This window comes from Promicromonospora iranensis, assembly GCF_028994775.1.
Taxonomy (GTDB): Bacteria; Actinomycetota; Actinomycetes; order Actinomycetales; family Cellulomonadaceae; genus Promicromonospora; species Promicromonospora iranensis_A.
This window is the reverse complement of the sequence record NZ_JAJQMN010000019.1, coordinates 1-54,385: the sequence shown is the minus strand read 5'-3', so window position 1 is coordinate 54,385 and position 54,385 is coordinate 1. Positions and strand designations below refer to the sequence as shown.

The window sequence follows — 54,385 nt, the reverse complement described above, 5'->3', positions numbered from 1 at the left end:
AGCCGGTCCCGAAGGGCCCTGGGCGGAACCTGCTCCGGGCAGTCTTCTCCGAGGGCGCGCTCGACGGGGGCGAACAGCGGATCGTCGTCCGGTCGGGCAGCTCTGCCGGGTTCGAGGCGTCCCTCGTGGCGGACCTGCGCCGGGTGCACGGCCGGTATCCCGGCGACGTCGGCGTGCGCACCCTGGTCACGGACCTGCTGGAGTCGAGCGAGCGGTTCCGGGAGCTGTGGGAGAGCGGTGTCGTGGGCGAGCACCAGTCCGAGCGGAAGGTCGTGCGGACCGATCTCGCCGGCGACATCGAGCTCGACTGCGACGTGCTCAGCGTCGCCGGGTCCGACCTGCGCATCGTCGTGTACACGGCGGCGACCGGGTCCGAGGCGGCCGAGAAGCTCGACTTCCTGCGGGTCGCGGCGGTCGCCGCCGTCGGGGCGTCCTACGCGGCCCCGCCGGACGCCAGCGGGGTGTAGCGCACCTCGCTGACCTCGACGACGCCGTCGAGCGCCCGCAGCCCGACGACGCGTCCGGTGAACCCGCCGGCCACCTCCGTCGAGAGGTACCGGCCGTCGAAGCGGGTCAGCTCGTGCTCCGTCCCGTCGACGACGGCCGACAGGCGCACATCGTCCGGCCCGTCCGCGGTCGGGGGGAGCGCCTCGGCCCGCAGCGTGAGCGACGGCCCGGCCCACGGGACGGTCGTCCCGTGGACGGTCTCGACGGGACCGATGCGGACGACGGCGCGCAGCTGGCCGGCCTCGGCGCGGATCTCGCACCAGTGGGCGTCGTCCAGGCGCAGCAGGAGGGCTCCCGTGCCCTGCGCCAGGTCGAGGTCGGCCTCGAAGCGCCAGAAGGGATCGAGGGCACGTGCCGTCAGCGCGCCGACGGCGGCCCGCGGGCCGCTTCCCGGACGGAGCCGGAGACCCGCATCCGGCGCGGGCACCGCGATCTCCGTCAGCGCGGTGCCGGGGGAGACCCAGCGCGGGTGCAGCGGGACGGCGTCGAAGGTGTCCGTGTACGACGTGTCGGGCACCGGTCCGCTGTGGCGGTTCTCGTCGACGACCGGCCAGCCGTCCACCCAGTCGATCCCGGCCAGGAACGTCTCGCGGCCGTTGACATGGAACATCGGCGTGACGCCGCGCGGGCGCACCCCCAGGTAGACCACCGCCCAGGTGCCGTCCGCGTTCTCGACGAGGTCGGCGTGGCCCGTGTTCTGGACGGGATGCGTGGTGCTGCGGTGGCTGAGCACCGGGTTGTCCGGTGCGCCGGTGTAGGGCCCGTCGGGCCGGTCGGCGCGCGCCACCGAGACGCTGTGCCCGCGCTCCGTCCCGCCCTCCGCGACGAGCAGGTACCAGGAGGAGCCGCGCCGGTACAGGTGCGGTGCCTCAGGGTGCGAGAGGCCGGTCCCGCTCCACAGCCGGCGCGGCTGCTCCAGGACGGTCCCGGTCCCGAGTTCGACCCGTGCCTGCGCGATCCCGACGCCGTCCGGGCCGGTGGCGCAGTAGGTGACGTAGCACGTGCCGTCGTCGTCCCAGGCCAGGTCGGGGTCGATGCCGTGCAGGCCGTCGAGGAAGATCGGCGCGCTCCAGGGCCCGCGCGGGTCCTCGGCGGACACGACGAGCTGCCCGGGGCGGTCCGACACGTCGGTCGTGATCAGCCAGAACCGCCCGTCGTGATGGCGCAGGGTAGGGGCGAACACACCCCTGCTGGAGGAGGCGTGCCCAGCCGGGAACTGGTCGGGGCGGTCGAGCACGTTGCCGACGAGCGTCCACGTGAGCAGGTCGCGGCTGTGCCACAGGGGGACACCCGGTGCGTACTCGAACGACGAGTTCGCCAGGTAGTAGTCGTCGCCGACCCGGCAGATCGACGGGTCGGGGTGGAAGCCCGGGACGATGGGCACGACGCTCGTCAGAGCGGTGGACATGGCGGTGGACATGGCGGTGGGCTGGGCGGCGGGCTGGGTGGCGGTGGAGGTCACTTGATTCCTGTCGCTGCGATGCCCTGGATGAAGTAGCGCTGGAGCGCGACGAACAGCAGGAGCACGGGGGTGATGATGAGCACGGAGCCGGCCAGGAGGACCCCGTAGTTGGTCGAGTTCTGGCCGACGGAGTAGAGGGAGAGGGCGACCGGCAGGGTGTACATGTCCTCGGACTGGGCGACCACCAGCGGCCACAGGAAGTTGTTCCACGACCCGAGGAAGGTCAGGATCGCCAGCGTCGCGAGCGCAGGGCCGCACAGCGGCATGACGACGCGCAGGAAGATGCGCAGCTCGCCGGCTCCGTCGATCCGGGCCGCCTCGATGAGCGAGTCGGGGATGTCCTTGATGAACTGCCGCATCAGGAAGACCCCCAGCGGGCCGGCGAGGAACGGCAGGATGAGCGCGGGGTAGGTGCTCACCATCCCGAGCTTGCTCACCACGACGAAGAGCGGGACGAAGGTCACCACGCCCGGGACCATCAGCGTGACGAGCACGAGCGTGAACACCACACGCTTGCCCGGGAAGTCGAGCTTCGCCAGCGCGTAGCCCACCAGCGAGCAGAACACGAGGGTGCCCAGGACGGTGAACGCGGCGACGACGACGCTGTTGACGAAGAAGGTGCCGATGTCGAGCCGGCCGAACCACGCCGTGAAGTTGTCCCACGTGAACGTCTGCGGCCACCACGTCGGCGGGCGCTGCCGCAGCTCGGCCTCGGTCTTCACGGACCCGAGGAACATCCACACGAACGGGATGAGCGTCGCCGCGAGGGCGACGGTCAGCGCCGCGTACACGAGGACACGGCTGGGCCGGCCCCGACGGCGGGCCGACGGCGTGACGGGTACAGGGGTCACGATCACTCCTTCGTCCGGAACGCTCGGAACTGCACGATGCTGAGCAGGGCGATCGCGACGAAGAGCACGTAGCTGGCCGCCGACGCCGTCCCGTAGTTCCCGAACCCGAACTGGTTGAAGGTGAAGTAGCTGATCGACAGCGTGGAGTCGAGCGGGCCACCCTTCGTCATGACGAAGGGCTCCTCGAAGAACTGCAGGTAGCCGACCGAGAGCAGGACGGCGCCGAGCAGGAGCGTGGGGCGGAGCATCGGCAGCGTCACGCGCAGGAAGCGCTGCCACGCACCGGCGCCGTCGACCTCGGCGGCCTCCATGACCTCCCGCGGGATGCCCTGCAGACCCGCGAGGAAGATGATCATGAGCGTGCCCATGTTGCGCCACACGGCCATCAGGATCATCGATGGCATGGACCAGGCGGTGTCACCCAGCCAGTCGGGGCCCGTGATGCCGATCGACGCGAGCAGCGTGTTGAGCAGCCCGTCGGGCTGCAGGATGAACCGCCACACGACGGCGACCGCGACGATGCTCGTGACGACCGGGGCGTAGAACCCCACCCGGAAGACCGTGCGGAACCGGGTGATCGCGCCGTTGAGCGCGACCGCGAGGACCAGCGCCACGGCCATGGTCAGCGGTATCCCGACGCCGACGAAGTACAGCGTGTTCAGCATCGAGCGGAGGAACTGCTCGTTCTGGAACAGTGCCGTGTACTGGTCGAGCCCGACGAACGCCACCGCGAAGGGCGTGGGGATGTCGGTGCTGCGGAAGTCGGTGAACGACATCCCCAGCGAGCTGATCAGGGGGAAGACCATGAAGATCGCGAAGCTCGCGATGAACGGCAGGGAGAACAGGTAGGCGATGACCGCGGTCCGCCGCCGCCGCACCGCGGCCGGCCCGCGTCCCCGGTCGCGCACGGGCGCGACCGGGGACGCCGGCCGGGTCAGGACAGTCATTGGCCGGTGCCCAGGGAGTCGGCGGTCGACTGGAGCTCCGCCAGCGCGTCCTCGACGTCCTTGCCACCACGGAAGATCTGCTCGACCTGGGTGTCCGCGGCGGCGGACACCTGGGTCCAGGAGACCAGGGTGGGTGCGATCTTCACGCTCTGCAGCTGTTCGCCGAAGACCGCGACGCGCGGGTCGGCGGTCAGGGCCTCGTCGTCCCACGCCGACTGCTGGGCGGGCAGGTCGTTGACCGCCTCGAACCACCTGGCCTGGACGTCCGGCTCGCTGAGCCACTGGATGAGCTTCCAGGCGGCGTCGGGGTTCTCGGCGTCCTCGAACACCCCGAGGTTGGCACCCGCCGCGAACGACGTCGAGGTGCCGTCCGGCCCGGCGGGAACGGTTGCGACGCCGAACTTGTCCTCGAACCCCTCGCCGCCTGCCAGCTCGAGCCCCGGGATGTCCCAGGGGCCGCTGAGGAACATCGGCACGGCGCCGCTGACCAGGTCGGCCGACGCCGAGCCGGACTCGGTGTCGGGGCTCTTGTCCGCGAGCCCTTCCTCGAAGAACGAGTTCAGGTACGACAGCGACTCGACCATCTCGGGGCTGTCCAGCGTCCACTCGGTCTGGTCCTCGTTCATCACCTCCGCGCCGTTCGACCAGGCGAAGGGAAGGCCGCCGAGGAAGGAGTTCCACCCGCCGGACGGCAGGGAGATGCCGAACTCCGCCCCGGTGTCCTCCTGGTACGCGCGCGCCAGGTCCTTCAGGCCCTCCCAGTCGGCCGGGAACTCGTCGAACCCCGCTTCTTGGAGCAGGTCGGTCCGGTAGAAGATGACGCGGGTCTCGACGTACCACGGCACGGCGTAGCGGGCATCGTCGAACTGCGTGGACTCGACCGCGAACGGGAACACGTCAGAGGTGTCGATGTCGTCGGGCACGGGGGTCAGGGCCGACCGGAAACCAGGCATCCAGTCGCTGCCGAGCATCCCGATGTCCGGCGTGGTGCCGCCGGCGATCGCGGTCTGGTACTTGTTCTGCGCCGAGTCCCACGGGACGGCGGTGACCTCGACCTGGACGTCGGGGTTCGCCTCCTCGAACGGCTTGACGAAGTCCTGGAGCGCCTCACCCTCCGTGCCCTGGGCCCAGACGGTGACGGTGCCGGTCGCGGGGCCGTCGCTCAGCTCGGTGGCCGCGGCGCCACCCGTCTGCTCGGGGCTCTCGGCCCGCCCGCAGCCGGAGACGAGGAGGGCGGAGGCGGCTGCGACGGCGAACGCAGCCTGAAGTCTGTGTCGGATCATCGTTGTTCCTTCATCGGGTCGGTGCGGCTGACGTGTGCGCGCGGCATTGCGAGCAGGTCCGTCGAGTAAGAATCTAAGCGCTTAGATTTCTGAGCGCAAGAGGCTGAGGAGCAACCGATCGTGGTGTCAGTGCGTGCCGCAGCTGCTGCCGACGAAGAGCGAGCAGGTCAGCGGGAGTGCTGGGCCCGCGTCGTCCCGGCCGTCGATCGCGCCGGCCAGGATCTCGACGGCGACCCGCCCGACCTGCTCCATGGGCTGCAGCACGGTGGTCAGCACCGGTGTCGCGAGGCGTCCGGCGAGGATGCCGTCGAAGCCCGTCACGGCGACGTCGTCCGGCACGCGCAGCCCGGCCGTCCGCAGGGCGACGATCGCCGCGAGCGCCGACTGGTCCGTGTCGCAGACGATGGCGTCGGGCAGCTGGGGAAGCGCGAGGATCTCGGCGACAGCGCGGAGCGTGGAGGCGTCGTCGCCCGCGTGGGCGGGTACGACGTCCGGCACGGTGATGCCGCCGGCGCCCAGCGCCCGTTCGAAGCCGCGGCGTCGAGCCTTGAACTCCTCGGTGCCGAGCTCGCCCACGTAGGCGAACCGCTGGTGGCCGTGCTGCTCGACGAGGTGACGAGCCAGGTCGAACATGCCGCTCTCGTTGTCGACGAGGACGGTGCGGGCGTCGTCACGCTCCAGACCGCCGAGCTCGACGACGGGGATGCGCGCGGTGACCTGACGGCGCGCGCCGTCCGTCAGGGCCCCGGCGAACGCGATGAGCCCGTCCACCCGGCCGGCCACCTCGATGACGTGCGGCAGGTGGTCGGAGGCTCGGTTCCCGCCGAGCATGAGCGCGTAGCCGCGGCGTCGGCACTCGATCTGCACGCCACGCTGGACCTCGTCGGCGTAGAGCGGGAACAGGCGACCGTCCGGGGCCGGGGTCCGGGTGTCCGTGGCGGGCTTGTCGTGGTCGGGATCGAGCAGGTAGTCGTAGGAGTAGATGCCGATGGCGCCCGTCCTGCCGCGCGCCAGGCCGCGTGCGCTCGCGCTGGGCACGTAGCCGAGCTGGTCGGCTGCGGCCATGACGTTCCGGAGCGTCTCCGCCTTGACCTTGTCGGGTCGCGTGAAGGCGAACGAGACGGTCGCGATGGAGACTCCGGCGAGCTCTGCGACGTCGTAGACCGTCACCTTGCGCACGATGCTCCTCCTCGGGATAGAACCCGCATCCGGGTAGGGCGATCGTGCCACGAAGCGGGCGGCCCCGGAGGCGAGTGGCTCTCATCCGCGTCAGCCTGAGGGTGTCTGGATCCGGCTCCCGTGACCTCGGGGGCCGAGGAGAGAAGGGAAAGCTGATGAGCTCAGGGGACAAGGCACAGAACGCAGCGGAGAGAGGCCTCGGGAAGGCGAAGGAAGCTCTGGGTAATGCCAGCGACGACGAGGATCTCGCCGCCGAGGGCAAGTCCGACCAGGCCAAGGCTGACGTCAAGGACGCCGGCGAGAACGTCAAGGACGCGGCGGGCGACGTCAAGGACGCCTTCAAGAGGTAGAACCACCCTCCCGCGCGCGGCCTGCGGAACCGGCACCCGTGCCGGTTCCGCAGGCCGCACGCTGGTCCCGGTCCTCGCCGTCCGACCCGCGCGCGGACCGGCACGGGAACATCGGTACCGGAAGTGCTGTGACATCCGGGCGTGCCGTGCGTCTGAGCTGCATGACGCAGACGACAGGTACCGTGACGCCGTCCACCACCGACATGCAGCGGGCCTCGGTGCCCTTTCCCGGAGGGGGCGCCGGCGTCGGCGCCCTGGTAGCGCTCGACATCGACGGCACGCTGTCGCCCGGCGGCATGACCGTCCCCGCCGCGACCGTCGAAGCGGTCCAGGACGTGCGGCGCTCGGGGCACCACGTGGTGCTCGCCTCGGGCCGGTCCCTCGTGGGTGTGCTGCCCGTCGCCCGGCGGCTCGGCATCGACCAGGGCTGGGTCGTCGCGTCCAACGGCGCGGTCGTCGCTCGCGTCGGGGACGCCCTGCCCGGCGGCTACCGGCTCGAGAAGATGTACGCCTTCGACGTCGAGCCGGTGATCCGCCTTGCCCGCGCCGCCCTTCCCGCCGTCCAGGTCGGCGTCGAGGAGATCGGCTGGGGCTACCGGGTCGACCGGCTCTTCGACCGGAGACTCGTGAACGGGGAGCAGCGCAGGGTCCCGGACACGGAGCTCTGGAACGTGCCCGCCTCGCGGGTCGTCCTCCGGGCACAGGGTGTCCTCGACCTGGTGGAGCCGCTGCGTGCGCTCGGGGTCACGCCGACGCCGGCCGGTCAGGACTGGCTGGACGTCACGCCCGGCGGCGTGAGCAAGGCGACGGGGCTCGAACGGATCCGGCAGCGCGTCGGGGTGGACCCCCGGTGGACGCTGGCCGTGGGGGACGGGGTCAACGACCTGGACATGATCGCCTGGGCGGCACGCGGCGTCGCGATGGGCCACGCCCCGGCCACCGTCGTCGACGCCGCGGACGAGGTCACCGGGACGCTCGAGGAGCACGGCGTCGTCACGGTCCTGCGCACGCTGACGTCGCAGGACCGCTCACCTCGCTGACCCGCTCACCCCGCTGACGCGCGCGGGCGTCATGAGGGCTGGGGCTGCTCCCCGTACGACCCGGCGAGGTCGGCCACGTCGTGGGCGTACGACACCGACTGGTTGTAGGCCGACAGCGCGGCCGTCCAGCCGTCGTCGGTGCTGACGTCGCCACCGCTCTCGCACAGGTAGTGGGCGGCGGACAGGGCCGCGTCGTCGATCTGGTGCGGGTCGGCCTCGCCGTCGAGGTTGCCGTCCTCGGCGTAGTCCGCCCAGGTGGTCGGGATGAACTGCATCGGTCCGACGGCGCGGTCCCATTCCCGGTCCTCGTCGAGCTCACCGTCGTCGGTGTCGGCGATGGCCTTGACTCCCTCGCTGCCGTCCAGGGGGATGCCGATGATCGACGGGCTGACCATCCCCTCGGCGTCGGCCTGTGCCCCGAGGTAGGTGCCGTGGATCGACTCGACCGCGCCGATACCTGCCAGTGTGTTCCACCCGATGCCGCACTCCGGCTCGGTCTGTGCCAGCCGGAGTGCGGCGCCGGCATAGGCCGCCAGGGCGCGGCGCGGGATCTCCGTGCGCGCGGCGGTGTTGCGCAGCCAGCCGGTGTGGGCCAGGTCCGCGAGGGGAACCTCGGCGGTGGGCTCCCGTCCGGCCGGTGCGGCCTGGGGGAGCTGCTGCTGCGGGGCGGGCGGGTACTCGAGCTCCTGCGGCCACTCGACCTCGCTCGGGCCCTCGCCCGAGCCGCAGCCGGTCAGCAGCAGCACGGCCGCGAACGCGGCGGTCCAGGTTCTAGCTCTCACGTTCTTGCTCTCACAGTGATGCGTCTCCGAGGTCTGGGGAACCAGCGAGCGGACGTGGCGCCCCCCGCTGGTGCTCGCCGCGCTGCCCTCGAAGGTTAAGGCAGTCCGGGGCGTGATCCGACATACCGCGACAAGACCTCCCACACATCTACGCGACGCGGCGTCCTCGTCGAAGGTGCTGCTGAGCTTCGACGAGGACGCCGGTCAGCGGCCGTGGACCAGGTCGTGGCCCATGGGGGTGCGCATGTGCAGCACGCTGGTGGCCCGGAGCGGAGCGGTCAGGCGCGCGCGACGGCGATGTTGGTGTTCCCGCGCTGTCCGGCCTCGTAGAACATGTAGAGGCGGCCACCCTCCTCGGCGAAGCTCGGAGCCGCTGCCCGGGTCGCGACCGGCTCGGTGTACAGGACGCCGAGGTGGTTCTCGCGGTCGAAGCTCGTGCCCACGTGGGCCACGTGGATCGCGCCGCTGCCCGAGTGGTAGACCACGTGGCCGCCGCCGTTGCGGGACCAGTAGTGCGCGCCGGAGAGCTGGCCGCCCTCGCCCGCCGCCGGCGAGATCAGCGGTTCTGGCTTGAACTGCCAGCCCGAGGCCGGCTGGTGCGACCACCCGATGAAGATCTTCCGGGTCCCCGCCTGGTTGCCCATGAACAGCATGATGTACATGCCGGGCCGTGCCGGGTGCGGGAAGACCCGTGCGTAGGAGGCCTCGGTGACGTCTCCGGGCAGCATCCCGGTCGTGAGCACGGTGCCGCCGTACGAGAAGCTACGCCCGTCGGTCGAGGTCGCGACCCGGGTGGTGGTGTTCTCCCCGTGGAAGTACAGGTAGATCCTGGCGTCCGCGGCGTTCCAGACCGCGTGCGGGCTCGAGACGTGGCTCACCGAGTAGTGCGGCGACCAGGTGCGGGAGATGATCGGGTTGCCCGGGTGCTCCCGCCACGGGCCGGCGAGGGAGTCGGCGTACGCCAGGCAGATCCCGCCGGGCGCGTCGTGCGGGGCGTAGTACATGTACCAGGCGCCCAAGGGGTTCGGCACCCGCCCGGCGACGTGCAGGATGGCCGGGAAGATGAGCTCGTTCGTGGGGTTGTAGGCGAGCGTCGACTTGTCCAGGGCCGCGCCCAGGCGGGTGAACGTGGGGAAGCCCGGCACCGCGGCACGGGCGGGCGCGGCCACGCCCAGGGCGGCGGCCGAGCCGAGCACGGTCGCGCCCAGGAGCAGGGTGCGCCGGTCCAGCACGGGCTCTCGGTCTGATTCCACAGTGACTCCAGTCCGGCCCGCACGGCCGCCACCGGGCTCCGGTGCGCGACGGCGTGAGAGTGCCGCGCCGGGCCAATCGGGATCGAATCTGTGGCCACCGGCGTACCGCGGTCAAGACGATGATGGGGATCTTCAGCAGTCGCCCACCTCGAGGTGCTGGGAACCGGTGCTGCCCCCGACCGCGATCTGCTGCTCGGCATGAGCCGGTCAGCAGCAGATCGCGGCCTGGAGCGGTTTAGTCCGTCACGGCGTCAGGTACGGCGTCCTCGTCCGACCAGACCCATGATCAGGCTGGCCACGAGGACGATTGCGCCGATCCAGATGAGGAACTGGCCGATCTCGGTGGCGACACCCAGAATCACGAGAGCCACGCCGACCAGGATGAGAATGAGCCACGATGGCATGTCGATCTCCTTCCTCGTCACGGCACATTGTCGTGCCGTGCTGTCTTCGACACTGCCCCTGTTCCCGGTTACTCGCATCTCGGGCATATTCGGCATCCCCGGCTGCGCGTCGCAGGCCAGTACGCGGCCCCGGCCCGGGCGGCGTCAGACCGACGACGGCGCCGGCGTCGGACCGTGGTGACCGCCCGCCGGAGGTGCACCCCAGCGGTACCGCAGGGAGACCATCCGCAGGGCGAACACCAGCGCGGCGATCGCCGTCCCGGTGCCGACGCCGAACCAGTCGGCCCAGGACGTGAGGCTGGTCAGCGCGGCCCCGATCAGTGCGGGGATGGCGTAGAGGCCGCGGGCGCGGAAGATCTGGGGCACGTCGTTGGCGACGACGTCGCGGATGACGCCTCCGCCCACGGCGGTGACCACGCCGAGGATCGCGGACGCCGTCGGGTTCATGCCCGCGCCGAGGGCCACGAGCGTGCCGGTGACGGAGAAGAGCGCCATGCCCGCGGCGTCGAACGTGAGCAGGAGGTCGTGGAAGCGCTGCACGGCGTGGGCGAAGAAGTACACGACGACCGCCGCGACGACGGGCGGCACGAGGTAGATCGGCGAGTCGAACGCGCGCGGCACGCCGACGTCGAGGATCACGTCCCGCAGGATGCCCCCGCCGAGGCCGACGCAGGTACCCAGCAGGAGCGAGCCGATGATGTCGAACTCGCGCCGGACGGCGAGCAGCGAACCCGACACGGCGAAGAAGAAGACGCCCAGAAGATCCAGGACGAGCGAGGTCCACGCCACGTAGGGCTCCTTTCCGCGGGATGCGTGTGCCACGCAACCTTAGGTCCGGACCTGTCCGTCGCCGATCCCGGCGCGCTCAGGCGTCCCAGGCCTCGGTGAACTCGGCCAGGTCGATCTTGCCGTCCTCGTCGTGGTCGGCCTTGCCGAAGATCTGCTCGAGGTCCTTGTCGGAGGTCTCCTCGCCCCGGGTGGCCATGGCCTGGCGGAACTCGTCGGCGGTGATGCGGCCGTCGCCGTCGCCGTCGAACTCCACGAACGTGCGGCTGAGCTCGTCGTTGGTGGTCATGGGCAATACCTCCGCGATGTCGGAAACAAGTCGGGATGTATGCAACCACAGATCGGTTGGGCGGTGGCGCCCGAAAAGAGGCTCCTGTCCGCTACGGTGCGGCGTGCGACTTGCCGACGTCCGGAGGGCCAGACCATGAGGTTGTACGCGGTAGCACCAGCCCGGTGCGCCCGTCAGGTGCTCGGTGACCTGATGCTGCTCGCCTGGATCGCGGGCTGGGCCTGGGCCGGGCGCGAGACGCACGACGCGACCCTGACCCTCGGACGGCCGGGCCGGACGACGGCGTCGGCGGCTGACGAGATGGCCGGCCGGTTCCAAGACGTCGAGGGTCGGATCGGCGGCATCCCGGGTGTGGGGGACGACCTGGCCGCACCCTTCCGCGGTGCCGCGGACGCGGCGCAGAGCCTGGCCGCCGCGGGCCGGGCGCAGGCCGAGACGGTGGCCGACATCGCGCTGCTGGTCGGGATCGCGGTGTTCCTGATCCCCGTGCTGCTGATCGCCGTGCTGTACGTGCCGTTCCGCGTCCGGTTCATCCGCCGGGCGAGCGCCGCCCGGCGGTTCGCCGGCGGCGATCCGCAGCTGCTGGCGCTGCGCGCCCTGGCGAACCAGCCGCTGCGTGCGCTGACCCGGATCTCCGACGACCCGGTGGGCGCATGGCGCGACGGCGACCCGGCAGCGGTGCGCAGGCTGGCGGACCTGGAGCTGCGGGCCCTCGGCCTGAAACGCTGAGCGCCGGATCCGGGGTCAGTCCCGCTGCTGCGCCGCCCCCGCCAGCAGACCGGCCAGCTCCGCCGGACGCGTGAACATCGGCCAGTGACCCGAGTCCAGGTCGACCAGGTCGACATGCTTGGTCCGCGCGAGCTCCGGCACGTCGCCGGCGTCGATCCACTGCCTCGCCTGCTCGGCAGTGAACTCCGGGCAGACGACGGTCACCGGCACGTCGAACCGACGCTCGTCGGTCAGGCGCACCACGCCCCGGGCCACTCCTTCGGGGACCGCGGCCGCCCGTGCCGCGAAGGCGCTGCGCGCGGCCTCGTCGAGGTCCGCTGAGTCCGGCCCCTCGAAGGGGCCCCAGCCCGGGAACGGCATGACGCCGTCGGTGATCTCGAACAGGTCGGCGTAGAGCTTGCCGTCGTCCCACGGGAAGCCGCCGACCAGCACCACGCCGGCCACCTGCTCCGGTCGCGCGTCGGCGGCGAGCCAGGCCAGGGTGCAGGCAGCCGAGTGGCCGACGACCAGAGGGCGCCCGGATCCGGATTCCGCCGCCGAGTCCACCGCCGCGAGCACCGCCGCGACCTGGTCGTCCAGCGTCGCCGACGTCGAACCGTCGCCCTGGCCGGGGAGCGCGACCGGCACGGCGCGGTGGCCGAGCGCTTCGAGCTCCGGGACCACGTCGTCCCAGGCGGACGCGTCGAGCCAGAGGCCTCCGATGAGCAGGATGTCCATGTTTCTCTCCCGTGGTGAGTGCGGCAGGATGCCGGTGAGCACCACGTTAGAGCCAGTTCCGGACGTTCTACTTCCGGATTGATGCCCGGGTCGAGAGCCGATGAGTTTTTCGCGTCGGGTCGTCAGACCTGGCAGAGAGCCGCGCATCCGCGTGGCCACCACGGCCCAGGGAGAGAGCCCTTCATGAGCACCATCGTCGCCACGCACTTCGTCTCGCTCGACGGCAAGGTCGACCCGACCGGGGGAGACCCTGAGCTGCACGACACGGAGTGGACCTTCAAGACGGTCGCCCCCGCGCAGGAGATGTACGAGCTCAAGTCGCGCGAGCAGGAAGAGGCGGGTGCTCTGCTGCTGGGCCGCGCCAGCTACCAGATGTTCGCGCCGGTCTGGCCCGAGATGGCGGAATTCGTGCGCTACAACTCGCTGCCCAAGTACGTCGTCTCCACGACGCTCGCCGAGGACGACCTGGTCGACAGCTGGGGCGAGACGACCATCCTGCGCTCGCTGGACGACGTCGCGAAGCTCAAGGACTCCGACGTCGGCGAGATCCAGGTGCACGGCAGCGTCTCCCTCACCCGGGCGCTCGGCGACGCGGGCCTCATCGACGCGTACCACCTGCTCGTCTTCCCGGTGCTGCTGGGCCAGGGCAAGCCGCTGTTCAGCGACACCGACAAGGCGGCCCAGTCGCTCCGCCTCGTCGAGCACGAGGCGTACAAGAACGGGGTCCAGAAGCAGATCTTCGACGTGGTGCGCTGACCGTCCGCGCACCCACCCGGCCTCTCCTGGCACCCACAGGACTGGTCGGGACAGACGTCGGGCCGGCCCGCACGTGCGGACCGGCCCGGTCGTACGGACGGCAGCGCCGACCGGCCCGAGCAGCTTGGCCCGGGCCGGCCGGTACCTGTCAGCTCACGTCGCCGCGCCAGGCGCCCGTCTCGGTGCCGCGTGACTCGATGAACTCCTTGAACCGTTCGAGGTCACCCTGGACGCGCCGGTCGTCGAAGTTCAGCGCACTGCCCACCTTTTCGGCGGCGGTGTCGGGCTCCCAGTCGAGCTGCACGGTGACCCGGGTCTGGTCGGCCTGGAGCTTGTGGAACGTGACGACTCCGGCCTGGTCCGGCCCGGTCCTGCTCGCCCACGCCACACGCTCGTCCGGATGCTGCTCGGTGATCTCGGCGTCGAACTCCCGCTCGACCCCGCCCACCTTCGTCTTCCAGTGCGTGTGGGTCGGATCGAGCTGGCGGATCTCCTCGACGCCCTCCATGAACCGCGGGAACTCCTCGAACTGCGTCCACTGGTTGTAGACCGTACGGACGGGGACGTCCACGTCGATCGACTTCGTGATGCTCGCCACGAGGTTCTCCTTTCGTCGGGTGTTCTCACCGTGACCTGGACGAGACTCACTCGCACTCGCGCCGGGAATCGGCCGTAGCCTGCACGTGTGCCCTCCGAGATCAGTCCCACCGCACGGGCGCTCCGTGCGCTGGAGGTCCTGCAGACCCGCCCCGGCACGACGGCGGGCGAGCTCGCCGACCGACTGGGCGTCACGGAGCGGGCCGCGCGTCGGTACATCGAGATCTTGCGCGAAGCAGGCATCCCCGTCTCGTCGGCCCGTGGGCCGCACGGCGGCTACCGGCTCGGGCGAGGGACCCGGCTTCCCCCGGTCACGTTCACCCAGACCGAGGCGCTGGGCCTGGTGATGGCCGTGCTCGACAGCCACCCCGACGCCGACGGTGACGACCTGGTCGACACGGCGCTCGGCAAGGTGATCCGGGCGCTGCCCGAGGACGTCGGCCGGCAGGCCGCCCTGCTGCGGGAGCACGCGTCCGCCGCACCCGACCGGCACGCGGCCCGTCCCGACTCCGCGGTCACCAGCGACCTCGTCGCGGCCATCGCCGCCCGACGGCGGGTGCTGGTCACCTATCGGGGCGAGTCCGGCAGCGAGTGGGTCGCCGAGGTGGACCCGTGGGCCGTCGTCGTGCGCTACGGGCGGTGGTACCTCCTGTGCCACTCCCACCGCGCCGGCGCCACCCGCACCTACCGCGTCGACCGGGTCCGCGCGGTGGAGCACACCAGCCAGGCGTTCGCGCCGCCCGCCGACCTCGAACCCGTGACCGCGCTCGAGGAGCACCTGGGCACCGGCTGGCAGTTCACCACCCGCGTCGTGTTCGACGCCCCGCTCGCCGACGTCGCCCCGTGGGTCGGGGCGCAGATGGGACGGCTCGAGGCGGCCGGTGCCGGGTGCGTGCTCGTCGGCAGCACGCGGAACCCGGCGATGTACGCGCAGGAGTGGCTGGCGAGCGTGCCCTACCCGTTCCGGGTCGAGGGCGGGCCGGAGCTCCAGGAGGCGGTCAGGACGCTCGCGGAGCGGCTCTTCGCGGCGGTCCGGGACGCTTGATCACCCGCTTGTTCGGCGGGTTCCGGTCGAGGCTCCTGAGCGGCTGTGGAAACATGCCGACATGACCGCACAACGCGTCTGCATCATCTGGAACCCGTCCAAGACGACCCGGCAGGAGCTCGAGTCCGGGCTGGCCCGTGCGATCTCCGCGGCCGGGCCGGACACCGAGGTCCTGTGGTTCGCGACGAGCGAGGACGACGCGGGCCAGGGCGTCACGGCGCAGGCGCTCGCGACGCGCGCCGACGTGGTGGTGGTCGCGGGCGGTGACGGGACGGTGCGGGCCGTCGCCGAACGCCTCGCCGAGGCCGATACCGAGACCGAGCTGGCGATCGTTCCGCTCGGCACCGGGAACCTCCTCGCCCGGAACCTCGAGGTGCCCCTCGGCGACGTCGCGGCCGCGTTCACGCGGGCGCTCACTGGGGAGGCGCGGGCTCTCGACGTGGGATGGCTCGAGATCGACCTCGCCGGCGGGCCCGAGCGCCATGCGTTCGCGGTCCTGGCCGGGTTCGGCCTCGACGCGCACATGATCACCGAGACCGATGACGACCTCAAGGACAAGGTCGGCTGGCTGGCCTACGTGGAGTCGATGGGACGGGCGCTCGCCGCCAGCGACCCGCTCGAGGTCCGGATCACCGCGGACGGTCAGCCGCACGACGGGCACCGCGTGCACACGCTGCTGGCAGGCAACTGCGGCACGCTGCAGGGCGGCTTCAACCTCCTGCCCGACGCCGATCCCGGTGACGGGGAGCTCGACCTGCTCCTGCTGAGCGCCGATGGTGCGGCCGGGTGGATCGACACCATGCGGAACATGGTGTGGGACAACGGCATCAAGCGCCTCGCGAAGCGCGGCAAGGTGGCCGAGAGCAGCGAGAGCGCCACACACCTGCGGGTGCGGAGCCTGCGGCTGGAGCTGGAGGAGCCGCGGGTGTTCGAGATCGACGGCGAGGACCTCGGTGCGGCCACCCGGGTCTCGATCACCGTCCAGGCGAGCGCCGTACGGGTCCGCTGAGCGCGGCGCTGCCGACCGGACAGGGCCCGCGCGTTGCGCGGGCCAGTAGGCCGTACATGCCCCAGGATGGTCGCGAAGGCTGGTACGACGCGAAGGCCAGATACCGACAGCACGGGAGGCACCAAGATGTCGCGCAAGAAGCACACCGACCACGCGGAGAAGGCGGCGCACGGCGGCGGTGGCCTGAAGAAGTTCCTGACGCTCGTGGCGCTCGCGCTGACCGCCGCGGCTGTCGTCAAGGAGCTGCGCAAGCCCGAGGCGGAGCGCACGTGGCACGGCAAGATCGCCTCGGTGGTCCCGTACGAGCTGCGCGTCCCGACCCTGGCGCGCGCCCGTGAGAGGCTGTGGGACCCCGAGGCCGAGAACGTCGTGGGACCGCGGGTCTTCGGTGTGGGCTGGACCGTGAACATGGGCAAGGTGACCGCGATGGTGCGGGAGAAGATCGGGGTCTGAGCCGTCGGCCACGGTCGGTCGTGGTCGGTCGCCGTCAGCCGCGGAGCGCCGTCGCCTCCTGGTCGCCGACGAGGAACGGGCGCAGCAGGCCGGGGACGGCGGCGTCAGCCAGGGCGAGGCCGTCAGCCTCACCCGCGTCGCGGACGGTGTAGGCGCCGGAGCCCGCGGCGGTGGTGGCGACGACGGTGACGAGCCCGGCCCGCCGCTGGAACCACGACCGGCGAACGGTCCAGCCGACGATGCCGCGCCGCTGGAGCGCCACCGTGGCGCGGCGGACCGTGCCGCTGCGCGCGACCAGGTAGCCGCCCGCGGGGCCGCCGGTGCCCACGGGGCTGCCGGTGAGCGTGTGGCCGAGCGCCCGGTAGGCGTCGAGGGCCAGCAGCACCGCCACGGGGACGAGCACCAGTGCGCTGATCCAGGCCGCATGGAGCAGCACCGGCGTCAGCAGCACGCCGAGCAGGACCACGACGGCCTCGGTCACGAGCACCGTGGCGAGCGCCCAGCGCAGCCGGCGCCCGCGGGCGGCCACGGGGTGCGGGGTGAGCACTGCCGCCGTCGGCGAGGCGACCGGCTCGCGGAGCACCTTCGCGGCCACCTGGTCTGCCAGCTGTTTGGGCGCGGTGGGCAGGAGCGTCCGGCTCTCTGCCTTGTCCTCCTCGCCCGTCGCGAGCCCGGTGGCGACGGCGTCGACCCGTGCTCCGCCGGCCAGGCGAGCGGCGAGCGGCTCGACGACCTCCAGGCCGCGGAGCCGGGACTCCTCGAGCGAGATCGACCGGGTGGTCAGCAGCCCGCGCCGCACGTGCAGCGTGCCGTCGGCCTGGCGGTCCAGGGTGTGGTTCCACCAGGCCTCGACCCAGAGCGCCACCGTGGCCACGCCGCCGACGACGATCAGGCCGACGGCCAGCGCGAGGGACACGAGCAGCACCGGCGCGAGGCCGAACCACGAACCGACGGTGCCGATGACGCGCTCCTGCATCCCGAACCACTCGGCCACCTGGAGCGTGCCGCCGGCCGCGGCGGCGCCGAGCGCCGGGGTCAGGAAGGACAACGGGGCGAACCGGATCCACCCGGGGTCGAACCGGGCCAGCGCCCCGTCGCCCGCCTCCGCGCCGCCGGGCCGCGCGGCGTGCGCGAGGAGGGTGGCGCGCAGCGCTTCGGCGGACGCCCGGCGCACCGGCCAGAGCGTGACGGTGCCCTCGGCGCCGGCATGCTCGCCGGTGCCCACCCGCACCGTCACCGCGCCGAGCACCCGGAGGACCGGGTCCGCGGTGAGGTCGACGGAACGGATCCGCTCCCTGCGGAGGGCGAGGCGCTTGCGGAACACGACGCCGGTGTGCACGTGGAACCGTTCGGCGTCCACGCGGTAACGGGTGACGCGCCACATCCACTCGCCCGACGCGGCCCCGACGGCGGTGACGACCACGAAGGCGGGCAGCACCCAGGCCAGCGCGACTCCGACCGAGGTGCCCACGGTCACCCAGTACGCGGTGATGAGCGCGGCTCCGGCGGCGGGCAGGGCGGTGTAGGTACCGCCCGCCAGGAAGGCCCGGCGGTCCAACCGCTCCCAGGTCAGGTCGTCGGCGCTCAGGTCGCGTCCTCGGGTGTGGCCTGGGTGGCGGCGGTGAGGTCGGCCGAGAGGGTCGCCGCCGTCTCGGCGTCGAGCCCCTCGACCTTCACCGCACCCTTGGCGGACGCCGTCGTCACCGTCAGCGTGGCCAGCCCGAAGCGCTGCTCCAGCGGCCCGCGGACCGTGTCGACGGTCTGGATCCGTGACAGCGGCGCGACCCGCCACTCCTGGAAGAACCACCCGGTGCGCGTGTAGACGGCCTCGTCGGTGACCTCCCAGCGGTGGTGACGGAACCACAGCCGGGGGAGGGCGACGGTGGCGAGCACCCCCAGGGCCGCCAGGATGCCGGCGGGGACGAGCAGCCACAGGCGGGCGGGAGGGATCAGGAGGCCCAGCACGCCGAGGGTCACAACGGGCACCGCGATCCAGAGCCCGAGCTGCACCGACCACCAGCCGACGGCTCGGGGGTCCACGGCGTGCCGTGGCGGGCGGAGGCGGAGGGGCGGACTCTCGTCGATCGTCGGCGTGGTCACGGCACCATCGTCCCAACCGGCTCCCGCGGCGGCAACGCCTTTCGAGGTGGCCCGAACCCGATGAGTCCTGCGGCCCCCGCCGGTCTCTCCTGCACCGGGTCCCGCACGGGGATCTTGGTCCCAGGAGGAGCGACCACATGGACATGATCGACGGCACCACGGCGTCAGGCCTCGACGTCCGGCGCCCGGGCGACGCCGGGTTCGACGAGGCGCGCACGGTGTGGAACGCGATGGTGGACCACCGGCCGGCGCTGGTGGTCCGCTGCCGGCGGGCCGACGACGTCGTGGCGGCGCTGGCGCTGGCGCGGCGCGAGGACCTGGAGGTCGGTGTCCGCTGCGGTGGCCACAGCGTCGTCGGGCACGGGGTTCCCGACGGCGGGCTGATGATCGACCTCACGCCGATGGGCGAGGTCCGCGTCGATCCGGGGGGTAGGCGGGCGTGGGTGCAGGGCGGCGCGCTGCTGGGTGCGCTCGACGCCGCCACCCAGCCGCACGGCCTGGCCACGACGGCGGGCAACGTGTCGCACACCGGCGTCGGCGGGCTCACTCTGGGCGGCGGGATGGGCTGGCTGGCCCGGCAGTGCGGCCTGGCCTGCGACAACGTCGTCTCGTACCAGGTGGTCACGGCCGCCGGCGAGGTGGTCCGCGCCTCGGCCGACGAGCGGCCCGAGCTGTTCTGGGCGCTGCGGGGCGGCGGCGGGAACTTCGGCGTGGTGACCGAGTTCGAGTTCCGGCTGCACGACGTCGGCACCCGTGCGCTCGGCGTCGAGCTCGACCTTCCCGTCGGGGGAGCGGCGCCGGTCGTAGCCCGGTGGCGCGACCTCGCGGTCCGGGCTCCGCGCGCGGCCACCTACACCGCTGGTGTGCACGACGGCGTGGTGACGCTCGGCTTCGTGTGGGTCGGCGACCCGCGTGCCGGCCGGGCCCACGCGGCGGAGTTCGAGGCAGGACTGGAAGCAGGGCTCGATGCGCCGGGCGCCCCGGTGGCCCGCCGGATCGAGGAGCTGTCCTACCTGGACCTCCAGACCCGGGAGGACAGCACGGCGGGACATGCCGTGCGGCGCTACTGGAAGGGGCACTACCTCCGCGACCTGTCCGCCGGCGCGATCGAGGCACTGCTCGCCACCGAGCCCGGCGCGCGTGCGGGCCTCCAGGCCTACGGCGGCGCCATCGCCGACGTGCCCGACGGCGACGCCGCGTTCAGCCAGCGGGACACCCGCTTCGAGTACGTGGCGGCCACCGGCTGGACCGACGCGGCCGAGGACGCGGCGCGCATCGCCGCGACCCGGGCGAGCGCGGCACGCGTCGCCCCGTTCGCCAGCGGCGTCTACGTCAACGTGCTGGGCAACGACGGCGCTGCCGGCGTCGGGCGGGCCTATCCGCCTCAGAAGCTGGCCAGGCTCGCCGCGGTCAAGGCCCTCTACGACCCGGACAACGTCTTCCACCTGAACCAGAACATCCCGCCGGCGGCCACGACGCCGGCGCGCTGAGGCGTACGCCCCGGGGGGCGGGCGTCACTCCTCGCCGAACGAGCCCGCGAACTCCTCGATCGCGCTGACCACCTCGTCGAGGATGGCCAGGTTCTCCGCCCGGTCGCCCGGCACCTCCAGGCTGTGGTCGGCGTTCTCCACCTCGAGGACGTCGGCCTCGGAGCCGTCCGCGAGCTCGCCGTCCCACAGGGGGTCGGCGGTGCCGCCCACCAGCAGGTGGTCCTCGTCCAGGTCGGCGGCCGTCTCCCGTACGTCCGGCGCCTGCTCGCTCGTGAGCACCGGGGTGAGCCACACACCCGGCAGGCCGAGGCGGACCGCCATCGGCATCGCGAGCGTGCCGAGGGACTTGGCCACCACCAGGTGCAGCGCGTCGCCGCCGGGTGCGTCGCCGCCGTCGAGCAGCTCCGCGTACGCCTCGCGGGCCGAGCCGAAGGACGGCCTGGCCGCCCACTCGAGGGTGCGGACCGTCCAGCCCAGGTCACGCAGCGCGCTGCGGGTGTACCAGAGCAGGGGGCCCATGGCGGTGTAGCCGCTCCCGGGCAGGACCGTGACGACGCGGGCCGGGTCGGCTTCGGTGACGTGCAGGTCGTAGGCGGTCACACCAACATCATGGCAGGACCGGGGCGAGAACCGCTTCTCGTGCGAGTGCATCCGCCCGGGCACACGATGATCCCGAGCCGGCCGTCGAGCGATGCCGGCAGCCCGCACGGAGGAGGATCACCATGTCCGCGTCACGTCAGCGCCCTGCGTACTCGCCTCGCTCCACCGGTCGTGCACCCGGCCATGGACCGGGCCGCGCCGCCGGTTCTGTCGCGACCGGGATGCTGCTCGTGCTCCTCGGTGCGACAGGCTGCGCCTCCGGCATCGGTGCAGAGGACGGGGCAGGGGCCGACGTCGACTTCGGGGCGTCGCCGTCGCCCGGCGGCACGCTCCAGGTGATGGGGTTCGGGACCGGTGACGAGATCGGCGAGGTGCGGCACGAGCGCGCGGTCGAGGCGCTCGGCATCGACGTCAAGCTGTCCGAGGGCGAGCTCGACCCGCAGGCGTTCCTGTCCGCCGCGGCGGCGGGCAACCCGCCCGACCTGGTCTACGCGGAGCGCGACCAGATCGGTACGTTCGCGTCGCGCGGTGCGATCCTGCCGCTGTCGGCGTGCGTCGAGGAGCAGGGGATCGACACCGACGCGTTCGTCGACCCGGCGCTCGCGGAGGTGTCCTTCGGCGACGAGCTCTACGGAGTCCCCGAGTTCAACATGGTGCAGATCACCATGGCCAACGCCGACCTCCTCGCGGACGCGGGCCTGAGCCTCGCCGACGTCGACGGGTCGGACCCGGACGCCGTCCTGGACGCCACCGAGGCCATGACACGGCGCGAGGGCGGCAAGCTGTCCGTCATCGGCGTCGACTCCAAGCTGCCCGAGTTCCTGCCGCTGTGGGCCAAGGGCCGGGGTGCGGACCTCCTGTCCGAGGACGGCCGGACCGCTCAGCTGGACGACCCCGCTGTGGTGGAGGCGCTCGAGGACGCGGTAGCCGTCTACGACGCCCAGGGCGGCTTCGCCCGGGTCAAGACCTTCCGCGACTCGGCGGACTTCTTCGGCGCGGGCAACCAGTTCGCCACCGGGCAGCTCGGCGCCATGGCGATGGAGCAGTGGTACGTCAACGTCCTGGGCGAGAGCTCACCGGACGCCCCGCTGGCGTTCGGTCCGGTCAAGGGGCCGGACGGCGAGGTGCACGCCTTCGCGACCGGCTCGGCCTGGGCGATCCCCGTCGGTGCGAAGGACCCGGCCGCCGCCTGCGCGTACGCGGCCCGCATGACCGAGACCGAGGCCTGGACCGAGGCCGCGCAGGCCCGGGCGGACGCGCGCGAGGCCGACGGGCTGGTGTTCACCGGCGTCCTGACCGGCAACGAGGAGGCGGACCAACAGATCCGCGACACCCTGGTCCCGGCCGACCCGCCCGCGCCGTGGGGCGACGCCATCGACGCGATGTACGAGGCCAACGACCACACGTTCGCCCTCCCGGCCAACCCTGCCGGCGCCGAGTTCGAGACCGCCTGGCAGGACGCCGCCAACCGCGTGCTCAACGGTCAGCAGGAGCCCGCGGAAGCCCTCGCCCAGGCGCAGGAGGAAGCACAGTCCGCGCTCGACGAGGCGTGGGCCACGTGGGACGAGAAGCAGTGACCGTCGCGCGTCCCAGCGCTCGCGCCCGCCGCGAGCGCAACGCCGGCCTGGCCTTCATCAGCCCCTGGATCTTCGGGTTCCTCGTCTTCACCGCCTGGCCGATCATCTACAGCGCCTACCTGTCCCTGACCGACTACGACGTGCTGACCGACCCGTCGTTCGTCGGCCTGGAGAACTACGAGCGCATGGTCCAGGACCCGCAGGTGAGCCTCGCGCTCTGGAACACGCTGCAGTACACGCTGCTCCAGGTGCCGCTGTACGTGCTCGTCGCTCTCGCGCTCGCCCTCCTGCTGCACCAGGCCGGCCGCGCCTCCGGGTTCTTCCGCACGGCGTTCTTCGTGCCGAAGATGACGCCGCCCGTCGCCGTCGGCGTGCTCCTGCTCCTGCTGTTCAACGGCGAGTACGGCCTCGTCAACGAGGCGCTCGGCGCCCTCGGCATCGACGGGCCGAGCTGGACCACCGACCCCGACTGGATCAAACCGGGCCTCGCGCTCGTGAGCCTCTGGTCCGTCGGCGCCGCCGTCGTCATCCTGCTCGCCGCGCTGCAGGACGTGCCCGTCGAGCTGTACGACGCCGCCCGCGTCGACGGCGCGGGCTGGTGGCGCCGGACCCGCACGGTCACGCTGCCCATGATCAGCGGCGCCCTCTTCTTCGTCACGGTGGTCAACACCATCGCCGCGTTCCAGATGTTCACCGAGGCGTACTCGGCCTACTTCGGCGCCGGCAACTCCACCTACGCGAACGACGCCGCCCTGTTCTACGTGATCTACCTGTTCCGCGAGGGCTTCGCCGAGCTGCACATGGGGTACGCCTCGGCGCTGGCCTGGCTCCTGTTCGTCGTGATCATGCTGGTCACCGCTGTGCAGCTCCTCGTATCACGCAGACTCGTCTACTACGAGGGGGAGCAGCGATGACCGCCGCCACCCGGCGCAGGCGCTGGGTGCGCGTCCCGGTCCTCGTCGCCCTGGTCGCGCTCACCGTCGTCTTCGTCTACCCGCTGGTGTGGCTGCTGTCGGCGTCGCTCAAGCCGCGCGCCGAGATCTTCGACAACCGGCTGATACCCCGGCACCCCACGTTCGAGAACTACCTCACCGTGTGGGAGTCCGCACCCCTCGGGCTCTGGCTGGGCAACACGCTCGTGGTGACGGCGCTCGCGGCCACCACCGTGACGGTCTCCAGCGCGCTGGTCGCGTGGGGCTTCGCCCACTACCGGTTCCGCGGGCGCGGACCGTTGTTCGGGCTGGTGCTCGCGACGATGATGCTGCCGGGCGCGGTCACGCTCATCCCCACCTACCTGATCTGGCACCAGCTCGGGTTCGTGGGCACCAACGTGCCGCTGTGGGCGCAGAACCTGTTCGCGAGCGCGTTCTACGTGTTCCTGCTGCGGCAGTTCTTCCTGAGCCTGCCGCGCGAGCCGTTCGAGGCGGCCAGGCTCGACGGCGCGAGCGAGTGGAAGCTGTTCTGGCTGGTGGCGGTGCCGCTGTGCCGCCCGGCGCTGGTGCTGACGTTCCTCTTCGAGGCGCAGGCCTCCTGGACCGACCTGATGCGCCCGCTGGTGTACCTGCAGGACACGGCGACCTTCACCGTGCCGCGCGGTCTCAAGGCGGTGATCGATCAGTTCGGCCCCGGCGGCGAGTCGCAGTGGGAGGTGGTGGTCACGGCGTCGGTCATCACGACCGTGCCGATGATCCTCCTGTTCTTCGCGGGTCAGCGGTACTTCGTGCAGGGGATCGCGACGACGGGGTCGAAGGGCTGATCCCGGGACGTTCCCGCCGGGGGCGTCCCGATAGGGTCGTCCGGTAGGGCAGAGGGGACAGGGACACCCAGCGGACGGGGAGGTCGGGACGATGGTCGTGGTGGAGCGGGGCGACGTGCTCGGCGAGGATTACCGGCGGCGCATCACCGAGGTCTACGTGCGCAGCTTTGCGCAGGACTTCGTCGCCTTCTCGCGGGACACCGACAAGCTGGCCGACGCCTTCGAGCGCATGCTGCTGCTCGACCGGTTCTACATCGCGCTCGTGGACGGGGAGCCCGCAGGTCTCGCCTCCCTCACCGAGGGTGACCAGAAGCTGTTCGCGCCACGCTGGCGCGAGCTCCGGCGCCACCTCGGCCTGGTGCGCGGGCTGCTGAGCTACCTGGTGATCCGAAGCTGGTTCATGAGCGCCTCGTCCGACGCGCGGCCGGGCCGTGCCGAGATCGGGTTCGTCGCCACGGAACCGGCCTACCAGGGCCAGGGCGTGGCGACCGCGTTGCTGCGGCACCTGCTGGCCCGACCGGGATATCGCGAGTTCGTGCTCGAGGACATCAAGGACACCAACGAGGTCGCCCTCGGCCTCTACGCCAAGCTGGGCTTCACGGTGTACGAGCGGCGGAAGGTGCGCTTCGCGCGCCGCGTCGGGTTCACCGAGCTGCTGTCGATGAGACTTGTGGGGGAACCCCCGGCGTAGGGCTCAGCCCACTGCCCGGCGAGCGGATCCTTCAGCGGGTGCGGTTCGCCGCCAGGATCTCCTCCTGGTACGGCGCGACGACGTCCCCGGAGACCCGGCAGTCGAGCAGCAGGAAGCGGCGGTCGGCGACGGGCTCGGCGGTCCACCGCGCCACCCGGTCCAGGTCGGCGATGGAGCGCACGACGACGCCCTCCGCGCCGACCGCCGCCGCCAGTGCCGCGAAGTCGGTCTCGGGGATGAGCATCGGCTCCTTCGTGATGCCCTGCCGCCCGTACACGTGCACCTCGGCGCCGTAGGCGGCGTCGTTCCAGACGACGGCGATGCCGCGGCCGCCGGCGGTGCGCACCGCGGTCTCGAGGTCGGCCAGCGCCATGAGCGCGCCGCCGTCGCCGGTGGTCAGCACGACGGCGTCATGGGGGCGGGCCGCGGCGGCGCCGGCGACGCTGGGGAAGCCGAGCCCGATGGACTGGTAGGCGGTGCCGACCATCACCATGCGGTCGGGGGAGGCGACCGGCCAGTACATGTTGGCCCAGCCGATGAAGTGCCCGCCGTCGGACACGACCACGCGCTCGGCGGGCAGCAGGTCGGCGAGCCGGTGTGCCACGGTGCGCGGGTCGAGGCGCCCGTCGGGCGCGATCCCGTCGGCAGGTCCGGTGTCGTAGCGGCGGGCCGCGGCGACGTCCACCGTCTCGCGCCAGCCGGACGGCTTGGCGCCCAGCGTGTGCAGCTCGTCCAGCAGGATGCGGCTCACGAGCGTGGCGTCGCCCCGCACGAAGCCCCCGACGTGCCGGTGCGTCGCGGCGGGCGCGGTGTCGACCTGGACCACGTGCGTGCCCGGCGCGAACAGGTCGCCGAACCGCATGGTGAACTGGTTGAGCGACGCCCCGAGCACGACGGCGACGTCGGCCTCGCGCACCAGCTCCATCGCACGTTCGGCGCCGAAGCCGCCCGCGACGCCGAGGTCGTACCGACCGTCGGGGAAGACGCCGCGGCCCAGCGCGGTGGTCGCCGTCAGCGCCCCCGTGGCCTCCGCGAGCTCCCCGAGCGCCGCTCCCGCCCCTGCCAGCCAGGCGCCGCGGCCGGCGAGCAGCAAGGGCCGCTCGGCGGTGGCGAGGTGCTTGGCGAGGTCGGTGATGGCGGCGGCGTCGAACGGCCCGGCCGGGGCCATCGGCCGGGGGAGCGAGGGCTCCGGCGCGTCCGGGACCGGGCCGGCCTCCAGCGCGGCGACGTCGTAGGGGATTGCCAGCACCACGGGCACGCGGTAGGTCAGGGAGTGCTCGATGGCGATGACGCTGGTGGCCGCGGCGTCCGCGCGGCCGACGGTATAGGTGCGGGCGCCGACGGCGGCGGCGAGCGCTATCTGGTCGACGTCCCAGGGGCGCGGGCCCGACGTCGGCTCGTCGCCCGCCAGCAGCACGAGGGGCACGCGGGCCGCCGCCGCCTCGGCGAGCGCCGTGAGCGCGTTGGTGAAGCCGGCCCCGTAGGTCGCGGTGGCGGCGGCGATGCGGCCCGACGCGCGGAAGTGGGCGTCGGCGGCGACCACGCCGCCGGCCTCGTGGCGGACGGCGGTGAAGCGCGCGGTCGTCGAGCGCTCCAGGGCGTCGAGGAACCAGGCGTTGCCGTTGCCCATGACACCGAAGACATGGTCGACGTGGCGGGCGACGGTACGGGCGACGTGTGCGGAAACGGTGGGCACGAGGGCCTCCAGGGAAACAGTGACGGATGAGTGGTGCGGTCCGTATGTGTCCCGTGCGGGCCAGGCGCCTGGCCCGCCGCGCGCCCCTTTTTCGAGCGCAGGCGGTGGTGTGGGTGCTGTCCGCCTTGACGTCTCGGAGTATATCGCCGGCGGACGTGGACGACCGTCTGCCGTGAGCGAATCTGCTGGTGCGGGGAATGTTCGCTCGGCACGCTGTGCCCATGATGACCGCCGACCGCGCTGAAAGCCTCCGTCGAGCCGAGAGGCGCCTGCAGGCCGCCCAGCTCGCGTCCGACGTCGACGCCCTGGATGGTCTGATCGACGACGCGGCTCCGTTCACAGGGCCGGACGGGAGCGTCCTGTCCAAACAGGACGACCTGCATGCGCACGCATCCGGCTATCAGGTGATGAGTCGCGTCGCTGAAGAAGACCTCAGAGTGTTGGTGACCGCCAGCACCGGGGTCACGTTGTTCCTTGGCACTCTCGAGGGCACCTTCGGCGGTGAGCGTCTGGCTGCCCGGATGCGCTACACCCGGACCTGGACACACGACGACCGAGCAGGGTGGAAGGTCATCGCAGCGCATGCCACGTTCGTCGCCGAAGGCGTCACCCCGGCCGAGCAGTAGTCCGCTCCCACCGGTAGGGCTCCCATCGCCGGACCTTGTTGCGAAGAAAGGCTTTGCGAAGCCCAGGTCCCGGTGCTGGGGCGGCACGGTGACCGATCACGACGACGCGATGGCTGTCCGCCCGTTGACCTGGCCTGGGTGGGCCGGCACCTGGAGGCCGGTGAACGGGTCGGCCGAGCGGAGGTGCTGTGCGGCGGCACCACTGCCGAGGTGCGGCGGATGACGCTCCGGACGCGGGGCGGGGGCAGCCGAGACCTCGTGCTGCGGACCTTCGTCGGCGTGGAGCAGGCCGAGGACTGGCTGGACGGGGAGGCGGGCGCCATGACTCTGCTGCTTGGCACGGGTGTGCCGGCGCCCGAGCTGGTAGCGGCTGAGCCGAGGGCCGCGCGGTGCGAGTTTCCGTCGTTCCTCATGACGCACCTGGCCGGCAGGGCAGTCCTGGACGACGGCGGTCTGAAGGAGCGCATCCCGCTGCTGGCTGGTCAGCTCGCGGCGATCCACGAGCTGTGGCCCGCCTGGCAGCCAGGGGAGTACGTGACACTCACGACTGCCGACACGGTCGTGGTTCCCCGGGGTGCTGACGCAGCGGCATGGGCGGCGGCGATCGACGTGATTCGCCGGCCCGCGCCAGCTTCCAGCCCGGCAACGTGCTGTTCGACATGCTGCCCTCCGAGCCGACGGGGGTACGGATCACCGGCGTCGTCGACTGGGCGGGCGCCTCGTGGAGCCCGACAGATCTCGACGTGGCGCACTGCTGCGCCAATCTCGCGCTCCTGCACGGTCCGGCGTGGGGCCTGCGGTTCGCCGCCGCGTACGAGGAGACTGGCGGGGCGCTCGCCGCGGCTGCAGGGCGAGCGGCTGTACTGGATGGTCCGAGATGCGCTGGCGGCCTCGGAAGAGGTGGGGCTGAGGGCGCGGACCTGGCAGGAGGGCGGCAGGGGCGACCTGACCGCACGGGACTTCGAGGAGCGGCTCGATGCCTGTGTCGTTGCCCTGATCGACACGTTGGCCTGAGGTGCTATCTCGGTTCGCCTGGGTGAAGTCGATCTCTCGGGTACAGCACGGCTCAGGGCCCGGCACAGCGCGAGCCGGGCCCTGAGCGGTGGCGGCCGCCCCGTTCAAGGATGACGGGCTGCCGGGACCGTCAGGCCGGGGTGAGCGTGTACTTGGTCTGGAGGTACTCGTGGATGCCCTCGGCACCGCCCTCACGGCCGAGCCCGGACATCTTCCAGCCGCCGAACGGCGCGGCGGCGTTGGACACGACTCCGACGTTGAGCCCCATCATCCCGGTCTCCAGGCGCTCGATCATCCGCTGACCGCGCGACAGGCTCTCGGTGTAGACGTAGCTGACGAGCCCGTACTCCGTGTCGTTGGCCAGGGCCACGGCCTCGTCCTCCGTGTCGAAGGTCGCGATCGCGAGCACCGGGCCGAAGATCTCCTCGCGCAGGATGTCGCTGCCCGGCGTGACGCCGGTCAGGACCGTCGGCTCGAAGAAGCTGCCCGCACCGTCGATGCGGGAGCCGCCGGTGGCGAGCTGTGCGCCCCGGGACACCGCGTCCTGGACGAGCGCCTCCGCCTTCGCGACGGCGTTGTCGTCCACCAGCGGGCCGATGGTCACGCCGGACTCGGTGCCGCGGCCGATCACGAAGTCGTTCACCGCGGCGGTGACCCGGCGGGCGAACTCGTCGGCGACCGAGGAGTGCACGATGAACCGGTTGGCGGCCGTGCACGCCTGCCCGATGTTGCGGAACTTCGCCGCCAGGGCGCCCTTGACCGCCTGGTCCAGGTCGGCGTCCTCGAAGATCACGAACGGGGCGTTGCCGCCCAGCTCCATGGACGTGCGCAGCACGCCGGGCGCAGCCTGCTCCAGCAGCTTGCGGCCGACGGGGGTGGAGCCCGTGAAGGACAGCTTGCGCAGCCGCGGGTCGGCGATGATCGGGCCGGACACGGCGCCGGAGCTCGACGTGGTGATCACGTTGACCACGCCGTCGGGCAGGCCGGCGTCCTGCAGCAGCCTCGCGAAGTACAGGGTGGTCAGCGGCGTCAGTGCCGCGGGCTTGATCACCACCGTGCAGCCCGCCGCCAGCGCGGGTGCGATCTTGCGTGTCGCCATCGCCAGCGGGAAGTTCCAGGGCGTGATGAGGAAGCAGGGCCCCACGGGGTGCTGGCTGACGATGATGCGCCCGGTGCCCTCCGGGTTGGGCCCGTAGCGCCCGGACACGCGCACGGCCTCCTCGGAGAACCAGCGCAGGAACTCGCCGCCGTACGTCACCTCACCGCGGGCCTCCGCGAGCGGCTTGCCCATCTCGAGGGTCATCAGGAGCGCGAACTCCTCGCTGCGCTCCTGGAGCAGGTCGAACGCGCGGCGGAGGATCTCGCCGCGCACGCGGGCGGGCGTCGCCGCCCAGTCCGCCGCCGCGTCGACGGCGGCGTCGAGCGCTGCCGCGCCGTCCTCCGGGCCGGCGTCGGCGATGGTCCTGATGGTCTTGCCGGTCGCAGGGTCCTCGACGGTGAGCGTGGCGCCGGCCGCGGCGGGCCGCCACCGGCCGCCGATGAGCAGCCCGTCGGGGACGGAGTCGAGCAGGTCGGACTCGCGGGTGTCGGTCATACGTTCTCCTTCGTGCGCGGGTTCGTGCGCGTGGTGTCCTGCGGCAGCAGTGCCCCGGCGAAGAACGCGCTGAGCTCGTCCCTCGCGCTCAGTGGGAGCACAGCGGCAACGTACTGGTCGGGCCGCACGACGACTACCACGCCGCCGCGGTCGACGCCGCGCAGGTCGAAGATGTCCTGCGCCGGGTCGGTCGCGTACACCTTCTCGTAGTCCACCAGCCCGAACGGGCCGACCCGCGGCTTGAAGACCTCCGGGACGTCGGGGAACTCGACCCCGAAGTGGTCCTGCTGGTAGACGACCTTGACGTCGAGCACCGAGTCCGGGTCGGTCCCCGCCGGGGTGTGCCGCAGCAGCGGGGAGCCCGGCGCGGTGCCCAACCACTCCGCCCACTCCCGCAGCGCCGACGGCTCGCCCGGAGCGGCGGCGTCGGCGAACGCGTAGACGCGCCACCGGCCGTCGGCGCGGGCGTGGTGCCCGAGGTGAGCGGGGTTGCCCTCGGCGACGCGCTCCACCGGGGCCGACTTGAACCGCTTGCCGATCGGAAAGCCGGCGGCGAGGTGCTGGTGGGCCGGCTCGGACACGATCATCGACGGCTGGTACTGCGTCATGAACCCGCACGGGAACTCGGCGGTCTTGACGTAGAAGTCCTCGAGGTACGTCGGGTCGGGCAGGTCCTCGGGAGCCGTGGCCATGAGGCGCGACCACTCCCGGTCGAAGTCGATGAGGTCCTGGGCGACGACCTGCCGTTCGGCCGAGTACGTGGCCAGCAGCGACTCCGGAGCCCGGCCCGTGAGCACGTGTGCCAGCTTCCAGGCGATGTTCCAGCCGTCCTGCATCGACACGTTCATACCCTGACCTGCCTTGGCGCTGTGCGTGTGGCAGGCGTCGCCGGTGAGGAACACGCGGGGCGTGCGGGTGCCGGCCAGCTCGTCGGGGACGTCGTCGAACCCGTCGGTCACCCGGTGGCCCACCTCGTACACGCTGTGCCAGGGCACGTCCTTCACGTCCAGGGTGTAGGGGTGGATGATCCGGTTCGCCCGCGCGATGACCTCGTCCAGCGACGTGGCGCGGATGCGGCCGCCGTCGTCCGGCGGCACCTCGCCGAGGTCGACGTACCAGCGCGCCAGGAACCCGCCCTCGCGGGGGATGAGCAGGATGGACCCACCGTCGTGGGACTGGATGGCGCACTTGGTGCGCACGTCGGGGAAGTCCGTCACGGCGAGCACGTCCATCACGCCCCAGGCGTGGTTGGCCCGGTCGCCCACGGGCTTGCGGCCGATCGCCTGCCGGACGGCGCTGTGCGCACCGTCGGACCCGACGACGTAGCCGGCGCGCACTGTCCGTTCGGTGCCCTCGTGCGGTCCGGCCGTGTGGCGCAGCGTCACCGTGACCGGGTGCGTGCCGTGGTCGGCCACGGTGAGCCCCACGACCTCCAGACCGTAGTCGGGGGTCACGCGGGCGGGCGCCGTGGCCGCGACCTCGGCGAAGTAGTCGAGCACCCGGGCCTGGTTGACGATCAGGTGCGGGAACTCGCTGATCCCGTGGGCGTCGTCCGGCGGCACGGCGCCGCGCACGATGTTCGACGGGTCGGCGGGGTCGGGCTTCCAGAACGCCATCTCGGTGATGCGGTAGGCCTCGGCGGTGATGCGCTCGGCGAACCCGAAGGCCTGGAACGTCTCGACGCTGCGCGCCTGGATGCCGTCCGCCTGGCCCATCTCGAGGCGCCCGGCCCGCCGCTCGACGACGTGGGTGCGGATGCCGGGGAACTGCGCGAGCTGCGCGGCGGCGATCATGCCCGCCGGGCCGCTGCCGACGATGAGCACGTCGACCTCGTCCGGCAGCTCGGCGGGCCGCTCGAGTCCGTAGCCCGCCGCCGGCTGGACGCGCGGGTCCCCGGAAACGTAGCCGTGATGGTGGAACTGCATCGTTCTCCCGTTCTGTTCGTGGTGCCCGGGGCTCAGGCCTTGGCGAGGCCGTAGATCGGGCTGGCGGCCTGCAGCTCCTCGTGGTCGGGCCCGAGCGGTATGCCCGTGCGGTCGCGCAGCATCAGGGTCGCCGCGAGGCCGATCACGGTCATACCCGCCAGATACATGGTGACCGCCGCCGTCGTGCCCGTCGCCTGGACCAGCGCCGTGGCGATCGTCGGTGCGAACGCACCGCCGAGGATCGACCCGATCGCGTAGGAGATCGAGACGCCGGAGAACCGGATCGACGCGGGGAACAACTCGGCGTAGAGCGCCGCCTGCGGCCCGTAGGTGAGGCCGAGGCCGACGGACAGGAAGACCAGGCCGAGCAGCAACGAGCCGAACGTCCCGCCGTTGACCAGGGGGAACAGGGCCAGCACGCCGGCCAGCTGCACCACGAAGCCGATCGCGTACGTGGTGCGGCGGCCGAGTCGGTCGGACACGGCACCCGCGAACCAGGTGGAGACGAGCCAGACGACGGCGGACGCTGTCACCGCCCAGAGCACCGCTCCGCGGTCGAGCCCGACCGGCCCCGCCGGGTCGGACGCGTAGCGCTGGATGTAGCCGCCGGTGGTCATGTAGCCGACAGCGTTGTTGCCGGCGAAGACGAGGGCGGCGACGATCACCAGGGGCGTGTGCTTGCGGAAGAGCTGGAGCAGCGGCTGCCGGGTGGTCTCCGCGCGCTGGGCGATCTCGACGTACACCGGGCTCTCCTCGACGCTGCGGCGCACCCAGTACCCGATGCCGATGAGCACGACGCTCAGCAGGAACGGGACGCGCCAGCCCCAGGTGAGGAACGCCTCGCCGGGCGCCACGGCGTTCATGATGCCCAGCACCCCGGACGCGAGCAGCAGGCCGAGCGGGACGCCGATCTGGGGCGATGCCCCGAACAGGCCGCGCCGCGCGACGGGTGCGTGCTCGCAGGCCATGAGGACCGCCCCGCCCCACTCGCCGCCCGCCGAGATGCCCTGCAGGATCCGCAGCAGCACGAGCAGGACCGGCGCGGCGACGCCGATCTGGGCGTAGGTCGGCAGCAGGCCGATGAGCGCGGTGGCAGCCCCCATGAGGACCAGGGTCAGGACGAGCACCACGCGCCGGCCGTACTTGTCGCCGAGATGCCCGGCGACGAACGCGCCGAGCGGCCGGAACAGGAAGCTGACGCCCACCGAGCCGAACGCCAGGAGGGTGCCGAGGCTCGACCCGGCGGGCTCGAAGAACAGCTGGCCGAAGACGAGCCCGGCCGCTGAGGCGTAGATGAAGAAGTCGTACCACTCGACCGTCGTGCCGACGATGGTCGCGAGGACGACGCGGCGGCGCTCGCGCGGATCCGAGGCTCCGGCCGCTGCGGGGCCGTCCGGGGCTGGGCGTGACATCGCATGACTCCCTCGTCATCCGGGCCCGCCGTCGTTGGCGGGCCGGTCGTGGTGGGCTCGGCCGGGGCGGCCTTGCCGGGTACTCCTGGACCATATACGATTTGAGATACAAAGCGCCAGGGGTCATCCGGAGCACGGGACGACCGGCGCGGAACGACGGGCAAGACGACGGGCAAGGGAGCTCATGGGTACCGAAGCGCAGGCCTCGACGGCGTCCACGCCGTCGGTCGACGGGCCGCTCGCACAGCGGCCGGGCAAGATCGTCGCCGTCCATCTCGCCTACCTCTCGCGCGCCGACCAGCGGGGGCGGCGGCCCGCCGCGCCGTCGTACTTCCTCAAGCCGACGAGCTCGCTCGGCGCCACCGGCGGTGTGGTCGAGCGGCCGGCCGGTACGGAACTGCTCGCGTTCGAGGGGGAGGTCGCCCTCGTCATCGGCGACCCGGCCCGGCACGTGTCCGTGGAGGAGGCTTGGGAGCACGTCGCGGCCGTGACCGCCGCCAACGATCTCGGCGTCTACGACCTGCGCTGGGCCGACAAGGGCTCGAACGTGCGCTCCAAGGGGCGTGACGGCTACACGCCGGTCGGTCCGGCGCTCATCGACGCCCGCGCGGTCGACCCGGCCGCGCTGCGCGTGCGCACGTGGGTCAACGGGGAGCTCGTGCAGGAGGACACCACCGGCGACGACGCGCTGCTGTTCCCGTTCGCGCAGATCGTGGCCGACCTGTCCCAGCACCTCACGCTCGAGACGGGTGACGTCATCCTCACCGGCACGCCCGCCGGGTCGAGCGTCGTGGCGCCGGGCGACGTCGTCGAGGTCGAGGTGGACGCCCCGACGGCGCCGGGCGCACCGACGTCGGGCCGCCTGGAGACGACGGTGGTGCAGGGCGAGGTGCCGTTCTCCGACGTCGGGGCCGGGCCGAAGGTCGACGACACCCAGCGTGCCGAGGCCTGGGGGAGCCGTGCGGCGGCGGGACTGCCGCCGGAGCCCGATCCGGGTGCCGAGCCGGAGCCGTTCGCGCTCACCGACGAGCTCGCGGACAAGCTGCGGCGCGCGCCGGTCGCCGGCCTCTCCGCCCAGCTGCGCAAGCGCGGCCTGAACAACGTGATCATCGAGGGTGTGCGCCCGAACGTGCCGGGCGCGACGATCGTCGGCCGGGCGCGGACGCTGCGCTTCGTGCCCAACCGGGAGGACCTGTTCGCCGCGCACGGTGGCGGCTACAACGCGCAGAAGCGGATGTTCGACACCGTCGGCGCCGGTGAGGTCATCGTGATCGAGGCGCGCGGCGAGACGGGCTCGGCGACCCTCGGCGACGTCCTCGCCCTGCGCGCACAGGTGCGCGGTGCGGCCGGCGTGGTCACGGACGGCGGCGTGCGCGACTTCGAGGCCGTGGCCGCGACGGGTCTCCCGGTCTTCTCGGGCGGTCCGCACCCGGCGGTGCTCGGCCGCCGGCACGTGCCGTGGGACACGGACGTCGCGGTCGCCTGCGGCGGCGCGACGGTGCTGCCCGGCGACGTCGTGGTGGGCGACGCGGACGGCGTCGTCGTCCTGCCACTGCGTCTGGCCGAGGAGGTCGCCGAGGCGACGATCGCCCAGGAGGAGCAGGACGCCTGGGTGGCCCAGCAGGTGGCCGCCGGCCATCCGGTCGACGGGCTGTTTCCCCCGAACGCCGAGTGGCGCGCACGGTACGAGGCCCAGCGGTCCCAGGAGGCCAAGCAGCCCAAGCAGCCCCAGCAGCCCCAGGCTTCGGGGGAGTCGCGATGACGAGCGGAGACGCGACGGCGTCGGCCGTCGAGACCGCGTTCGCCGGCGCGCTCAGCAAGTCGCAGCTCGCGTACGACTACCTGCGCGACGGCATAGCACGTCACGAGCTCAGCCCGGGCTACCGCCTCGTGCTGCAGAGCATCGCGGACGAGCTGGCGATGAGTGTCGTGCCGGTGCGCGAGGCGATCCGCCGCCTGGAGGCCGAGGGCCTTGTGACCTACGAGCGCAACGTCGGAGCGCGGGTCGCCATGGTCGACGAGCACGGGTACGTCGACGCCATGCAGGCCCTCGGCGTCGTCGAGGGGGCCGCCACCGGCCTCTCGGCGCCCGCCATCTCCGCGGCCGACCTCCAGCGTGCGACGGAGGTCAACGACCACCTGCGTGCGGTGCTCGACCACTTCGACCCGCACGCGTTCACCGCCCTCAACCGGCAGTTCCACTCGGTGCTGTTCGAGTCCTGCCCCAACAAGCTGCTGCTCGACATGGTCCACCGTGGCTGGGCCCAGCTCTCCGGGCTGCGGGACTCCACCTTCGCGTTCGTCCCCGGACGGGCCAGGGACTCCGTGGCCGAGCACGCCCACATCCTCGACCTGATCGCCGGCGGGGCCGACCCGCTCGAGATCGAGATCGCCGCGCGCAACCACCGCTGGGCGACCATGCAGGCCTTCCTGGACGCTCGCGCCGACAGGGCAGCGCCCCGCCCGACACCACTCAGGGAGACACCGTGACCGACGAGACGACCAACCAGGAGATCAACCAGGGGACCAACCAGGCGCCGCGCCACGTGCCGGCGGACCTGCCGGACCGCATCCAGCACTACATCGGCGGAAAGTTCGTCGACTCGGCCGACGGCGACACGTTCGACGTGCTCGAACCGGTGACCAACGACGTCTATCTCCGGGCGGCCGCGGGCAAGCAGGCGGACGTCGACCTCGCGGTCGCCGCGGCGCGTGACGCGTTCCTGAACGGGCCCTGGCCCAGGATGCTCCCGCGCGAGCGCTCCCGGATCCTGCACCGGGTCGCGGACATCGTCGAGTCCCGCGACGCGCGGCTTGCCGAGCTGGAGAGCTTCGACTCCGGCCTGCCGATCACACAGGCGCTGGGCCAGGCGCGCCGGGCCGCCGAGAACTTCCGGTTCTTCGCCGACCTGGTCGTGGCGCAGGCGGACGACACCTTCAAGGTCCCCGGGCGCCAGATCAACTACGTCAACCGCAAGCCGATCGGCGTCGCCGGCCTCATCACGCCCTGGAACACGCCGTTCATGCTCGAGTCCTGGAAGCTCGGCCCGGCGCTCGCGACGGGTAACACCGTGGTGCTCAAGCCCGCGGAGTTCACGCCCCTGTCGGCGTCGCTGTGGGCGGGCATCTTCGAGGAGGCGGGGCTGCCCGCCGGTGTGTTCAACCTGGTCAACGGCCTCGGCGAGGAGGCGGGCGACGCGCTGGTCAAGCATCCGGACGTGCCGCTCATCTCCTTCACGGGGGAGAGCAGCACCGGTCAGCTCATCTTCGCCAACGCCGCCCCGTACCTCAAGGGCCTCTCGATGGAGCTGGGCGGCAAGTCGCCGGCCGTCGTCTTCGCCGACGCCGACCTGGACGCCGCCATCGACGCGACCATCTTCGGTGTCTTCTCGCTCAACGGTGAGCGCTGCACCGCGGGCAGCCGCATCCTCGTCGAGCGGGCGGTCTACGACGAGTTCGTCGAGCGCTACGCCGAGCAGGCGAAGCGCGTGGTGGTCGGAGACCCGCAGGACCCGCGGACCGAGGTCGGCGCGCTGGTGCACCCCGAGCACTACGACAAGGTCGTCTCCTACATCGAGATCGGCAGGACGGAGGGCCGGCTCGTGGCCGGCGGCGGGCGCCCGGAGGGCCTGGCGACCGGCAACTACGTGCAGCCGACCGTCTTCGCGGACGTGCCGCCGTCGGCCCGGATCTTCCAGGAGGAGATCTTCGGCCCTGTCGTGGCGATCACGCCGTTTGACACGGAGGAGGAGGCGCTCGCCCTGGCCAACGGGGTCAGGTACGGGCTGGCCGCCTACGTGTGGACCAACGACCTGAAGCGGGCGCACAACTTCTCGCAGGGGATCGAGGCGGGCATGGTCTGGCTCAACTCGAACAACGTGCGCGACCTGCGCACGCCGTTCGGCGGGGTCAAGGCCTCGGGTCTCGGGCACGAGGGCGGCTACCGCTCCATCGACTTCTACACCGACCAGCAGGCCGTGCACATCACGCTCGGCACGGTGCACAACCCGACTTTCGGCAAGCAAACTTTCGGCAAGGGGGCCTGAAGATGACCGACACGGCCGGACCCGTCGTCACCAGCGACGCGCCGATCATCGCCGCGGACCCGATCCCCACGCCCCTGGCGCCCCCGCCGGACATCCTGCGGTGCGCGTACATGGAGCTGGTGGTCACCGACCTTGCCGCCTCGCGGAACTTCTACGTCGACGTGCTCGGCCTGGTCGTCACGGAGGAGGACGAGGACGCCGTCTACCTGCGCAGCCTCGAGGAGTTCATCCACCACAACCTGGTGCTGCGCAAGGGGTCGGTGGCCGCCGTCGCCGCCTTCTCCTACCGGGTACGCAGCCCCGAGGAGCTGGACCGGGCAGTCGCCTTCTACACGGAGCTCGGCTGCCGCGTCGAGCGGCGCGCGGAGGGCTTCACGCGGGGTATCGGCGACTCGGTGCGGGTCACGGACCCGCTCGGCTTCCCGTACGAGTTCTTCTACGACGTCGACCACGTCGAGCGCCTCGCGTGGCGGTACGACCTGCACACCCCGGGCGCGCTCGTACGCCTGGACCACTTCAACCAGGTGACACCGGACGTGCCGCGCGCCGTGAAGTTCATGGAGGACCTCGGGTTCCGCGTCACCGAGGACATCCAGGACGCCGAGGGCACGACGTACGCCGCGTGGATGCGGCGCAAACCCACGGTGCACGACACGGCGATGACGGGCGGCGACGGCCCACGCATGCACCACGTCGCGTTCGCCACGCACGAGAAGCACAACATCATCGCGATCTGCGACAAGCTCGGCGCGCTGCGGCTGTCCGACCACATCGAGCGCGGCCCGGGCAGGCACGGCGTGTCCAACGCCTTCTACCTCTACCTGCGCGACCCGGACGGGCACCGCGTGGAGATCTACACGCAGGACTACTACACGGGCGACCCCGACAACCCGGTGGTGACCTGGGACGTGCACGACAACCAGCGTCGCGACTGGTGGGGCAACCCGGTGGTGCCGTCCTGGTACACGGAGGCGTCGCTCGTCCTGGACCTGGACGGCAACCCGCAGCCGGTCGCCGCCCGCACCGACACCTCCGAGATGGCCGTGACCATCGGCGCCGACGGGTTCTCGTACACCCGCCCGGAGGACGACGCGGACGATCTGCCCTCGTGGAAGCAGGGCGAGTACAAGCTGGGGCACCAGCTGTGACGGGGGAGCGCATGCTCGACGACGCGGCGATCACCACCATCGCCGATGAGCTGGCCCGCGCGGAGGCCGAGCGCACCATGGTGCCGCTCCTGACGGCGCGGTACCCCGGCATGACCATCGAGGACTCGTACGCGGTGCAGAACACGTGGCGCCGGCGCGGCATCGAGGCGGGGCGCCGCCCGGTGGGCCGCAAGATCGGGCTGACGTCCAAGGTCATGCAGGTGGCCACCGGGATCACCGAGCCGGACTACGGGGCGATCTTCGCCGACATGGTCTTCGACAACGGGTCGGTCATCGAGCACTCGCGGTTCTCGAACGTGCGGATCGAGGTCGAGCTGGCGTTCGTGCTGCGCGAAGGGCTCAAGGGGCCGGACGTCACGGTGTTCGACGTGCTGCGTGCCACCGAGTACGTGGTGCCGGCGCTGGAGATCCTGTCCTCGCGCATCGAGATGGCCGGACGGACCATCGTCGACACGATCAGCGACAACGCGGCGATGGGTGGCATGGTCTACGGCGGCAACCCGGTACGGGTCGGCGAGACCGACCTGCGCTGGGTCTCGGCACTGCTGTACCGCAACGAGACCATCGAGGAGTCCGGCGTCGCGGCCGCGGTGCTCAACCACCCGGCCACCGGCGTCGCCTGGCTCGCGAACAAGCTCGCCCAGCACGACGACGCGCTGGAGCCCGGGGAGATCGTCCTCGCCGGCTCCTTCACGCGACCCGTGTGGGTGGAGCCCGGCGACACCGTGCTGGCCGACTACCGAGAGCTGGGGACCGTCTCGTGCCGCTTCGTCTGACCCTCCCGCCCACGTTCCGTGACCGCATCGCCGGCTCCGACAGGCCGCAGGTCGGCATGTGGGTGTGCACCGGCAGCCCGCTGGTGGCCGAGATCTGCGCCGGCGCCGGCCTGGACTGGCTGCTGATCGACGGCGAGCACTCGCCGATCGGCCTGGAGACCACATCGGCACTCCTGCAGGCCGTGGCGCCGTACCCGGTCACGCCGCTCGTGCGCGCACCGTCCGACGACGCGGTGGTGCTCAAGCAGCTGCTCGACCTGGGCGCCCAGAACCTGCTGGTACCCATGGTCGACACGGCCGAGCAGGCCGCCGCCGTCGTGCGGGCGGTGCGCTACCCGCCGCGGGGCATCCGGGGCGTGGGCAGCGCGCTCTCCCGGGGCGCGCGCTGGAACCGCGTGGCGGGCTACATGGCCGACGCCGACCGGTACGTCTCACTGTTCGTGCAGGTCGAGTCGGCCACCGGCGTCGAGAACGCGGCCGCCATCGCGGCGGTCGACGGGGTCGACGGTGTCTTCGTGGGGCCGTCCGACCTGGCGGCGTCCATGGGAGTGCTCGGGCAGCAGACCCACCCGGACGTCACCGCGGCGGTCCGCGCGACGTTCGACGCCGTGCGCGCGGCCGGCAAGCCCGTCGGCGTCAACGCCTTCGACCCGGCCGTCGCCCAGGCGTACCTGGACGCGGGGGCGTCCTTCGTGCTCGTCGGGGCCGACGTCGCGGTGCTCGCCCGCGGGTCGGAGGCGCTCGCGGACACCTGGATCGGTGACTGAGCCGGGGGACTGAGCTAGGGACTGAGCTAGCGGTCGACGACAGTCAGGGCGAGCAGGTGCTCGCGGAGCCGCGTCAGCTCCTCCGGTGCGGGTTCCATGCCCCACACCGGCTGGGCGCTGACGCCGTCCGCCGCCGCGAGGACGAGCGAGAGCACGTCCTCGGGAAGGCCGTCGGCGCGCAGGTCCTCCTGCCAGCGCTGCGCGTCGGAGCGAGCGAGCTCGGTGACCGCGTCCACCGTCGACAGGTGCGCGATGACCACCAGCGCGTCGCGAGTCGCCGCCGCGTCCAGCGCGCCGTCGATCGAGACGCGCACGTAGGCACGCACGAGGCGACCCGGGGCGTCGTCGTCCGGGGCGACGGCCGCGAGCACCGCTACCCGGAACCGTTCGAGCCAGTCGGTCGCCAGCGCGAGGAGCAGCTCCTGCTTGCTCGCGAAGTGGTAGAGCAGCCCGCCCTTGGAGACTCCCGCCCGGCGGGCGACGTCGTCGAGGGTCGCCGAGATCCCGCGCTCGCGGACCAGTCGGCTCGCCGCGTCCAGGAGCGCTGCGCGCGTCTGCTCCGGGTCCCTGCCCGCCGTTCGACCCACTGACCGACACCTCACACTCGACATGACCCTCGGCACGCACTATAGGGCCCGCACGGTGAAACTGTACCGGCTGGACGGTACAGTTGTCAGGTGACCGCTTCATCTCCAGCCCTCTCCACACGCCGCCGGTGGGCGGCGCTCGCCGTCCTCGTGCTGGCGGTCGGCCTGCTCGCCATCGACGGAACCGTCCTCTACCTGGCGGTACCCTCGCTGACCCGCGACCTCGCGCCCACCGCCACCCAGGTGCTCTGGATCGGCGACATCTATTCGCTGGCCATCGCCGGGCTCCTCGTCGCGATGGGCACCCTGGCGGACCGGGTGGGGCGCAAGCGCCTCCTGCTGATCGGCTCGACGGCGTTCGGAGTGGCCTCGGCGCTGGCCGCGTTCGCGCCCAGCGCCGAGATCCTCATCCTCGCCCGGCTCCTGCTCGGCGTGGCGGGCGCGACGATCATGCCGTCGACGCTGTCGCTCATCCGGACCCTGTTCCCTGAGGCGCGCGAGCGCAGCCGTGCCATCGCCGCGTGGTCGGCGGCGGCCGGTGGTGGTGCCGCGATCGGGCCCCTGGTCGGCGGCGCGCTGCTCGAACACTTCTGGTGGGGCTCGGTCTTCCTCGTCAACGTGCCCGTGGTCATCGTGCTCGTCATCGCGGGAGCCGTGCTGCTGCCCGAGGCGAAGGACCCGGAGCCCGGGCGCCTCGACGTCCTGTCGGTGGTGCTGTCGTTCGCCGCCGTGATGCCGCTGGTGTGGGCCATCAAGCACGCGGCTTCCGAGGGCGTCGACGCGCTGGCGATCGGCGTGCTGGCGCTGGCGGTGCTCTCTGGGATCACCTTCGTGCGGCGTCAGGCCCGGCTGGTCGCCGACGGGCGAGGGCCTCTGCTCGACATCGGGCTCTTCAAGATCCCGGCGTTCAGCGGCGCCGTGGCGGCGAACCTCATAGCCATCTTCGCGCTCACCGGCATGCTGTTCTTCTTCTCGCAGTATCTGCAGCTCGTGCGGGGATACTCCCCGCTGGTGGCCGGCGTCGCCGAGCTCCCGGCCACCATCGCGTCCATCGTCGTGGTCGCGGTGGTGGGCTGGTCCATCACACGGTTCGGCCGCGGCCCCGCGATCGCCCTCGGCCTCGCGGTCACGGCGCTCGGGATGGTCGCCATCGCGGCGGCCGAGGGTGCCGACCAGTACGTGTGGCTCGCGCTCGCCCTGGTTCCCGCAGGTCTGGGCGTGGGGCTGGCCATGACACTGACGACCGACGCCGTAGTCTCCGCCGTGCCGCCGGCCAAGGCGGGCGGGGCCTCGGCGATCTCCGAGACCGCCTACGAGCTCGGGGTCGCGCTCGGTGTCGCGGTGCTCGGCTCGCTCGTCACCCTCGGCTACCAGGCGCGCGTCACACTACCCGCGGACCTGACGGCGGACGCCCGGGCACAGGCCGGTGACTCGCTGGCGTCGGCGGTGGCCGTAGCCGGCGAACGCGCAGACGTGCTGGAGGCGGCCAAGGAGGCGTTCGTCGCGTCCCTGCAGGTGGCGTGCGTCGTCGCGGCAGTGCTGACGGCGCTCGCCGCCGTCGTCGCGTGGCGGCTGATCCCGGCGGAGGGCAAGAACGTCACGTGAGCCACGGCCCGGCCACGGTGCGAGGCCGGCGCGCCCAGGAGTCCTCGCGGACGTCGATGAACGCACGGGTGCACTCGGCGCAGCGGTCCAGGTGGACCTCGACACGCCTGCGCCGACCGGGTACCAGCCGCTTGTGGAGGTAGTCGTGCAGGGCGGCCCGGGTGGTGCGGCACTCAGGCTGGCGCTCGAGGCGGCGCTCGACGCGATCGGGGCCGACGGCGGAACCGCCGGTGTCCGCTGCGAGGTCGGCCAAGGCGGAGCGGAGCATCGGGACGACCGCCTGAGCGGCACCCGCACCCGGGTGCGTGGTGCCCTGGTATGCCCTCTCCGAGCCGGCCCGGCCCGGTCCGGCGGACGGCTGGCCGAACCGAGGGTGGCCCGTGGTCGTCATGCGAATCCGTCACTCTCCCTGCATGGTTTCCCGGCTCGCTGGGCAACAGTTGCACTACGAGTCAGGAGTCGCGCGACTCGGGCGTGATACGACACGACGTCGCCTGACCGGACCGGGCCGGACCTCACCGGACCGGGCCGGTGAGCGGTGCCCGACCGGCCCGGATGCGGCTGGGCCGGCCCGTGCCCACCCTGAGAGAGGTCCGGACGACGTCGAGACGCTGGGAGGCGACGATGGACATCGAGGACGAGCGAGTCACCGTCGTGATCGCGAGCCGAGATCGCCGGGACGAGCTGCTCACCTCGCTGCCCGCCCACCGGGCGCGGGTAATCCTGGTGGACAACGGCTCCACCGACGGCAGCGCCGACGCCGTCGCGGCGGCCCGTCCCGATGTACGGGTGATCCGGCTGTCCCGCAACGTCGGCGCCGTGGCCCGGACCATCGGCGTCCGGGCGGCGACCACGCCGTTCGTCGCCTTCGCGGACGACGACTCGTGGTGGGCGCCGGGTTCGCTGCACGACGCCGCCGACGTGCTGGCCGGCCACCCCCGACTCGGTCTCGTCTGCGCCAGGATCCTCGTCGGTCCCGAGGAGCGCACCGACCCGGTGAGCGAGCAGATGGCCGCGTCGCCGCTGCCGCACGACATCTCGGTGCCCGGCAGCGCGCTCCTGGGCTTCGTGGCGTGCGCCACGATGGTCCGCCGGAGCGCCTTCCTGGCCTCGGGCGGCTTCGATCCCGTGGTCCGGTTTCCCGGCGAGGAGGAGCGGCTCGCGCTCGACCTCGCGGCTGCCGGCTGGGCGATGTCCTACGTCCAGGACGTCGTGGTGCATCACCACCCGTCACCGAGCCGGCAGCCGCCGGGCAGGCGGCAGCACGGGATGGCCCGAGCGGCGACGCTCACCGCGCTCATGCGGCTGCCGTGGCGCGACGCCGTCGGCCACATCCGGCACGTCGCGGCCCAGGGCCCGAGCCACCGGTCCGGTGTGGTCCGGGGCCTGTGCGAAGCGCCCGCCGCGCTCCGCCGTCGGCGGCGCGTACCGGCCGAGGTGGCCGAGATGCGGAGACTCCTCGTGCGATGAGACGGCCCACCCGGAGCGGCCTGCCGTTCACTCAGAGCGCCCCGCCGGCCACCCTCGGCGCGGCAGCGGACTCGCCGGAGTCGCCGATCGTCTCGCGCGCGACGTAGTTCTCCAGGTCGAACAGGTTGTCGCCGGCGCGCTTGGCGACGGTGACGAGGGTCGTCGCGGCGGCGACCTCCTCGACCTGCTCCTCGAGGAACCACATCAGGAACTGCTCGCCGAGCGCGTCACCCTCGTCGCGCGCGGCCCGGAAGATCGCCTCGATCTGCCGCGTGACCTGCTGTTCCTGGTCGAGCGCGAGCTGGAGCGGCTCGACCACGTCCGAGAAGTCGTTGCGCACCTCCGGGGTGCCGGGGATCTTCACGGGCAGCGACCGGTCCAGGTGGTACTGGACGATCATCATCCCGTGGTTGCGCTCCTCGAGCGCCTGCCGGTAGAAGTGCGCCGCGAGCTGCGGCAGGTCGTGGCTGTCGAACCACACAGCGATCGCCACGTACTGCAGGTGCGCTGCCAGCTCGTGGCCCACCTGCTCGCCCAGCAGCCGCAGGTACTGAGAGTTCTCCGAGGTCGTCGTCATGGCCCCACGCTACCGGGGGCGGTCAGATCCGCGTCGGCTCGCCCAGCAGCACCATGCCGGCCGGGAACCGCGCGTCGGTCAGCTCCTGGACGCGGCGCCGTGCCTCGTCGGCGCTGCTGGCGTGGACGTGCAGCTCCCGGGTGGTGGGGCCCGGGTCGGGACGGCCGCCGTCGCCCTCGGAGTCCAGGCCTGGTTCGGCGATGATCTCGGCCTGGATGCCGGCGGCGCGCAAGGTGTCCACGAGCGGCTCCGTGCCGCTCTTGGCCGCGGCCAGGTCCGGGAACGTCACGGGGATGAGGTAGTTCATCGTCTCTTCCTGCGCCATGTCTCCAGCGAATTCCCGCCCGGTGCTGCTCGCAACCCGAACGTCCTGTGCCGTTGATCCCCTCTCTGTCGTCCGTCCCTTCTGTCGTCCGTCCCTTCTGTCGTCCGTCCCTTCTCTGCCGTCGAACCCTTGACGCATGCCTATATGGGTATATGTTTGAGCCATGGCACGAGCAGCGACCACGACCGACGCGTTCAACGCGGTGGCCGAGCCGCGCCGTCGCGAGATCCTCGACGCCCTGGCCGGCGGAGAGCTCGCGGTGGGTGACCTGACCGAGCTGCTCGGACTCGCCCAGCCCCAGGTGTCCAAGCACCTGCGGGTCCTGAGGGAGGTGGGGCTGGTGGAGGTGCGCGACGACGGGCGTCGGCGTCTGTACCGGGTGAACGCCGCGCCTCTCCGGGCGGTCCATGCCTGGGTCGGGCAGTACGAGCGGCTCTGGAACGAGCGGTTCGACCTGATCGACGGCGTGCTCGACGAGCTCGCCGGGACCGAGAACGAGATCCGTACCGACATCGAAACCGACATCGAAACCGGAATCGAAACCGGAAGAGGAGACTGACATGGCCACCACGACCAAGGGCAGCGCCGTCCTGACGCTGCCGACCGATACCGAGATCCTGGTCACCCGGGAGTTCAACGCGCCGCGCCACCACGTGTGGAAGGTGCTCACCGAGCCCGACCTCATCAAGCGCTGGTGGGCCGGGCGGCGCGGCACCGTGACGCATGCGTCCGTCGACCTCCGCGTCGGTGGGACGTGGCGGTACGTCATGACGGCGGACGGCGGTTTCGAGGTGGGCTTCCACGGCGAGTTCCGCGAGATCGACGCGCCTGCGGGCATGGTGCAGACGGAGGTCTACGAGGGGGCGCCCGACGGCGACTCGGAGCCCACCCTGAACCACTACACGCTCACTGAGCGAGACGGGCGTACCACGCTCACCGTCCGCACGGTCGCCCCGAGCAAGGAGCTGCGTGACACGATCATCGCCTCGGGCATGGAGGGAGGCATGCAGGAGGGCTACGACCTCCTGGAGGAGCTGGCGGCCGACCTCACCGCGTCCGAGTAGCGCACAGCGATCAGGTGGGAGCGATCAGGTGGGGGAGTCCAGCCGGGTGCGGAGCGCCGCGGTGAACTGCTCCACCTGATCCAGCTGTTCGGGGGTCAGGGCGTCGACGAACAGCTCCCGCACCGCGCGCAGGTGTGGCACCGACGCGCTCCGGAAGGCCTGTGCACCGTGGTCCGTGAGGACCACCTCGGCCCCGCGGTAGTCGACGGCGCAGTCGTCGCGACGGATGAGGTCCCGCCCCTCCATGCGCCGGATGTGGTGGGACAGCCGGCTGCGCTCCCAGCCGACGGCGTCCGCGAGCTCGGAGGAGCGCAGCCGGCGCCCGTCCGCCTCGCTCAGGGCGAGCAGCACCGCGTAGTCGCCGGGCGACAGTGCGGACTCCTCGTGCAGGCGGCTGCTCAGCCGCCCGTTCAGCGCCTGCGCGGTCTCGATGAACCCGCGCCAGATGCGCAGCTCGTCCGCCGTCGGCGACTGTCGGGAGCGGGGTGGCGTGCTGTTCGTCACGGTGACCTCCAGTGATTGACGTGTCAACCATATCGGGTACATGATTGACACGTCAATCAGATGTGTAGGGCAGTCGTGGAGGAGTTCCCATGGGCGACATCGAGTTCGGCATCGACACATTCGGCGACCTGCCGCGGAACGACCGCGGAGAGGTCGTGTCCCACGGCGAGGCGATCCGCCGTACGGTGCACGAGGCGGTCCTCGCCGACGACACGGGGATCGACGTGATCGCGGTCGGCGAGCACCACCGGCCCGAGTACGCGATCTCCACGCCGGAGACCGTGCTGGCCGGCATCGCGACCACTACCTCGAACATCAAGCTCGCCTCAGGCGTGACCGTCCTCAGCTCCGACGACCCGGTGCGGGTGTTCCAGCGGTTCGCGACCGTCGACGCACTGTCCAACGGCCGGGCCGAGGTCATCCTCGGGCGCGGGTCGTTCACCGAGTCGTTCCCGCTGTTCGGTTACGACCTGCGCGACTACGACCAGCTCTTCGACGAGAAGATCGACCTGTTCGTGAAGCTGCTCGACGAGAAGCCGGTGACCTGGGAGGGCACGCTGCGGCCGTCCCTGGAGAACGCGGACGTCTTCCCCAAGACCGACTCCGGCCGGCTGACCACCTGGGTCGGGGTCGGCGGGTCGCCACAGTCGGTCGTCCGTACCGCCCGGTACGGGCTGCGGCTCATGCTGGCGATCATCGGCGGTGCTCCCGAACGGTTCGCGCCGTACGTGGACCTGTACCGCCGGGCCGCGGACGAGCTCGGCACCACCGCCTACCCCGTCGGCATGCACTCACCGGGCTTCGTCGCCGAGACCGACGAGAAGGCGATGGAGCTGTTCTACCCGGGATACAAGGTGATCCGGGACCGCATCGGAGCCCTGCGCGGCTGGCCGCCCCTGCGCCGCGAGGAGTTCGAGGCAGAGGTGGCGGAGGGCTCGCTCTACGTCGGCTCACCCGAGACGGTCGCCCGCAAGATGGCGCGCGCCATCGGCGCCCTGGACGTCGGCCGGTTCGACCTCATCTACTCCGCGGCCGGCACCGTGCGCGCCAGCGACCGACTGCGCGCCGTCGAGCTGTACGGCACGCAGGTGATCCCCATGGTCCGTGAGCTGCTCGCCGAGCAGCCGGAGAAGCTGGCGGTGGCGTGATGGCTGCGGCTCCTGTGCGCGACGAGCTGCGCGCCGGGGTGCGCGCCCCCGTGCGCACCCTCGGGATCCTCGGCGCCGGCAAGGTCGGCACCGTGCTGGCCCGCCTCGCCGTCGCGGCCGGGTACCGCGTGCTCGTGGCGGGCTCCGGCGACCCGGCCCGCATCGCGCTCACCGTGGAGGTGCTCGCACCGGGCGCGGCCGCGGTCGACGCGACGACGGCGGCCCGCGAGGCCGACGCCGTCGTCCTCGCCCTGCCGCTCGGCAAGCACCGGTCGGTCCCGGCGTCGGCCCTGGACGGCAAGCTGGTCGTCGACGCCATGAACCACTGGTGGGAGGTCGACGGACCCCGCGACGGCATCGTGCCGCCGGGGGAGTCGACCAGCCGGCACGTCCAGGCGGCGGTCCCGGGCTCCCGCGTCGTCAAGGCGTTCAACCACATGGGCTATCACGACCTCGAGGACGGCGCCCGGCCCGCCGGCACGTCCGGCCGCAAGGCGATAGGGATCGCCGGCGACGACCCGGACGACGTCGCGGCAGTGGCGGCGATCGTGGACGCGCTCGGCTTCGACCCGGTCGCCGCCGGGACCCTCGCCGAGAGCATCCGCATGGAGCCCGGCACCCCGGCCTTCGGGGCGAACGTCGACGCCGGGGCGCTGGTCGAGCTGCTGGACGCGTCGTCGGTCGCGCCGTCGGTCGCGCCGTCGGCGGCGCCGGAGGACGTGGGGGAGGAGCAGGGCGAGCGAGCGGGTTCCGAGGTGGTGTCTCAGGCTCCCGCGTAGTGCCGGGCGAGGGTGTCGTAGGAGTCCCAGACGTCGTCCGACGTCCGGCCGTCCGCCCAGCGGTCAAGGCTGTCGAGGATGACGTGCCAGCCGACGGCGAAGTCCGTGGCAGGCGCGCGGCCCACCTCACGGTGGGTCAGCACGAGCCGCGTCCCACCGTCGGCCGGCTCGAGCCGCCAGGTGACCACCGAGACCGGGAGCCCGTCCCAGCGCCAGGTGTGCTCCAGCTCGGCGGTGGGTTCGGCGTCGTCGGCCGCGCGCAGGGCGGTCACCTCGCCGGTCGCCGCGCCCTCTTCCCCGAAGTCGTAGCGGACGTCGCCGCCGACCCGGGCCTCGATCCGGCAGCCCGGGAGCCAGACCGAGAGCTTCGCCGGATCGGTGAGGGCCGCCCAGACGGCGGGCAAGGGATGGCGGAGCGTGCGGTCGAACTGGATGCGGAAGGTTCCGTCGTCGCCGACGCCGAGGGTTCCGGCGCCTGCGGGCGGTGTCGTGGTCATATCTCTCCTTGGTCGAGGGCGGACTCCAGGGCGTCGAGCGTGCGGTTCCAGCGGGTGGCCTGGGCGGAGAGCCAGTCACCGGCCTCGGTCAGTGCTGCGGCATCGAGGTGATAGATGCGTCGCGTCCCGTCTCGGCGCACGGTGAGCACACCGCCGTCGACGAGGATGCCGAGGTGCTGGGAGATGGCGGGCCGGCTGGCGTCGAAGTGCTCGGCGATCGCGCCGGCGTTGAGCTCGCCGTCCGCCAGGATCTCCACGATGCGGCGCCGGGTGGGGTCGGCGAGGACATCGAGCGCGCTCATGGGTCAAGCGTAAGCAGATGCTTACAAAGGCGCAAGGGGTGGACGGGGCGCCCGGTCGGCGGCGACCGTCAGCTCGCGCACTGCCCCGTCGACACCGCGGTGTCGAGGTTCTCGGCCTGCTCGGCGACCGGCAGGAGCTCGGCGTTGGTCATCGCGTAGCCGATGTTCTGCTCGGAGTCGTCGCGCGCGAAGATGACGCCGGCCACCTCGCCGCCGGTCGTCAGGAGCGGACCGCCCGAGTTGCCGGGGCGCACCTCGGCAGCCAGGGAGTAGACCTCCCGGGGCGCCGCGCCCGTGCCGTAGGCATCCGGCACGCGGACGGTGCTGACGCTCAGCACCCCGGCGCTGCCGGAGGTGAACGGACCGCCGTACGGATACCCCTGGACGACGGCGGGGTCGCCGGCCGACAGTGTCGGCGCGATGCCGAGCGGGTCGGCGGCCAGCTCGTCGACGGCGATCACGGCGAGGTCGTCGACGGCGTCGAAGTACACCACCCGTCCCTCGCGGACCGCACCTCCGGGCAGCTCGATGACCGGCCGGTCCACACCGGCCACGACGTGCGCGTTGGTCACGAGGCGGTCGGGCGCCACGACGAAGCCCGACCCCGTCGAGCTCTTGCCGCACGCGTACGCGATGCCGGAGATCCGGGCCACCGACCGCGCCGACGCCTCCAGCGCCGGGTCGTCGAGGTCGACGGCGGGCACCGTCGGCGTGTCGCGCGGCACCATCAGGATGTTCAGGCGCGGCAGGCCGTCGTCGAGCACGATGGCGCGCATCTCGGCGAGCGGGCGGCCCACTGCGGGCGGCGTCAGGTTGTCGATCGTGCGCAGGACGGCGGACGACGAGACCGCCGAGGCGACCCCGGGCGCGCCCGTGGCGCTGACCGCGTTGCCGACGAACGAGAGCGCGAGGGCTACGACGCCCACGTTCGCGACCCCGCCCAGCAGGCGTTCGAGCGGGCGGAGCGAGGTGCGGTCCACGCCCTGCCGCAGGCTCCGGCCCATCCCCGCCCCGATGGAGGCGCCGAACAGCGGTAGCAGGACGGCCACCACGATGGACACCGGTCCGCGCCACTCAGCGGTCGGCACCAGGTCGTTCACGGCCGGGACCGCCCAGAAAGCGGCGACGCCACCGATGACGAGCCCGATCAGACCACCGAGCGTGGCCAGCAGACCCCGGCTCAGGCCCGCCATGAGGGCCAGGAACAGCACCACGAGAAGCACCAGGTCGAACAGCTGCACGGGGCTCCTTCGGGGGCGGTTGCTGACGGGCGAACGGGCAGGACGAGATGACCGTATGCGCTGAACGCGGCTGCTACGGCCCGCGACCCGCCTCCCTCACTCGATCCCCCGATTTACGGCGAGAAGTTCACCACCGCTTTCACCTTTCTTTCGACGGTCCGGTCGGCGGGCGCCGGGGCCGGCTGCCGCGAGGGTGATCGCCGCGGCCACCGCCAGGGCGGCGACGACGACGGCAGTGGTGCCGGGCCAGCCCATCCAGGCCGCCGCCGCGGCGCCGAAGGCCGTGCCAAGGCTCCCGCCGATGAAGTAGACCATCATGTAGGCGCTGTTGAAACGCGCCGGCGCCTGCGGGTCGATCGCCAGGACGGTGCTCTGGTTGGCGACCTGGGCGGCGAACAGCCCGGCGTCGAAAAGGGCCAGGCAGACGACCAGCAGGAGGGGGCTGCCCAGGGCGAAGCCCATCGCGGCCGCAGCGACACCTGCCGCACCGAGGCCGACCAGGATCACCGTGTGGGCTCCGACCCGGTCGGTGAGCACGCCGGCGACCCGCGTGGCGAGGATCCCGGTGAGGCCGGCGAGGGCGTACAAGCCGATCCGCTCGGCCGAGTAGTCGTACGGTGGTGCGGACAGCGCCACCGCCAGGCCTGCCCAGACCGCACAGAACGCGAAGAACCACGCAGCGCCCCTGGCGGCGGCCAGGCGGAGCGGTGAGAACCGGACGAACAGGCCTGGCATCGATCGCAGGGTCGCCAGGTAGCCGTTTCGCCCACCGCGGCCGACTCGGGGCAGGAGCAGCCAGGCGGCTCCCGCCGTCAGGAGGCAGCCGCCCGCGAAGGCCAGGAGCATCCCGCGCCAGCCGACGGCGTCGGCCAGCCAGCCCCCGGCGATGCGACCGAGGAGGATCCCCGCCGAGATCCCCGCAGTGACGATGCCGAGCACGGTCGCCCGGCTTCCGGCGCTGGACAGGCGCCCGGCGACCGAGCTCAGCCCGGCCCCGACCGAGGAGCACAGGCCGGTCAGCAGGACGCACAGCCCGAGCAGCCAGCTGGTCGAGGCAGCAGCCGTCGCGCCGATCGAAAGGCTCAGTGCGACGAGCTGCGCCGTCAGCACGTACCGCGGAGGAAATCGGTCGACGAGAGGAACCAGCAGGCCGAGCCCGGCGAGGTAGCCGGCAGGACCGCAGGCCAGAGCCATGCCGAGGGCCGACGTCGAGGAGTCCAGTGAGGCTGCCACGTCGGCGATCGCGGGCTGCAGCGGGTAGGTCGCTGCCGTCCCGAGGGCGGCGGCGACTGCCATGAACAGCACTACCGGGCCGCGAAGGGTCGAGGCTCTGACGGAGTCGTCCGCTGGTGAGATTCGCACACGAACGACCATAGGAACGCAGGGCGCGGACTACTGGCGGAAACCGGCCGTCACCGTGCTCAGCGTGCGCGGTTCTCCAGCTCGCCCAGCGCCGCGGGCAGGTCGGCCAGCGCGGCGATGGCCCGCTCCTGGCACCGGCCGACGACGGCGTCGTACGCGGGGGAGCCGTTCGCGTGCGTGTGGACGTGCTCGGCGAGCAGCAGGGCGTCGCGGTGGTCGCCGAGCAGCGACTGGATCCGCTGCCCGGCGGAACCGACGTCCTTGGTCCTGCGGCCGAGCAGGCCGACGGGCTTGCGGGTGATGGCCTCGCAGGTGTGCCGCAGCCGACGCGCTGCCTTTCGTAGCTCGTGGGCGCTCTCGAGGTCGGTGAGCTCGCCGGCCGCACCGCGGGTGCGCTCGACCTGCCGGCGCACGGCACGGCGGGAGGCCTTCGTGGCGGGCCGTGCGGCCCGTTCGCCGAGCCGGGGCTCAGCGGCCCACTCGGTCAGCAGCCGGTCCAGGTCCTGGCCTCGTCCCGACCGGCTCCAGCGCACGGCGTCGGCGTGTGTCTGCTCGTGGGCCGTCAGCAGCGGGTCGAGCAGGGCGGATCGCGCCTGCTCGTCGAGGCCGGCCGCATCAGCAGCCGCGGCGGCCTGCTGCGCGCGCACCTCCAGGTCGCGGGTCCGTCCCAGCACATCGCCCCACTCCTTGAGCAGGGACCGGAGCTCGGCGGTCGCGTCCTTGTCGAGGTACCGGCGAAACGCGGCGAGCACGTTGCGCAGCCGACGGACCGAGGTGCGCAGTCGGTGCACGGCGTCCGGCTCGTCCGCGAGTGCCGCCGGGACGCGGTAGTGGATCCGGCGCACGAGGTCTCCGACCGCGAGGGTCAGCATCTCGCCCGCGGTCCCGGGACGCGTGGTGGTATCTGCGGCGATGCGGCCAGGCTACCGCGGGAGCCAGTTCGGGCGAGGGCCGCGGGTCGGGAAGGGCTCGACGCGAGAAGCGTCAGGGGAGTGTCAGGGGAGTATCGAGTCCACATATCCGCCGTCGACCCGTACGGCCGCACCTGTCGTCGCCGAGGCGAGCGGCGAGCTGAGGTAGGCGACCATGTTCGCGATCTCCTGCGGCTCGATGAGCCGCTGGAGCAGGGACTGCGGGCGGTGCAGGCGCATGAACTCGCGCTGCGCCTCGTCCCAGGGCAGGGCCGGGTCGACCAGCTCGTAGACGAACTTCTCGACGCCACCGGTGTGCGTGGGGCCGGCGATGACGGAGTTGACCGTCACGCCGGTGCCCGCCGCCTCCTTCGCGAACCCGCGGGAGACGCCCAGCAGCGCCGTCTTCGAGACGCCGTAGTGGATCATCTCGGCGGGGATGACTATCGCGGAGTCGCTGGCGATGTTGAGCACCCGGCCCCAGCCACGCGCCGTCATGCCCGGCAGGCTGGTGCGGATCAGCCGGACGGCGGCAAGCACGTTGACCTCGAAGTACCGGCGCCACTCGTCGTCGTCGATGTCGAGGGCCGGCGTGCTGCCGAAGATGCCCAGGTTGTTCACCAGGATGTCGACGTCGCCCGTCGCGGCGAGCACCTCCGCGGCCCCCGGGGCCGCGGTGACGTCGCCGGCGGCGGCGACCAGGTCGCGCTCCGCGGACTCCGCTCGGAGCTCGTCGATGGTCGTTGCCACGCCGTCGGCTCGCCTTCCGTTGATGGCTACCCGGGCGCCCGCGTCGGCGAGCGTGGCGGCGATCGCTCGGCCGATGCCCTGCGTCGAGCCGGTCACCAGCGCGGTCTTGCCGGTCAGATCGATGCGCATGTTTGTCCCCTTGCTGTCTGTCTTGTCGCTGGTGGGCTGGTGGGCGGCCCACCGGCCGGGCGGGTGCCTGGGCGGTGCGATAGACCGGTGGCGCGGGTGCCAGGTCTGGTTGATTTCGTTCGGCTCAGACTGACTCAGTCCAGCCAGACTGAACAATTCAGCACAGCCCGCATTCCCGGTCTCCAGCCGAACATAGTTCAGCCCAGCCGGCACCTTCCGAAACAGCGCTCCCCACCTGCGGAGGCCGCGACCTGCGACCGGCGATCGCGACCTAGCGTTCCTCGGCGCGGGTCCACCGCTCCCAGAGCCACAGGATGAGGACGATCAGCAGGAAGCCGGGAATCCCGACGGCGCCGAGGTTTCCGAGCCAACTCCTCATCTCGCCACCAATGCCGACGTCCGTGCCGTCGGCGGACGTCGTGCCCTCGTTGTTGTTGTTTCTGTTGCCGGCACCAGTGTCCGGCTGCTCTCCCGCGCCGGACCTGCCGCCCGCGTCGCTGCCGTCGGCACCGCTGTTGCCTGCGTCGTCCGAGCCGCCGTTCTGCTCGTCGGCCGGCTCGCCACCGATGCCGAGCTCGGCGAGCCAGCCGGTCACCGCTGCCCCGATGTGTGGACTCGTGTCGTTGCTGTTGCTGTTGCTGTTGCTGTTGCCGCCGGCGGCGTTGCCGGTGTCGCCGCCGTTGCCCATGTCGGTGGGGTCGCCGGTCCTACCGGCTCTGCCGCCGTCATCCACGCCCCGGCCTTCTGTGCCGGCACCGCCGGGATCGCTGGCCGCGCCCGCCCCTGTTCCTGCACCTGCGCCCGCATCATCACCTGCGCCGCCGCTGCCATCGCTGCCGCCGCCTCCGCCCACGCCGCCCCCGCCACCACTACCCGCTCCGCTGCTTTCACCAGCGCCCCCACCCGCACCGCCGCCACCCGCACCGCCGCCACCCGCACCGCCGCCACCCGCACCGCCGCCACCCGCACCCGGGTTCGCGACCGACTCGGCGGCGGGAGGCTCGGCGGGCTGCTGGTTGGCGACCAACGCCGCCGCTCCTCCGCCGAGGCCGATCGCCGCGAGGACACCCGCCGCGATCGCCGCCTCCTTCTTGCCGAACGGGCGCGGCGCTCCGGCGCCCGCCGCGCCCGCTCCCGAGCCCGCTGCTCCACCGGCCGCTCCGGCACCGATCGCGGCGCCGAGTGCTCCCGTGGCGAGCGCTCCCGCGACGACGTGCTGACCGAGGTCGCGCAGCATCCAGGACACCTCACGCACGTCGATGAACGCCCGGGTGCATTCGGCGCAGGTGTCCATGTGCGCCTCGAACCGGCCACGGCGGCGGGGGAGCAGCCGGTCCTTGAGGTAGTCGTGCATGGCGGCGCGGGTGGTGCGGCACTCGGGTTCGTTGACGTCTTGGGCGTGGGCGGCGGCGAACGCGCCGGCGAGGCGTTCTTCGGCGCGGCGTAGTCGCATGGT

General features: G+C 72.2%; 58 protein-coding genes and 2 pseudogenes (1 of these 60 cut by a window edge). 29 read left to right on the top strand and 31 right to left on the bottom strand.

Translation table 11 applies throughout. The features are described 5' to 3' along the window. Window positions 1-467, top strand: the 3' portion of a protein-coding gene (locus LUU90_RS24675) for a helix-turn-helix transcriptional regulator (RefSeq protein ID WP_275006795.1). Its footprint begins 424 nt before the window's first position; 467 of the gene's 891 nt are visible here — the last part of the coding sequence; its start codon lies off the left edge, out of view; the stop codon is at window positions 465-467. Here the strand turns inward: LUU90_RS24675 and LUU90_RS24670 are convergent. The 5 genes from LUU90_RS24670 to LUU90_RS24650 all read right to left on the bottom strand — a co-directional run bounded on the left by LUU90_RS24670 (window position 434) and on the right by LUU90_RS24650 (window position 6,229). After that, window positions 434-1,969 carry a glycoside hydrolase family 43 protein gene (locus LUU90_RS24670; RefSeq protein WP_275006793.1) on the bottom strand — a complete coding sequence of 512 codons (1,536 nt, stop codon included), beginning with the start codon at window positions 1,967-1,969 and terminating at the stop codon, window positions 434-436. The two genes, LUU90_RS24675 and LUU90_RS24670, sit on opposite strands and share 34 nt — an antisense overlap. Next, a complete protein-coding gene (locus LUU90_RS24665; RefSeq protein WP_275006791.1) occupies window positions 1,966-2,820 on the bottom strand; it encodes a carbohydrate ABC transporter permease in 855 nt (284 codons plus the stop codon). The genes LUU90_RS24670 and LUU90_RS24665 overlap by 4 nt, the downstream gene beginning before the upstream one ends. 2 nt (window positions 2,821-2,822) lie before the next feature. Beyond that, on the bottom strand, window positions 2,823-3,767 hold the full coding sequence (locus LUU90_RS24660) for a carbohydrate ABC transporter permease (RefSeq protein WP_275006789.1): 945 nt from the start codon (window positions 3,765-3,767) through the stop codon (window positions 2,823-2,825). Beyond that, window positions 3,764-5,050 carry a sugar ABC transporter substrate-binding protein gene (locus LUU90_RS24655; protein WP_275006787.1) on the bottom strand — a complete coding sequence of 429 codons (1,287 nt, stop codon included), beginning with the start codon at window positions 5,048-5,050 and terminating at the stop codon, window positions 3,764-3,766. Before LUU90_RS24655 ends, LUU90_RS24660 begins: the two co-directional genes overlap by 4 nt. Before the next feature lie 126 nt (window positions 5,051-5,176). Then, window positions 5,177-6,229, bottom strand: coding sequence for a LacI family DNA-binding transcriptional regulator (locus LUU90_RS24650; protein ID WP_275006785.1), 1,053 nt, complete (start codon window positions 6,227-6,229; stop codon window positions 5,177-5,179). A gap of 155 nt (window positions 6,230-6,384) precedes the next feature. On the opposite strand from LUU90_RS24650, the gene LUU90_RS24645 reads away from it, so the two are divergent. Together LUU90_RS24645 and LUU90_RS24640 are read left to right on the top strand one after the other, a co-directional pair. Further along, a complete protein-coding gene (locus LUU90_RS24645) occupies window positions 6,385-6,579 on the top strand; it encodes a CsbD family protein (protein ID WP_275006784.1) in 195 nt (64 codons plus the stop codon). Window positions 6,580-6,740: 161 nt separating this feature from the next. Next, entirely contained in the window at window positions 6,741-7,619 is an 879-nt protein-coding gene (locus tag LUU90_RS24640) for an HAD family hydrolase (protein WP_275006782.1), read from the top strand. Between the two features lie 29 nt (window positions 7,620-7,648). Here the strand turns inward: LUU90_RS24640 and LUU90_RS24635 are convergent, their stop codons facing one another. From LUU90_RS24635 to LUU90_RS24615, 5 genes are all read right to left on the bottom strand, one after another. Beyond that, window positions 7,649-8,401, bottom strand: coding sequence for a lytic transglycosylase domain-containing protein (locus LUU90_RS24635; RefSeq protein WP_275006780.1), 753 nt, complete (start codon window positions 8,399-8,401; stop codon window positions 7,649-7,651). A 278-nt stretch (window positions 8,402-8,679) separates the two neighbouring features. Further along, a complete protein-coding gene (locus LUU90_RS24630; protein ID WP_275006778.1) occupies window positions 8,680-9,654 on the bottom strand; it encodes a hypothetical protein in 975 nt (324 codons plus the stop codon). A gap of 251 nt (window positions 9,655-9,905) precedes the next feature. Next, a complete protein-coding gene (locus LUU90_RS24625; RefSeq protein ID WP_275006776.1) occupies window positions 9,906-10,058 on the bottom strand; it encodes a hypothetical protein in 153 nt (50 codons plus the stop codon). A gap of 144 nt (window positions 10,059-10,202) precedes the next feature. Next, window positions 10,203-10,847, bottom strand: a complete 645-nt coding sequence (locus tag LUU90_RS24620) for a trimeric intracellular cation channel family protein (RefSeq protein ID WP_275006775.1) — start codon at window positions 10,845-10,847, stop codon at window positions 10,203-10,205. A gap of 76 nt (window positions 10,848-10,923) precedes the next feature. Continuing rightward, a complete protein-coding gene (locus tag LUU90_RS24615; RefSeq protein WP_275006773.1) occupies window positions 10,924-11,133 on the bottom strand; it encodes an EF-hand domain-containing protein in 210 nt (69 codons plus the stop codon). Between the two features lie 135 nt (window positions 11,134-11,268). Between LUU90_RS24615 and LUU90_RS24610 the strand changes: the two genes are divergently transcribed. Further along, window positions 11,269-11,862, top strand: a complete 594-nt coding sequence (locus LUU90_RS24610) for a hypothetical protein (RefSeq protein ID WP_275006772.1) — start codon at window positions 11,269-11,271, stop codon at window positions 11,860-11,862. 15 nt (window positions 11,863-11,877) lie between these two features. On the opposite strand, the gene LUU90_RS24605 is transcribed toward LUU90_RS24610, so the two are convergent. Beyond that, complete coding sequence (locus LUU90_RS24605; protein WP_275006770.1) at window positions 11,878-12,579, bottom strand: alpha/beta fold hydrolase; 702 nt, start codon at window positions 12,577-12,579, stop codon at window positions 11,878-11,880. A gap of 183 nt (window positions 12,580-12,762) precedes the next feature. Between LUU90_RS24605 and LUU90_RS24600 the strand changes: the two genes are divergently transcribed. Next, window positions 12,763-13,335 carry a dihydrofolate reductase family protein gene (locus LUU90_RS24600; RefSeq protein ID WP_275006769.1) on the top strand — a complete coding sequence of 191 codons (573 nt, stop codon included), beginning with the start codon at window positions 12,763-12,765 and terminating at the stop codon, window positions 13,333-13,335. 148 nt (window positions 13,336-13,483) lie between these two features. On the opposite strand, the gene LUU90_RS24595 is transcribed toward LUU90_RS24600, so the two are convergent. Continuing rightward, window positions 13,484-13,933, bottom strand: a complete 450-nt coding sequence (locus LUU90_RS24595; protein WP_275006768.1) for an SRPBCC family protein — start codon at window positions 13,931-13,933, stop codon at window positions 13,484-13,486. Between the two features lie 87 nt (window positions 13,934-14,020). Here LUU90_RS24595 and LUU90_RS24590 point away from each other — a divergent pair, with 87 nt between their 5' ends. The 3 genes from LUU90_RS24590 to LUU90_RS24580 all read left to right on the top strand — a co-directional run bounded on the left by LUU90_RS24590 (window position 14,021) and on the right by LUU90_RS24580 (window position 16,439). Continuing rightward, window positions 14,021-14,977, top strand: coding sequence for a helix-turn-helix transcriptional regulator (locus LUU90_RS24590; protein WP_275006767.1), 957 nt, complete (start codon window positions 14,021-14,023; stop codon window positions 14,975-14,977). Between the two features lie 61 nt (window positions 14,978-15,038). Further along, window positions 15,039-15,986, top strand: coding sequence for a diacylglycerol/lipid kinase family protein (locus LUU90_RS24585; RefSeq protein WP_275006765.1), 948 nt, complete (start codon window positions 15,039-15,041; stop codon window positions 15,984-15,986). Between the two features lie 126 nt (window positions 15,987-16,112). Beyond that, the gene (locus LUU90_RS24580) at window positions 16,113-16,439 is read left to right on the top strand and encodes a DUF5808 domain-containing protein (protein ID WP_275006764.1); all 327 of its coding nucleotides are present in this window, start codon (window positions 16,113-16,115) and stop codon (window positions 16,437-16,439) included. A gap of 34 nt (window positions 16,440-16,473) precedes the next feature. Here LUU90_RS24580 and LUU90_RS24575 read toward each other — a convergent pair whose 3' ends face one another. Together LUU90_RS24575 and LUU90_RS24570 are read right to left on the bottom strand one after the other, a co-directional pair. Then, window positions 16,474-17,997 carry a PH domain-containing protein gene (locus LUU90_RS24575; RefSeq protein ID WP_275006763.1) on the bottom strand — a complete coding sequence of 508 codons (1,524 nt, stop codon included), beginning with the start codon at window positions 17,995-17,997 and terminating at the stop codon, window positions 16,474-16,476. A 26-nt stretch (window positions 17,998-18,023) separates the two neighbouring features. Further along, window positions 18,024-18,539 carry a PH domain-containing protein gene (locus LUU90_RS24570; RefSeq protein ID WP_275006761.1) on the bottom strand — a complete coding sequence of 172 codons (516 nt, stop codon included), beginning with the start codon at window positions 18,537-18,539 and terminating at the stop codon, window positions 18,024-18,026. 137 nt (window positions 18,540-18,676) lie between these two features. Here LUU90_RS24570 and LUU90_RS24565 point away from each other — a divergent pair, with 137 nt between their 5' ends. Then, entirely contained in the window at window positions 18,677-20,029 is a 1,353-nt protein-coding gene (locus tag LUU90_RS24565; RefSeq protein WP_275006760.1) for an FAD-binding oxidoreductase, read from the top strand. A gap of 24 nt (window positions 20,030-20,053) precedes the next feature. On the opposite strand, the gene LUU90_RS24560 is transcribed toward LUU90_RS24565, so the two are convergent. Further along, window positions 20,054-20,629 (bottom strand): hypothetical protein, encoded by a 576-nt coding sequence (locus tag LUU90_RS24560; RefSeq protein WP_275006758.1) that lies wholly within the window; start codon window positions 20,627-20,629, stop codon window positions 20,054-20,056. 122 nt (window positions 20,630-20,751) lie between these two features. Here LUU90_RS24560 and LUU90_RS24555 point away from each other — a divergent pair, with 122 nt between their 5' ends. The 4 genes from LUU90_RS24555 (at window position 20,752) to LUU90_RS24540 (ending at window position 24,653) form a co-directional block, all read left to right on the top strand. Further along, window positions 20,752-22,206, top strand: a complete 1,455-nt coding sequence (locus LUU90_RS24555) for an extracellular solute-binding protein (protein WP_275006757.1) — start codon at window positions 20,752-20,754, stop codon at window positions 22,204-22,206. After that, window positions 22,188-23,120 carry a carbohydrate ABC transporter permease gene (locus LUU90_RS24550; protein WP_275006756.1) on the top strand — a complete coding sequence of 311 codons (933 nt, stop codon included), beginning with the start codon at window positions 22,188-22,190 and terminating at the stop codon, window positions 23,118-23,120. Before LUU90_RS24555 ends, LUU90_RS24550 begins: the two co-directional genes overlap by 19 nt. Then, window positions 23,117-23,962 (top strand): carbohydrate ABC transporter permease, encoded by an 846-nt coding sequence (locus tag LUU90_RS24545; protein WP_275006755.1) that lies wholly within the window; start codon window positions 23,117-23,119, stop codon window positions 23,960-23,962. Before LUU90_RS24550 ends, LUU90_RS24545 begins: the two co-directional genes overlap by 4 nt. A gap of 91 nt (window positions 23,963-24,053) precedes the next feature. Further along, the gene (locus LUU90_RS24540; RefSeq protein ID WP_275006753.1) at window positions 24,054-24,653 is read left to right on the top strand and encodes a GNAT family N-acetyltransferase; all 600 of its coding nucleotides are present in this window, start codon (window positions 24,054-24,056) and stop codon (window positions 24,651-24,653) included. A gap of 31 nt (window positions 24,654-24,684) precedes the next feature. On the opposite strand, the gene LUU90_RS24535 is transcribed toward LUU90_RS24540, so the two are convergent. Next, entirely contained in the window at window positions 24,685-26,349 is a 1,665-nt protein-coding gene (locus LUU90_RS24535; RefSeq protein WP_275006752.1) for a thiamine pyrophosphate-binding protein, read from the bottom strand. 221 nt (window positions 26,350-26,570) lie between these two features. Here LUU90_RS24535 and LUU90_RS24530 point away from each other — a divergent pair, with 221 nt between their 5' ends. The 4 genes and pseudogenes from LUU90_RS24530 to LUU90_RS24520 all read left to right on the top strand — a co-directional run bounded on the left by LUU90_RS24530 (window position 26,571) and on the right by LUU90_RS24520 (window position 27,989). Continuing rightward, on the top strand, window positions 26,571-26,975 hold the full coding sequence (locus LUU90_RS24530) for a nuclear transport factor 2 family protein (RefSeq protein ID WP_275006750.1): 405 nt from the start codon (window positions 26,571-26,573) through the stop codon (window positions 26,973-26,975). Between the two features lie 219 nt (window positions 26,976-27,194). Beyond that, window positions 27,195-27,455, top strand: a pseudogene (locus LUU90_RS26525) (hypothetical protein); the annotation flags it as partial. A gap of 110 nt (window positions 27,456-27,565) precedes the next feature. Then, a pseudogene (locus tag LUU90_RS26520) lies at window positions 27,566-27,793 on the top strand (phosphotransferase); the annotation flags it as partial. Window positions 27,794-27,842: 49 nt separating this feature from the next. After that, window positions 27,843-27,989 (top strand): hypothetical protein, encoded by a 147-nt coding sequence (locus LUU90_RS24520; RefSeq protein ID WP_275006747.1) that lies wholly within the window; start codon window positions 27,843-27,845, stop codon window positions 27,987-27,989. Window positions 27,990-28,119: 130 nt separating this feature from the next. Here LUU90_RS24520 and LUU90_RS24515 read toward each other — a convergent pair whose 3' ends face one another. From LUU90_RS24515 to LUU90_RS24505, 3 genes are read right to left on the bottom strand one after another with little or no spacing between them, the layout of a single operon-like run. After that, window positions 28,120-29,583: an NAD-dependent succinate-semialdehyde dehydrogenase gene (locus LUU90_RS24515; protein ID WP_275006745.1), complete on the bottom strand. Its 1,464-nt coding sequence runs from the start codon at window positions 29,581-29,583 to the stop codon at window positions 28,120-28,122. After that, window positions 29,580-31,508 carry an FAD-binding monooxygenase gene (locus tag LUU90_RS24510; protein WP_275006743.1) on the bottom strand — a complete coding sequence of 643 codons (1,929 nt, stop codon included), beginning with the start codon at window positions 31,506-31,508 and terminating at the stop codon, window positions 29,580-29,582. The genes LUU90_RS24515 and LUU90_RS24510 overlap by 4 nt, the downstream gene beginning before the upstream one ends. Window positions 31,509-31,540: 32 nt before the next feature. After that, the gene (locus LUU90_RS24505) at window positions 31,541-32,920 is read right to left on the bottom strand and encodes an MFS transporter (protein ID WP_275006741.1); all 1,380 of its coding nucleotides are present in this window, start codon (window positions 32,918-32,920) and stop codon (window positions 31,541-31,543) included. A 184-nt stretch (window positions 32,921-33,104) separates the two neighbouring features. Between LUU90_RS24505 and LUU90_RS24500 the strand changes: the two genes are divergently transcribed. The 6 genes from LUU90_RS24500 to LUU90_RS24475 are packed head-to-tail and all read left to right on the top strand — an operon-like array spanning window position 33,105 to window position 39,678. Continuing rightward, window positions 33,105-34,682 (top strand): fumarylacetoacetate hydrolase family protein, encoded by a 1,578-nt coding sequence (locus tag LUU90_RS24500; RefSeq protein ID WP_275006739.1) that lies wholly within the window; start codon window positions 33,105-33,107, stop codon window positions 34,680-34,682. After that, on the top strand, window positions 34,679-35,410 hold the full coding sequence (locus tag LUU90_RS24495; RefSeq protein ID WP_275006737.1) for a GntR family transcriptional regulator: 732 nt from the start codon (window positions 34,679-34,681) through the stop codon (window positions 35,408-35,410). Before LUU90_RS24500 ends, LUU90_RS24495 begins: the two co-directional genes overlap by 4 nt. Further along, complete coding sequence (gene hpaE, locus LUU90_RS24490) at window positions 35,407-36,966, top strand: 5-carboxymethyl-2-hydroxymuconate semialdehyde dehydrogenase (RefSeq protein ID WP_425596296.1); 1,560 nt, start codon at window positions 35,407-35,409, stop codon at window positions 36,964-36,966. Before LUU90_RS24495 ends, hpaE begins: the two co-directional genes overlap by 4 nt. A 2-nt stretch (window positions 36,967-36,968) precedes the next feature. Further along, a complete protein-coding gene (gene hpaD, locus LUU90_RS24485; protein WP_275006736.1) occupies window positions 36,969-38,114 on the top strand; it encodes a 3,4-dihydroxyphenylacetate 2,3-dioxygenase in 1,146 nt (381 codons plus the stop codon). A gap of 11 nt (window positions 38,115-38,125) precedes the next feature. Next, on the top strand, window positions 38,126-38,911 hold the full coding sequence (gene hpaH, locus LUU90_RS24480; RefSeq protein WP_275006735.1) for a 2-oxo-hept-4-ene-1,7-dioate hydratase: 786 nt from the start codon (window positions 38,126-38,128) through the stop codon (window positions 38,909-38,911). Next, on the top strand, window positions 38,896-39,678 hold the full coding sequence (locus LUU90_RS24475; RefSeq protein ID WP_275006733.1) for an HpcH/HpaI aldolase family protein: 783 nt from the start codon (window positions 38,896-38,898) through the stop codon (window positions 39,676-39,678). The genes hpaH and LUU90_RS24475 overlap by 16 nt, the downstream gene beginning before the upstream one ends. 26 nt (window positions 39,679-39,704) lie before the next feature. Here the strand turns inward: LUU90_RS24475 and LUU90_RS24470 are convergent, their stop codons facing one another. Continuing rightward, entirely contained in the window at window positions 39,705-40,265 is a 561-nt protein-coding gene (locus LUU90_RS24470; RefSeq protein WP_275006732.1) for a TetR/AcrR family transcriptional regulator, read from the bottom strand. A gap of 90 nt (window positions 40,266-40,355) precedes the next feature. On the opposite strand from LUU90_RS24470, the gene LUU90_RS24465 reads away from it, so the two are divergent. Beyond that, complete coding sequence (locus LUU90_RS24465) at window positions 40,356-41,870, top strand: MFS transporter (protein WP_275006730.1); 1,515 nt, start codon at window positions 40,356-40,358, stop codon at window positions 41,868-41,870. On the opposite strand, the gene LUU90_RS24460 is transcribed toward LUU90_RS24465, so the two are convergent. Continuing rightward, the gene (locus LUU90_RS24460; protein ID WP_275006728.1) at window positions 41,863-42,261 is read right to left on the bottom strand and encodes a zf-HC2 domain-containing protein; all 399 of its coding nucleotides are present in this window, start codon (window positions 42,259-42,261) and stop codon (window positions 41,863-41,865) included. The genes LUU90_RS24465 and LUU90_RS24460 overlap by 8 nt on opposite strands. Window positions 42,262-42,494: 233 nt before the next feature. Between LUU90_RS24460 and LUU90_RS24455 the strand changes: the two genes are divergently transcribed. Continuing rightward, entirely contained in the window at window positions 42,495-43,340 is an 846-nt protein-coding gene (locus LUU90_RS24455) for a glycosyltransferase family 2 protein (RefSeq protein ID WP_275006726.1), read from the top strand. 31 nt (window positions 43,341-43,371) lie between these two features. Here LUU90_RS24455 and LUU90_RS24450 read toward each other — a convergent pair whose 3' ends face one another. Further along, window positions 43,372-43,917, bottom strand: a complete 546-nt coding sequence (locus LUU90_RS24450) for a ferritin (RefSeq protein WP_275006724.1) — start codon at window positions 43,915-43,917, stop codon at window positions 43,372-43,374. A gap of 22 nt (window positions 43,918-43,939) precedes the next feature. Beyond that, window positions 43,940-44,242: a hypothetical protein gene (locus tag LUU90_RS24445; protein WP_275006723.1), complete on the bottom strand. Its 303-nt coding sequence runs from the start codon at window positions 44,240-44,242 to the stop codon at window positions 43,940-43,942. A gap of 163 nt (window positions 44,243-44,405) precedes the next feature. Here LUU90_RS24445 and LUU90_RS24440 point away from each other — a divergent pair, with 163 nt between their 5' ends. Then, window positions 44,406-44,801, top strand: coding sequence for an ArsR/SmtB family transcription factor (locus tag LUU90_RS24440; protein WP_275006721.1), 396 nt, complete (start codon window positions 44,406-44,408; stop codon window positions 44,799-44,801). Window position 44,802: 1 nt separating this feature from the next. Beyond that, window positions 44,803-45,306 (top strand): SRPBCC family protein, encoded by a 504-nt coding sequence (locus LUU90_RS24435; RefSeq protein WP_275006719.1) that lies wholly within the window; start codon window positions 44,803-44,805, stop codon window positions 45,304-45,306. A gap of 24 nt (window positions 45,307-45,330) precedes the next feature. Here LUU90_RS24435 and LUU90_RS24430 read toward each other — a convergent pair whose 3' ends face one another. Continuing rightward, window positions 45,331-45,810, bottom strand: coding sequence for a MarR family winged helix-turn-helix transcriptional regulator (locus LUU90_RS24430; RefSeq protein WP_275006717.1), 480 nt, complete (start codon window positions 45,808-45,810; stop codon window positions 45,331-45,333). 89 nt (window positions 45,811-45,899) lie between these two features. Here LUU90_RS24430 and LUU90_RS24425 point away from each other — a divergent pair, with 89 nt between their 5' ends. After that, complete coding sequence (locus LUU90_RS24425; protein WP_275006715.1) at window positions 45,900-46,958, top strand: LLM class flavin-dependent oxidoreductase; 1,059 nt, start codon at window positions 45,900-45,902, stop codon at window positions 46,956-46,958. Then, window positions 46,958-47,737, top strand: a complete 780-nt coding sequence (locus LUU90_RS24420) for an NADPH-dependent F420 reductase (RefSeq protein ID WP_275006713.1) — start codon at window positions 46,958-46,960, stop codon at window positions 47,735-47,737. The genes LUU90_RS24425 and LUU90_RS24420 overlap by 1 nt, the downstream gene beginning before the upstream one ends. Here the strand turns inward: LUU90_RS24420 and LUU90_RS24415 are convergent. The 7 genes from LUU90_RS24415 to LUU90_RS24385 form a co-directional block, all read right to left on the bottom strand. Beyond that, window positions 47,722-48,234, bottom strand: a complete 513-nt coding sequence (locus LUU90_RS24415; protein WP_275006711.1) for an SRPBCC family protein — start codon at window positions 48,232-48,234, stop codon at window positions 47,722-47,724. The genes LUU90_RS24420 and LUU90_RS24415 overlap by 16 nt on opposite strands. Further along, on the bottom strand, window positions 48,231-48,536 hold the full coding sequence (locus LUU90_RS24410; protein ID WP_275006709.1) for an ArsR/SmtB family transcription factor: 306 nt from the start codon (window positions 48,534-48,536) through the stop codon (window positions 48,231-48,233). Before LUU90_RS24410 ends, LUU90_RS24415 begins: the two co-directional genes overlap by 4 nt. Before the next feature lie 68 nt (window positions 48,537-48,604). Continuing rightward, complete coding sequence (locus tag LUU90_RS24405) at window positions 48,605-49,777, bottom strand: MarP family serine protease (RefSeq protein ID WP_275006707.1); 1,173 nt, start codon at window positions 49,775-49,777, stop codon at window positions 48,605-48,607. A 96-nt stretch (window positions 49,778-49,873) separates the two neighbouring features. Further along, entirely contained in the window at window positions 49,874-51,139 is a 1,266-nt protein-coding gene (locus tag LUU90_RS24400) for an MFS transporter (RefSeq protein WP_275006705.1), read from the bottom strand. Between the two features lie 59 nt (window positions 51,140-51,198). Beyond that, window positions 51,199-52,011 (bottom strand): CHAD domain-containing protein, encoded by an 813-nt coding sequence (locus tag LUU90_RS24395; RefSeq protein WP_275006703.1) that lies wholly within the window; start codon window positions 52,009-52,011, stop codon window positions 51,199-51,201. A 123-nt stretch (window positions 52,012-52,134) separates the two neighbouring features. Continuing rightward, entirely contained in the window at window positions 52,135-52,929 is a 795-nt protein-coding gene (locus LUU90_RS24390; protein WP_275006701.1) for an SDR family NAD(P)-dependent oxidoreductase, read from the bottom strand. Window positions 52,930-53,200: 271 nt separating this feature from the next. Further along, window positions 53,201-54,385: zf-HC2 domain-containing protein (locus tag LUU90_RS24385; RefSeq protein WP_275006699.1), on the bottom strand; the 1,185-nt coding region annotated here is incomplete at its 5' end.

What these genes read in the sequence shown, in the direction of transcription:
- hpaD (WP_275006736.1), top strand. Translation starts at nt 36,969, where the DNA reads ATGACCGACACGGCCGGACCCGTCGTCACCAGCGACGCGCCGATCATC.
- LUU90_RS24585 (WP_275006765.1), top strand. Translation starts at nt 15,039, where the DNA reads ATGACCGCACAACGCGTCTGCATCATCTGGAACCCGTCCAAGACGACC.
- LUU90_RS24600 (WP_275006769.1), top strand. Translation starts at nt 12,763, where the DNA reads ATGAGCACCATCGTCGCCACGCACTTCGTCTCGCTCGACGGCAAGGTC.
- LUU90_RS24515 (WP_275006745.1), bottom strand. Translation starts at nt 29,583, where the DNA reads ATGACCGACACCCGCGAGTCCGACCTGCTCGACTCCGTCCCCGACGGG.
- LUU90_RS24410 (WP_275006709.1), bottom strand. Translation starts at nt 48,536, where the DNA reads ATGAGCGCGCTCGATGTCCTCGCCGACCCCACCCGGCGCCGCATCGTG.
- LUU90_RS24610 (WP_275006772.1), top strand. Translation starts at nt 11,269, where the DNA reads ATGAGGTTGTACGCGGTAGCACCAGCCCGGTGCGCCCGTCAGGTGCTC.
- LUU90_RS24605 (WP_275006770.1), bottom strand. Translation starts at nt 12,579, where the DNA reads ATGGACATCCTGCTCATCGGAGGCCTCTGGCTCGACGCGTCCGCCTGG.
- LUU90_RS24625 (WP_275006776.1), bottom strand. Translation starts at nt 10,058, where the DNA reads ATGCCATCGTGGCTCATTCTCATCCTGGTCGGCGTGGCTCTCGTGATT.
- LUU90_RS24500 (WP_275006739.1), top strand. Translation starts at nt 33,105, where the DNA reads ATGGGTACCGAAGCGCAGGCCTCGACGGCGTCCACGCCGTCGGTCGAC.
- LUU90_RS24445 (WP_275006723.1), bottom strand. Translation starts at nt 44,242, where the DNA reads ATGGCGCAGGAAGAGACGATGAACTACCTCATCCCCGTGACGTTCCCG.
- LUU90_RS24555 (WP_275006757.1), top strand. Translation starts at nt 20,752, where the DNA reads ATGTCCGCGTCACGTCAGCGCCCTGCGTACTCGCCTCGCTCCACCGGT.
- LUU90_RS24495 (WP_275006737.1), top strand. Translation starts at nt 34,679, where the DNA reads ATGACGAGCGGAGACGCGACGGCGTCGGCCGTCGAGACCGCGTTCGCC.
- LUU90_RS24520 (WP_275006747.1), top strand. Translation starts at nt 27,843, where the DNA reads ATGGTCCGAGATGCGCTGGCGGCCTCGGAAGAGGTGGGGCTGAGGGCG.
- LUU90_RS24415 (WP_275006711.1), bottom strand. Translation starts at nt 48,234, where the DNA reads ATGACCACGACACCGCCCGCAGGCGCCGGAACCCTCGGCGTCGGCGAC.
- LUU90_RS24545 (WP_275006755.1), top strand. Translation starts at nt 23,117, where the DNA reads ATGACCGCCGCCACCCGGCGCAGGCGCTGGGTGCGCGTCCCGGTCCTC.
- LUU90_RS24395 (WP_275006703.1), bottom strand. Translation starts at nt 52,011, where the DNA reads ATGCTGACCCTCGCGGTCGGAGACCTCGTGCGCCGGATCCACTACCGC.
- LUU90_RS24655 (WP_275006787.1), bottom strand. Translation starts at nt 5,050, where the DNA reads ATGATCCGACACAGACTTCAGGCTGCGTTCGCCGTCGCAGCCGCCTCC.
- LUU90_RS24645 (WP_275006784.1), top strand. Translation starts at nt 6,385, where the DNA reads ATGAGCTCAGGGGACAAGGCACAGAACGCAGCGGAGAGAGGCCTCGGG.
- LUU90_RS24505 (WP_275006741.1), bottom strand. Translation starts at nt 32,920, where the DNA reads ATGTCACGCCCAGCCCCGGACGGCCCCGCAGCGGCCGGAGCCTCGGAT.
- LUU90_RS24565 (WP_275006760.1), top strand. Translation starts at nt 18,677, where the DNA reads ATGGACATGATCGACGGCACCACGGCGTCAGGCCTCGACGTCCGGCGC.
- LUU90_RS24425 (WP_275006715.1), top strand. Translation starts at nt 45,900, where the DNA reads ATGGGCGACATCGAGTTCGGCATCGACACATTCGGCGACCTGCCGCGG.
- LUU90_RS24460 (WP_275006728.1), bottom strand. Translation starts at nt 42,261, where the DNA reads ATGACGACCACGGGCCACCCTCGGTTCGGCCAGCCGTCCGCCGGACCG.
- LUU90_RS24455 (WP_275006726.1), top strand. Translation starts at nt 42,495, where the DNA reads ATGGACATCGAGGACGAGCGAGTCACCGTCGTGATCGCGAGCCGAGAT.
- LUU90_RS24450 (WP_275006724.1), bottom strand. Translation starts at nt 43,917, where the DNA reads ATGACGACGACCTCGGAGAACTCTCAGTACCTGCGGCTGCTGGGCGAG.
- LUU90_RS24540 (WP_275006753.1), top strand. Translation starts at nt 24,054, where the DNA reads ATGGTCGTGGTGGAGCGGGGCGACGTGCTCGGCGAGGATTACCGGCGG.
- LUU90_RS24440 (WP_275006721.1), top strand. Translation starts at nt 44,406, where the DNA reads ATGGCACGAGCAGCGACCACGACCGACGCGTTCAACGCGGTGGCCGAG.
- LUU90_RS24640 (WP_275006782.1), top strand. Translation starts at nt 6,741, where the DNA reads ATGACGCAGACGACAGGTACCGTGACGCCGTCCACCACCGACATGCAG.
- LUU90_RS24420 (WP_275006713.1), top strand. Translation starts at nt 46,958, where the DNA reads ATGGCTGCGGCTCCTGTGCGCGACGAGCTGCGCGCCGGGGTGCGCGCC.
- LUU90_RS24435 (WP_275006719.1), top strand. Translation starts at nt 44,803, where the DNA reads ATGGCCACCACGACCAAGGGCAGCGCCGTCCTGACGCTGCCGACCGAT.
- hpaH (WP_275006735.1), top strand. Translation starts at nt 38,126, where the DNA reads ATGCTCGACGACGCGGCGATCACCACCATCGCCGATGAGCTGGCCCGC.
- LUU90_RS24660 (WP_275006789.1), bottom strand. Translation starts at nt 3,767, where the DNA reads ATGACTGTCCTGACCCGGCCGGCGTCCCCGGTCGCGCCCGTGCGCGAC.
- LUU90_RS24615 (WP_275006773.1), bottom strand. Translation starts at nt 11,133, where the DNA reads ATGACCACCAACGACGAGCTCAGCCGCACGTTCGTGGAGTTCGACGGC.
- LUU90_RS24390 (WP_275006701.1), bottom strand. Translation starts at nt 52,929, where the DNA reads ATGCGCATCGATCTGACCGGCAAGACCGCGCTGGTGACCGGCTCGACG.
- LUU90_RS24510 (WP_275006743.1), bottom strand. Translation starts at nt 31,508, where the DNA reads ATGCAGTTCCACCATCACGGCTACGTTTCCGGGGACCCGCGCGTCCAG.
- LUU90_RS24530 (WP_275006750.1), top strand. Translation starts at nt 26,571, where the DNA reads ATGATGACCGCCGACCGCGCTGAAAGCCTCCGTCGAGCCGAGAGGCGC.
- LUU90_RS24580 (WP_275006764.1), top strand. Translation starts at nt 16,113, where the DNA reads ATGTCGCGCAAGAAGCACACCGACCACGCGGAGAAGGCGGCGCACGGC.